This is a genomic window from Flavobacterium araucananum (genome assembly GCF_002222055.1).
In the GTDB taxonomy this organism is placed as follows: Bacteria; Bacteroidota; Bacteroidia; order Flavobacteriales; family Flavobacteriaceae; genus Flavobacterium; species Flavobacterium araucananum.
Map to the genome: position 1 here is coordinate 1 of NZ_MUGS01000011.1, position 57,671 is coordinate 57,671.

A 57,671-nucleotide genomic window follows, 5' to 3' on the forward strand; every position below is an offset into this window, starting at 1 on the left:
GCAGCCAATACCAATGTAACACCAATAAAAACAGGACCACTGAGTATTGATGCCAATGGACAATTGACATTAGACGCTAATACACCATCGGGCACTTATACCATTACGTACCAAATTTGTGAAGAAGGCGCAAGCCCTGCCAATTGCGCCACAAATACCGCTACAGTTGTAGTAGGAAATACGCTTGTTGCCAATGTAGACAATACCTTTGCCAATCAAACCACATCAGGAACTACTACCGTTATTGGCGATGTTACAGCAAATGACACACTAAACGGACAACCTGTTACCGCAGCCAATACCAATGTAACACCAATAAAAACAGGACCACTGAGTATTGATGCCAACGGTGAGTTGACATTAGATCCTAATACACCATCCGGCACTTATACCATTACGTACCAAATTTGTGAAGAAGGTGCAAACCCTGCCAATTGTGCCACAAACACCGCTACAGTTGTAGTAGGAAACACACTTGTTGCCAATACAGACAACACCTTTGCCAATCAAACCACATCAGCGACTACTACCGTTATTGGCGATGTTACAGCAAACGATACCTTAAACGGACAACCTGTTACCGCAGCAAACACCAATGTAACGCCAATAAAAACAGGACCACTAAGTATTGATGCCAACGGACAATTGACATTAGACGCCAATACACCATCGGGCACTTATACCATTACGTACCAAATTTGTGAAGAAGGCGCGAGCCCTGCCAATTGTGCCACAAATACCGCTACAGTTGTAGTTGCAAAAGGAACAATCATTGCCTTGACCGAGACTACACTTTCTATAAATGGTAGTATTGGAGGAACGACATTTTCATTAACAGATAATGATACCTTAAACGGAAATCCTGTTGTTATCAAAAATGATGCGGGAGGAGTAATCTTGACACCAGTAAGTGTACCTAAGGGATTAGTTTTAAATTTAGACGGAACAGTAAAAGTAGGTGCCGGAACTCCAATAGGTAATTATGAAATAATATACACAATTTGCGAATATCTGGATCAAAATAATTGTTCAACCGTAAAAAGTTTTATCCCTGTTACAGCAGCTACTTTGCAGGCAAATAATGATAATGCAGGAACAGTAGATAGTAATAAAGGACAAACTTCGACAACGAGTGTATTTAATAATGATACATTAAACGGAGTATTGATTAATCCTTCGGATGTTATTTTAAGTACAGTTGTTTTTAATCCTAATTTAAATTTAAAATCAGACGGTACTATCGAAGTAAAGCCGGGAACACCTTCTGATGTTTATGAATTGACCTATCAAATTTGCGAAGTCTTAAATCCAACATTAAATTGTAGTCAGGCAGTTGTGAAGATTTCAGTAGTAAATTCTGTAGATCCTAACCCGCCAATAACACCATCGACACAAATTGTTCTAACCAATGATGGCTTAATAAACGTTGATGGAATAAATGGTTCGCTTGAGTTTATCAATGTTTTAGATAATGATTTACTAAAAGGGTCGCCAATTAATGCCTTAGATATTGTGCTTTCAGACACACCAAAGAATCCTTATTTCGAATTTAATCCAGACGGAACTGTAAATGTAAAACCAAATACGCCAGGCGGAAATTATAGCTTAACATATCAGGTTTGCGAGAAAGCAAATTTATCTAATTGTGCTACTGCAACGCTTGAAGTTTTTGTAGAAGTTCCTGCAATTGCAATCATAAAAACAGCAGTATTTAATGATGAAAACGCTAGTGGTTATGCAAATGCAGGCGAAACGATTACGTATAAATTTAAAGTAACCAATACAGGTAATGTTCCTTTAAGAGGTGTTACTGTTTTGGATCCTCTGCCGGGAGTTGTAGTTTCAGGACAACCAATAGATTTAGAAGTAAACGAATCTGACGAAAATAATTTTACAGCGACTTATAAAATCACTCAAAACGATATCAATAAAGGTAGTGTAAGCAATCAGGCAACTGCAAAAGGAGCTAGTGACAAAGGAGTAGTTGTAGAAGATAAGTCAGATGATGAAAACAATGCAGGAGATAAACCTACAGTATTGCCTCTTAATGGTTGTATGATAAAAGTCTTTAATGCATTCTCGCCAAACGGAGATCAAAAAAACACCAGATTCTATATTCAGGGATTAGAATGTTATCCTGAAAATACAGTAGAAATTTATAACCGTTGGGGAGTTCTGGTTTACGATATTGACAATTATAATAACGAAGACCGTGCTTTTAAAGGTTTCTCTGAAGGACGTACAACCGTAAAACAAGCTGATGGATTGCCTGTAGGAACCTATTTCTATATATTGAAATACAAAGACAGTGCATCAATATCTCATGAACTTTCAGGTTATTTATATATTAACAAGTAAAAAAATATAAGCGGTTTCGTTAAACACAAAAACCGCTTTTTAAAAGCCTTTTTAAATGAAAAAGATAGTTTTAATTTTCATGTTTTTTACTGTTGTGTGTTCCGCACAGCAAGATTCTCAGTTTACGCAATACATGTATAATACCATTACTATAAATCCTGCTTATGCCGGTTCTCGCGGCGTATTGAGCGTTTTTGGATTATATCGTACACAATGGGTTGGACTTGACGGAGCACCGGAAACAAGTACTTTTTCGGTAAACACACCATTGAGTAATACAAATCTGGGATTGGGAGTTTCTTTGGTAAATGATAAAATTGGACCAACCAATGAAAATACTTTATCTGCGGATTTATCGTATAGTATTCCAACTTCTGAAACCTTCAAACTTTCTTTTGGAGTAAAAGCCACAGCGAATCTTTTTAATCTGGACGTTAATAAATTAAGCTTTGAAAATCAGGATGATCCACAATTTCAAAATTTAAATAATAGAATTACGCCCAATGTTGGAGCCGGAGTATATTGGCATTCAGATAAAGCCTATTTAGGATTATCAGTTCCTAATTTTATCGAGACAAACAGATACAACGATGATGATACTGCTATTTTTAAAGATAAAATAAATTACTATTTCATGGCAGGTTATGTTTTTGATGTTGATTACAATGTCAAATTCAAGCCGGCATTATTAACAAAAATGGTACAGGGAGCACCTTTGCAAGTTGATGTTTCCGGTAATTTTATGTTCAATGACAAATTTGTAGTAGGGCTTGCCTACCGTTGGAGTGCCTCAGTAAGTGCGATGGCTGGTTTTCAGGTTACAGATGGTTTATATGTAGGATATGGTTATGATCATGAAACAACCAATCTAAGAAGGTACAATTCAGGATCGCATGAAATTTTCCTTCGTTTTGAGTTTTTTAATAACTATAGCAGAATTACATCACCAAGATTCTTTTAAAAAAAAAGTACTACATGAAAACCAAAAAATTAAACCTTACCATTTTGTTTTTACTGTTTTTTCTAAATGCAATTGCACAAACTACAACTATAAAGGAGGCAAATGATAAATATGAAAAATACGCCTATGTCGATGCGATAAAGCTCTACGAAAGTGCCATAGAAAAAGGATTTAAAGACGAAAAAATACTTCAGCGCCTTGGTAATTCCTATTATTTTAATGGAGAATTGATACAGGCACTAAAATGGTATGAGGAATTGTTTGCGTTCAATGACCAACAAGAATCCGAATATTTGTACCGATATTCACAATGTTTAAAATCGAAAGGAGATTATGCAAAATCAGATGCAGTTTTAGATAAATTCAACCAAAAATTAACCACAGATAAAAGAGGCGTTTTGTTTGAAGGCAACAAAAATTATTTAGAAGAAATAAAATATAACTCCGGACGATTTGAGATTGCCGATGCCGGAATTAATTCTAATTATTCAGATTACGGAAGTGCTATTTTAGGTAATAAATTAGTCTTTGCCTCTGCCAGAGATACCGGAACAGTGGTTAAGAAAAATTTTAAATGGACCAATAAATCCTTTACCAATTTATATACTGCCGAATTAATGTCTGATGGAAGCGTTGGGAATCCGCAGCGCTTTCAGAAAAAAGTAAATACAAAATTCAACGAATCAACTCCCGTTTTTACAAAAGATGGAAGAACAATGTATTTTACCCGAAACAATTTTTTGAACGGGAAACGAGGCAGAGACGAAAATAAGATTACACTATTAAAACTCTATAAAGCCAATTTAATCGATGGCGAATGGAAAAACGTACAGGAACTTCCGTTCAATAGCGATCAATATAGTGTGGCACATCCTGCCTTAAGCACCGACGAGAAAACATTGTATTTTGCATCAGATATGCCTGGAACTTTAGGACAGTCTGATTTGTTTAAAGTAAAAATAAACAATGACGGAACCTTTGGCAAACCAGAAAATTTGGGCACTACGATTAATACCGAAGGAAGAGAAACTTTTCCTTTTATATCAGACGATAATGAACTTTATTTTGCCAGCGATGGTCGACCGGGATTAGGCGGACTTGATGTTTTTGTGTCAAAAATAAATAAAGACGATTCTTATGATGAAATTCAAAACCTGGGGGAACCAATAAACAGCAAACAAGATGATTTTGCCTTTATAATAAATACCAAAAACAGAAACGGTTTCTTTTCTTCAAATAGAGAAAACGGACAAGGAGTTGATGATGTTTATCGATTTACAGAAACGCGCAGACTAATTTGCGAACAGGAATTAACAGGCAAAATTACAGATGTTGAAACAAATGAAATCCTTTCGAATGTAACCTTAATTTTGTTTGATGAAAACCGACAAAATGCCTTGCAGGTAGTATCGGATCAAAATGGTAATTATAGTTTTCCAAATGTAAGATGCGGTAAAAAATACACCATAAAGACCTCAAAAAACGATTATGAGATAAGAGAAATTTCGGTAGCCATAAAGCGAGGAACCGGAAAAACAATTTTACCTGTTTCTTTAGAAAAGAAAGCAATTCCGTTAGTCGCTAAAACGATAATGATAAAAACAGTATCCGTAAAATCAGTAATCATGAAACCTATTGCGGTAGGAACAGATTTGGCAAAAATACTGAATATTCCCATGAACTTTTTTGACTTAGGCAAAGCAACAATCAGAAAAACCTCTGAGCCTCAATTGCAAAAAATCGTAGATATCTTAAAGCAATATCCAACATTAAAACTAGATATTCGCTCGCATACAGATAGCCGACAATCAGCCTCAAACAATATGATATTGTCAGAGAAACGAGCACAATCGACCAAAAACTGGCTTATTAGTAAAGGTGTCGATGGCAATCGCTTAACAGCAAAAGGATTTGGAGAAACACAATTGGTAAATAAATGTGCCGATGGTGTAAAATGTTCAGAAAAACAACATCAACAAAACCGACGAAGCGAGTTTATTATTACCTATTTATAAAAAATAAAAACCCTTTTCTAAAGTTTAGAAAAGGGTTTTTAGTTGAAAAAAAATGACACAATTGGTCTGTATCCTCAATCATTTACTAATGTTTTGAGAATCGGTAACAAGTTTTTCAATAATATCACTTAAGAATTCAAATTGATCCATAGGAAACAACTGTAATGCTTTTTCTAAAACAAGACTCACATTAATAGACGCATTATAATCGGTTTTTGAAATTTTATGAGCCTCGTGATCCAATGCCAAAATGCACAATTTTAGTATGCTGGTAAAAGTACAGCCCAACTCATAATAATTTACAAACTTAATTTGAGCAATGTGATCTCCCGTATTATTATTCGTAGGACTTAAAGTATTGAAATACTGAGCAGTCACTTTTCGAAGATTCTCTAATGTTTTAATTTCATTTGTTTCCATAATGGGATTTTTTTAAACAAATGTACGAAAAACTTTAAATAACATACTATAGTATGTTAAAAATGATAAATAGAAAACGCAAATTGTCTGAAATAAAATGAAGTGGATAAATCAGAAGAATTAAAGCGGTTAGGTGCTCGCATTAAAGAAGTTAGAAATTTAAAAGGACTATCACAAGCTAAATTGGGATTGTTGATTTTTAAAGATCAACAATCTATCCATAAAGTGGAAGCAGGTGAATTTAATCCTACTTATCTTTATCTGCTAGCATTATGTAAAGGTTTAGATATGTCAATAAAAGAACTTCTTGATTTTGAGTAAATTCCAATTTTTTTAATTTTAAAGTAGCACATAACAAGATATGTTATTTGAGTTTTTTTCGTACGTAAATAATTGCCTGGATTTGGAATCATAATTCTTCCTAGATTTGAAAATGGGCTGAAAGCCCAAAATCAATAGCGTAGTGCATCGCACTACGAACTATATTAAACGTGGAAATCGCCCTGAAAGGGCAAAAGCAAATAAACATATTCAAAAAAATCTTTAGCTTTCTTAGAAACATAATATTTAAAATAGGACTAAGGTTTTCTTTGAGATTAGGCTTTTACCCTTTCAGGGTTAAAACTGCAATTGCCTTTTGATTCATAGTGCTCCGCACTATACTTTTGCTAAGGCTCTTTCAGAGCAGGTTTTGCATGTTTATTGTTTTCATTTATAGCGCTCACCATGTTGCCATAGGCTTTTACCCTTTCAGGGTTAAAACTGCAATTGTCTTTTGATTCATAGTGCTTCGCACCATGCTTTTGCTAGGGCTCTTTCAGAGCAGATTTTGAATGTTTATTATTTTCATTCGTAGTGCTCCGCACTATACTTTTGCTAAGGCTCTTTCAGAGTAGGTTTTGCATGTTTATTGTTTTCATTTATAGCGCTCACCATGTTGCCATAGGCTTTTACCCTTTCAGGGTTAAAACTGCAATTATATTTTGATTCGTAGTGCTCCGCACTATGCTTTTGCTAGGGCTCTTTCAGAGCAGATTTTGAATGTTTATTATTTTCATTCGTAGTGCTCCGCATTATGCTTTTGCTAAGGCTCTTTCAGAGCAGGTTTTGCATGTTTATTGTTTTCATTTGTAGTGCTCCGCACTATGTTTTACTAAAGTTCTTTCAAAGTAGGGCTCTAAAATTCATGATTTAGAATCTGTTATCAAGGCAAAAAAGTTTTATAATCTCAAACAAGGACCTAATTAAGCATAATTATAGGTTTTTTCGTACTATATATTGTGTAGATTTGCATTCATAGTTCTTCTTATGTTTTGAAAATGGGCTGAAAGCCCAAAAATCAATAGCGTAGTGCATCGCACTACGAATCAAAATATTAAATGTGGAAATCGCCCTGAAAGGGCAAAAGCAAAAAACAACAGTAATTAAAAATAATAATATGTCGCAATCACTATCGAAAGTATATGTTCATTTGGTATTTAGTACCAAAGGGCGTTTCCCGTTTATTGACCATAATATACAGGAGAGTTATGGCAATACCTTGGCGGAATTTGTAAAGGATTGGAATGCAATCCAATTCAGATAGGAGGATATAAAGATCATGTCCATATACTATGTCTGTTATCTAAAAAGATTACTCAAATGAAACTAGTAGAGGAAGTAAAAAAACATTCTTCAAAATGGATGAAAACAATAGACAATGATTATGCAAAATTTTATTGGCAAGATGGCTACGGTATATTTTCTGTCAATCCATCAGAAATAGAAAAAGTTGTACAATACATTAAAAACCAGGAAGAGCATCATAAAAAACGCGCATTCAAAGAAGAACTGGTTGTCTTTTTAAATAAATACCAGGTAAAATATGATGAACGTTTCCTTTGGGATTAGGCTTTCATCCTTAAAGAGCTTTTACCAAAAAACATTTTTATTCATAGCTGCTCAATATGCTTTTTCTAAGGCTCTTTAAGAGCAGGTTTTGAATGTTTACGATTTGTAATTCGTTTCCAATACAAAAAAAGGTTTAATAATCTCAAATAAGCATCTGCTTAAGGAAAACAACCTTTCTAAACTTAGAAAATTTGTTTATTATTTGGAATAAATCTAAAACCATTAAAAAATGCTGCGATTTTCGTAAAAAAGTATTAAAATTCATTCATTTTTTTAAAGTAAAATTCCTTTATGGTAAAATTTAGATTATTATGTTTAAAATGAATGTGTTAAGTGTGGAAGTGTGTCGTTTATGTTCATTTTTTTTTAACTTTATAGATCTAAAATTTTTCAGATATGACTGTAGATCAAATACTAAACGCAAAAGGAAAAAATGTTTATTCGGTTCTTTCGACAACAACGGTTTATGAAGCCTTAAAAGTTATGGGAGAGAAAAACATAGGTGCTATTCTTGTTATTGATGATACCAATTTAAAAGGAATATTGTCTGAAAGAGATTATGCTCGAAAAATTGTTTTGAAAGACAAATCTTCAAAAGAAACTTTTGTACATGAAATTATGGAAAGTAACGTTTTCTCTGTAAAACTATCCAATAATATCGAAGATTGTATGGAATTGATGAGTACAAAAAGAATCAGACATTTGCCCGTTTTAGAAGACGGAATTGTGGTAGGAATTATTTCGATAAGTGATGTCGTAAAGGCGATTATAGAAATTCAAAAAGATACCATAAACCACTTAAACTCTTATATTTCTCAGTAAAAGAAATTCAAAAAATAAACATTATCAAATAGTCCAAAAGATATTGGACTATTTTTTTGGGTACCTATAACTGTTATTTTAAGAAAAGAAAACTATAAAAATACGCCATTTTAAACCAAGACTTATATCTTTGTAAGCTAGAATAAAAGCTAAAAATAATGAACAAAGAGAGTAAAAGAAGAGAAGCGTTACTGTACCATTCAGAACCAACTCCAGGAAAAATTCAGGTAGTTCCAACAAAAAAATACGCAACCCAAAGAGACTTGTCTTTGGCTTATTCGCCAGGAGTTGCAGAGCCATGTTTAGAGATCGCAGCAAACGTAGATGACGTTTATAAATATACTGCAAAAGGAAATTTGGTTGCCGTTATATCAAACGGTACAGCAGTTTTAGGACTTGGAGACATAGGACCTGAGGCTTCGAAACCAGTAATGGAAGGAAAAGGATTATTGTTTAAAATATTCTCTGATATTGACGTTTTTGATATTGAAATCGGAACAAAAGATATTGAGGAATTTATTCAAACCGTAAAAAATATAGCTCCAACTTTTGGAGGAATAAATCTGGAAGATATTAAAGCACCGGAATCTTTCGAAATAGAAAGAAGACTGGTAGAAGAATTGGATATTCCTGTCATGCACGATGATCAGCATGGAACAGCAATTATTTCTTCGGCAGCTTTAATAAATGCACTTGAATTAGCAGGAAAAAAAGCAGAAGATGTAAAAGTAGTAGTTTCCGGAGCAGGTTCGGCTGCGATAGCTTGTACTGATTTATATGTTTTATTAGGTGTTAAAGTCGAAAACATTTTAATGTTTAATAGTAAAGGACTTTTAACAAAAGACAATTCTTCGTTATCAGAGTTGCAATTGAAATATGCTGTTGATGGCGCTAAAATTGATTTGGCTGAAGCTGTAAATGGTGCAGATGTTTTTATCGGATTATCTTCAGGAGATATTTTGACGCCTGCAATGTTGTTGACGATGAAAGACAATCCAATTGTTTTTGCAATGGCAAATCCAAATCCGGAAATCGATTATAATTTAGCTACAGAGACTCGTAAAGACGTTATTATGGCTACAGGACGTTCAGATTTTCCTAATCAGGTAAACAATGTTCTTGGTTTTCCATATATTTTTAGAGGAGCACTGGATGTTAGAGCTACAAAAATTAACGAAGCCATGAAAATGGCGGCTGTAAAAGCGTTAGCGATCTTGGCAAAAGAGCCAGTTCCTGAGCAGGTAAATGTAGCATACGGAGCAACAAAATTAGGTTTTGGTAGAGATTATATCATTCCTAAACCATTTGATCCAAGATTAATTACAATAGTAGCGCCGGCAGTTGCAAAAGCAGCAATGGAATCTGGAGTTGCAAAAAATCCTATTACAGACTGGGCAGCTTATGAAGATGTGCTTCGTGAACGTATGGGTAACGATAATAAAATGGTGCGTTTGATGACGAATCGTGCTAAAATGGATCCAAAAAGAATCGTTTTTGCCGAAGCAGATCAATTGAATGTATTAAAAGCAGCTCAGATTGTTTATGAAGACGGTATTGGTTTCCCGATTTTATTAGGAAACAAAGAAGTTATCTTAGAACTTAAAGCTGAATTAGGGTTTGATGCTGAGTTAGAAATCATTGATCCAAAAACAAACGAAGAAGAAGGAAGAAGAAACAGATTTGCTACTTCGTATTGGGAAACAAGAGAAAGAAGAGGAGTTTCGTTACTTGACTCACAAAAATTCATGCGCGAAAGAAACTATTTTGCTGCAATGATGGTCAATGAAGGAGAAGCAGATGCTTTGGTAACCGGTCATACAAGAAGCTATCCAAGTGTAGTAAAACCAATGTTACAATTGATCGACAAAGCTCCGGGAGCTTCGCTTGTTGCAACCGCAAATATGATGTTGACATCTCGTGGACCAATGTTTTTATCAGATACTGCAATTAACATCAATCCATCAGCAGAAGATTTAGTTAATATTGCAATTATGACTGCAAAAACAGCCAAAATGTTTGGTGTTGAGCCAGTGATTGCAATGGTTTCATTCTCGAACTTTGGGTCATCTACTAGTCCTGGAGCGTCAAAAGTTAGAGAAGCAGTAGCCTACTTGCATAAAAATCACCCGGAATTGATTGTTGATGGAGAAATTCAGGCAGATTTTGCTTTAAACCAGGAGATGCTTGCAGAAAAATTTCCTTTCTCTAAATTGGCAGGTAAAAAAGTAAATACATTGATCTTCCCTAATTTAGAGTCGGCAAATATTACTTATAAATTGCTAAAAGAATTATATAAAGTAAATTCTATTGGTCCAATCATGATGGGAATGGGTAAACCGGTTCACATCTTTCAATTAGGAGCAAGTGTCGAAGAAATGGTTAATATGGCTGCGATTGCAGTTATTGACGCTCAGGAAAAAGAGAACAAAAAAAATAAGTTAGCGAAATAGTACAAATAGTAAGGATCGAATAATATTGTCGTATTTTTATTGCATTTTTATTATATTTGACCCTAATAAATTATACTATGATAGCACATTTGCAAGGGAAGTTGGTTGAGAAAAATCCTACAGAAGTCGTAATAGACTGTGGAGGAGTTGGTTATCAGGTAAATATATCTTTACATACCTACTCCTTAATTCCCAATGCTGAACATATAAAACTGTATACGCATCTTCAAATCAAAGAAGATGCGCATACTTTATTTGGTTTTGTCGAAAAATCAGAGCGAGAAATTTTCAGAATGTTATTGTCTGTTTCGGGAATCGGGGCAAATATTGCCAGAACAATGTTGTCCTCAATCGAACCAAGACAAATTATTAATGCAATCGCCTCTGGAGATGTTGGTGTTATACAGTCGATTAAAGGCATTGGAAACAAAACAGCACAAAGAGTAATCCTTGATTTAAAGGAAAAAGTGTTAAAGTTGTACGATTTGGATGAAGTTTCGGTAGTACAAAACAATACAAATCGAGATGAAGCGTTATCTGCTTTGGAAGTTCTGGGTTTTATTCGAAAAACTTCAGAAAAAGTAGTAGAGAAAATCGTAAAAGAAGATCCGGAAGCTACAGTAGAAACGATTATCAAGAAAGCCCTAAAAAGCTTATAAATTCAATTTTATATAACCAATTGTATGCGTAAAATTTGTATATTTTTACTGTTATTGTTTTGCGGTAATGTTTTGCGTGCGCAAGTAAATCCAGCAGTTAAAGATACAACGAAAACACAATTCTCAGTAGGAAAGGTTGAGCTTGAAAATCCACCAAGCATACTTTCGGCGTATAGATACGATCCTATTACAGACCGTTATATTTATACCAGTTCTGTTGATGGTTTCTCGATCAATTACCCAATTGTTTTAACGCCTAAAGAATACGAAGATTTAGTTTTGAAAGAATCCAGAAGAGATTATTTCAAAAAGAAATCAGATGCCATCGATGGTAAAAAAGCGGGTAGCGAAGCTGCCAAAAAGAATTTATTACCACGCTATTATATTAACTCAAGTCTTTTTGAAAGTATATTTGGTAGTAATACAATCGATGTAAAACCCACAGGATCAGTAGAGATGGATTTGGGTGTTCGATATACCAAACAAGATAATCCCTCTTTTTCTCCCAGAAACAGATCCAGCCTTACTTTTGATTTTGATCAGCGAATCAGCATGAGTTTGATGGGGAAAGTAGGAACCAGATTAGAGGTAAATGCGAATTATGATACCCAATCTACATTTGCATTCCAGAATTTATTTAAACTTGCCTATACACCATCAGAAGATGATATCGTTCAAAAAGTAGAAGTTGGTAACGTTAGTATGCCCTTAAACAGTACCCTTATTCGCGGTGCTCAAAGTTTGTTTGGGGTCAAGACTCAGCTACAATTTGGTAAGACAACAGTAACAGGAGTTTTCTCAGAACAAAAGTCACAAACAAAGAGTATAGTTGCAGAAGGTGGCGGAACAGTTCAGAACTTTGATCTGTATGCTTTGGACTATGATAATGACAGACACTTTTTCTTATCTCAATATTTTAGAAATAAATACGATGCTTCGTTAAAAAATTATCCTTTTATTGATAGCCGTGTTCAGGTTACCAGAATAGAAGTCTGGATAACCAATAAACAAAATCGAGTAAGCACAAACAATAATAACCTTAGAAACATTATTGCACTTCAGGATTTAGGTGAGGGGCAGATTACCGGAATTCCGGATAATCAGGTAGTGGTTATAAGTTCTACAGCAGGATTTTTTAATGGTGGTATTGATGCACCAACAGATAATGAGAATAATAAATATGATCCGGCGACTATTGGTCAGGCAGGAGCATTCTTAAATTCAAATATTAGAGAAATAGTTACAGCAAAGAGCGGATTCAATAACCCAAACACTAGTGAGGGAACAGATTTTTCTGTACTGGAAAATGCCAGAAAATTAACAGCAAACGAATTTACTTTTAATGCACAATTAGGATACATCTCTTTGCAACAACGTTTGGCAAATGATGAGATTTTGGCAGTAGCATTTGAATATACTGTAGGAGGAAAAGTTTATCAGGTAGGAGAATTTGGTAGTGATGGAGTTGATGCAACCGTAGTAACCGGAAACAACAATACAAATCAGGCAATTATTACACAAAGTTTAGTGTTAAAAATGCTGAAAAGCAATTTGACAAATGTTCAAAATCCGGTTTGGAATTTGATGATGAAAAACGTGTATCAAATCCCTCAGGCCTATCAAATCAAGCAAGACGATTTTAGGTTAAACATACTTTATACAGATCCTTCGCCAATAAATTATATCTCGCCGGTTCAGGGAGCGCCATTTCCTGCAAACCCAACAGCAGATAATAAAGTCGAGCAAACGCCTTTATTGAATGTCTTTAATCTCGATCGATTAAACTATAACAATGATCCGCAAACAGGCGGAGACGGTTTCTTTGACTATATTCCGGGAGTAACAGTAGACGTTCAGAACGGACGAATTATTTTTACGACAAAAGAACCATTTGGAGAACTTTTGTTTAAAAAATTACAAAATACAGGTTCTGGAGAAAACTACAATGATCCAAACACCTACAATGCCAATCAACAAAAATATGTGTTTAGAAACATGTATCGAAACACACAATCCGGAGCTTTGCAGGATAGTGATAAAAATAAATTTTTGTTACGGGGTAAATACAAATCTTCAGGAAGTAACGGTATCCCTATTGGGGCATTCAACGTACCGCAAGGGTCAGTTGTTGTTATGGCAGCCGGAAGACGATTAGTAGAGGGTATCGATTATAGTGTCGATTATCAATTAGGCCGAGTTCAGATTTTAGATCCGTCACTTCAGGCTTCGAATACCCCAATTGAAGTTTCGTTAGAAAACAATTCAATTTTTGGGCAACAAACCAGAAGATTTATGGGGTTCAATATTGAACACAAAATCTCAGACAATTTTGTTATTGGAGGTACTTATTTAAAAATGACAGAAAAACCATTTACTCAAAAATCGAGTTATGGGCAGGAATCTGTAAACAATACCATTTTTGGATTCAACGGAAACTATTCTACAGAAGTTCCTTTCTTTACCAGATTAGTAAACAAGTTACCCAACATAGATACAGATGTCCCTTCGAATCTTTCGATACGAGGAGAAGTTGCCTTTTTAAGACCGGATGCACCAAAAGCTAGTGATTTTGAAGGCGAAGCAACCATATATGTAGATGATTTTGAAGGCTCGCAATCTACAATCGATATGCGTTCAGCTTATGCGTGGAGTTTGGCCTCAACGCCATTTGTAAATTCTGTTAATGACAATACATTCAATGCCAATTCAAACACATTAGAATATGGTTATAAACGAGCAAAATTAGCCTGGTACACCATTGATCCTATATTTTATTCCTCAAAACCCTCTGGTATTTCAAACGATGATTTGTCATTGAATACTACAAGACGTGTTTATAGTAAAGAATTATATCCAAATACAGATATTGCTCAAGGGCAAATCCAGGTAATTAATACACTTGATTTAAGTTATTATCCTTCGGATAGAGGACCATACAATAACAATCCAAATTTTGGAACAAATCCTGCGACTTCTAATTTTGGAGGTATCATGCGTGCTTTGACATCAACCAATTTTGAGCAGGGAAATGTCGAGTATATTCAGTTTTGGGTTCTTGATCCTTACGTAGGAAATGCACAAGCACCCACTAATAATACCGGAAAAATATATTTTAACTTAGGTGAAATTTCTGAGGATGTCTTAAAAGACGGAAGAAAGCAATACGAAAACGGACTAGGACCAGGGCAGATAATGGTAAACCCCCAACCGCTTTGGGGAGATGTTCCTGCATCGCAATCCTTGATCTATGCATTTGATACCAATGCTGATAATCGTAAAAATCAAGACGTTGGTTTAGATGGTTTGCCAAGTTCAAGAGAAGGTTCCGTTTATACAAATTATGCAGGAGAAGCAGATCCGGCGGCTGATGATTATAAGTATTATTTAAATACAGACGGAGGAGTTCTGGAGCGTTATAAAAATTATAATGGTACAGAAGGGAACTCTGCAGTAAGTGTAGATGATCCCAATCGTGGGTCTACAACTTTGCCGGATGTTGAGGATATTAACCGAGATAATACAATGAGTACCATTAATGCTTATTATGAATATAGTATTGATGTGAAGCCGGGAATGCAAGTAGGGCAAAACTTTATTACAGATATACGTGAGGTAAGTAATGTCGAACTGCCAAACGGATCAACAACAACTGCAAGATGGATTCAGTTTAAAATACCGGTTTCTCAGCCTCAGAACACAATTGGTAATATTACAGATTTTAGATCTATTAGATTCATGCGTATGTTTATGACTGGTTTTAGCAACCAGATGACCGTTCGTTTTGGAGCGTTAGATTTAGTAAGAGGGGAGTGGAGAAGATATACAGGTACACTAGATGCCAATGATACCAATCCGGATGATGATGGAACTGAGTTTGATGTATCGGCAGTTAATATTCAGGAAAACGGTACAAAATGTCCGGTAAATTATGTAGTTCCGCCAGGAGTACAAAGAGAGCAATTGTACAATAACAATACAATTATCAATCAAAATGAGCAGGCGTTAGCGTTACGTGTTGGAGGAGCAGGTTTGCAATATCAGGATTCAAGGGCAGTTTTTAAAAGTGTAAGCGTTGACATGCGCCAATACAAAAAATTAAAAATGTTTTTGCATGCTGAATCTTTACCTAGCGAAACCACTTTGCAAGACGATGAACTGATTGGTTTTATTCGTTTTGGAAATGACTACACACAAAACTTTTACCAAGTCGAAGTTCCGTTAAAAGTAACCAGAACCGGTGGGTCTTGTACTATAAGTGCAGATCAGGTTTGGATGGAAGACAATAATATTGATTTAGCACTTGAATTCCTGACCAAAATGAAGATTAAGGCGATGAGTATCGACATTAACTCTAATAAGCGAGACATTAACGGAATTTATTATCCTGATGATGATTTAAGTGTAAGTGGTGGTGATGGAGATGGTAAGCTAAGATTAGGGATAAAAGGAAATCCTAACTTTGGTTTGGTTCGAAACTTAATGGTAGGGGTAAAAAGTAGAGCAGATCACAAAAATTTAAAAGGAGAAGTTTGGTTTAACGAACTTCGTCTGGCTGATTTGGAGAACAAAGGTGGTATGGCAGCAATATTAAATGTTGATACCAATATGGCTGATTTTGCTACAGTTTCGGCTACAGGTAAAAAAAGTACAATAGGTTTTGGATCATTGGAGCAAGGAGCGAACGAAAGAGATCGTGAAGATCTGCAACAATACAACATTGTTACCAATCTTAATTTAGGTAAATTGTTACCACACAAATGGGGCATCAATCTTCCGTTTAATTACGCTATTGGAGAAGAGGTAATTACCCCGGAATACGATCCGTTTAATCAGGATATTAAGTTAAATCAGTTAATAAGAGAAACTACAGATCCTGCAGAAAAAGACAATATCAGAACACGTGCTGTTGATTATACAAAAAGAAGAAGTATCAATTTTATTGGAGTAAGAAAAGACAGAGCACCGGAACAGAAACCACATGTTTATGATGTAGAAAACTTTACATTCTCGCAATCGTACAATGAGGTAGAACGTCACGATTATGAGGTAGAAAGTTATCTGGACGAACAATCGAATACAGCCGTAAACTATGCATACACTTTTCAGCCAAAAGAAGTAGTGCCATTCAAGAAAACTAAATTCATGAAAAAAAGTGAATATTGGAAAATGCTAAGTGATTTTAATTTTAATTACCTGCCTTCTAATGTTACTTTTAATACCAATATTTTAAGACAAAGCAACCGTCAGCAATACAGAGAAGTTGAGGTACAGGGAATTGGACTTGATCCTTTATACAGAAGAAATTTTGCCTTTAATTATCAGTATGGTTTTGGTTATAATCTAACAAAATCATTAAAAATAAATTATACAGCAGCGTCTAATAATATTGTGCGAAACTTTTTAAATGATGATAATTCGCCAAAACAAGATTTCAATATCTGGGATGATTATCTGGATATTGGTACGCCAAATCAACACTTACAGCAATTAGTATTGAATTATGATATTCCAATTTATAAAATTCCTGTTTTAGCGTTTGTAAAAGCCGCCTATTCTTATACGGCAGATTATAGCTGGCAACGTTCTTCGACGGCATTCTCTGAATATGTTGATCCAAACGGGAACCAATTTGATTTAGGAAATACGATTCAAAATGCAAATTCGAATACGCTTACGACGACTCTGACAATGAATACGTTGTATAAATATTTAGGGCTGACACCTGGTTCAAAATCAGCTGCGAAACCTAAACCAACAGGACCGCCAAAACCGGGGGAGAAAATCGTAAATACGGCAAAAGCAGCGACAAGCAGCAGCCCATTTTACGACAGCATGATTGGTATTTTGACAAGTGTAAAAAACATTCAGGTTAATTATACCAAAAATAGCGGAACCGTATTACCGGGATATACACCAAGTGTTGGTTTCTTTGGGACATCAAGACCAACTCTGGGATTCATTTTTGGTAGTCAGGACGATGTGCGTTACGAAGCAGCCAAAAGAGGATGGTTGACAGATTATCAGGATTTTAACCAAAGTTTTACTCAGGTTACCAATAAACTTTTAAAAGTTACCGCCAATATTGATTTATTGCCTGATTTAAAAGTCGATTTGGCTATGGATCGTTCGTATTCTCAAAATTCATCAGAGCAATATAGCGTTGTAGATGGAAACTATACAGCATTATCACCATACACTTATGGGATGTTCTCGATTTCGACGGTATTGATAAAAACAGCATTTTCGGCAAGTAGCGAAACAGAGTCGGCTGCATTTGATGATTTTAGAAGTAATCGTTTGGTTATTGCCAATCGTTTGGCCGAGGAGCGCTATGGAGCAGGAGCTGTAATCCCAAGATATGGAGATGCAAACAATCCGATTCCTGCAGAGACAGATGCAAATTACAAAGTATACGTTGCGAATCAGGGATATCCAATTGGGTTTACAAAAAGTAATCAGGCCGTTTTATTGCCTGCCTTCTTAGCAGCCTATTCCGGAGGAAACGCTTCAAGTAGTTCAACAGATATTTTTAGAAGTTTTCCAATTCCAAACTGGAGTGTAAAATATAATGGTTTGATGCGTTACAAATACTTTAAGGATAAATTTAAGCGTTTCTCTTTGCAACACAATTATAGAGCATCGTATACAATAAACCAGTTTAGGTCGAATTTTGATTACACCGAAAAGCCGGACGGGCAAGATGTTAATACCAACTTCTTTAACAAAACGATCATGTCAAATGTCAATTTGGTAGAACAGTTTAGTCCGCTTATCCGAGTAGATTTTGAGTTGAAAAGCTCTTTGAGAGTCCTTACCGAAATTAAAAAAGACAGAGCTTTATCAATGAGTTTTGATAATAACTTATTGACCGAGGTAAAAGGAATGGAGTATATAGTAGGTTTAGGATATCGTTTTAAAGATGTAATATTCTCCTCAAGACTCGCAGATAGTCCAACCGGAATTATCAAAAGTGATATTAATATAAAAGCAGATTTCTCACTTAGAAACAACGAAACGTTAGTGCGTTACTTGGATTATGATAACAACCAGTTAGCCGCAGGACAAAATATATGGTCACTAAAACTTACGGCAGATTATTCGTTTAGTAAAAACCTGACCGCTATATTCTATTATGATCATTCGTTCTCGAAAGCGGTAATTTCGACATCGTTTCCTTTAACGAATATCCGATCAGGGTTCACACTTCGATATAATTTCGGAAATTAATTTTTTTAGTTTCTAAACCAGATTTCATTAGAAGATTATTACATTTGTGACTTAATTATTAAAATATCAATTTTCAAACATAGTATTATGAGCATACCAGCAAATTTAAAGTACACAAAAGATCACGAATGGGTTAGCATCGAAGGAGATGTTGCAACTGTAGGAATTACTCATTTTGCACAAAAAGAGTTAGGGGATATTGTGTATGTTGAAGTAGAAACTTTAGATCAGACACTTGATAAAGACGAAGTTTTTGGAACAGTTGAAGCTGTAAAAACAGTATCTGATTTGTTTTTGCCTTTAACAGGAGAAATTATTGCTTTTAATGATAGTTTGGAAAGTGCTCCGGAAACTGTAAACTCTGATCCTTACGGAGCAGGATGGATGATTAAAATTAAAATTGCTAATGCTTCAGAAATAGATGAGTTATTGTCTGACGAAGCTTATAAACAACTTATCGGTGCCTAAGCAATTATTACTACTCTGGGCTCTTATTTGCTCAGGGGTTATTACTTACTTTTGTTTAACGGATTCAAGCAATATTCCTGCTGTAAATTTTCCGAGCATAGATAAAATTGTACATTTTTGTTTTCATTTTGGATTTACAATTTCATGGATATTGTTCTTCAAAAAAGAACTTAAAGGAAAAGCGCCTGATGATTACAAAGCATACCTGATTTCGTTTATATTTTCTGTTTTTTTTGGAATTACAATCGAGATTTTACAAAGTGTTTTTACAACCACAAGAACGGCAGACGTTAGTGATGTATTAGCAAATGCACTTGGAGCTTTAGCGGGTGTTTTTACAGCAATAGCTTTAAAAAAGCAAATCGACAGATTATAAAAATAGAATGACCCACTTCGGTGGGTTTTTTATTGCCAAAAAATCAAGCTTTAAAAAGTGTGTTTTTTTCTGAATATAAAATGTATTTTTGTCGCAATTCTATACAGTTATGAACGTTAAGCAATATTTAGACTCGACCTACTTAAAAACTGCCTCGCAAGCCGGACTTTCGGAAGCAGAAAATAATATCGTGGTCAAAAATGCCATTAACGAAGCGGTTCATGAAGGATTTAAACTAATTATGATCCGTCCGGAACATGTGGTTTTAGCAAAAGAGATTATCTCAAAATCTCACTCGGCTTTACTGATCGGTACTGTAATCGATTTTCCGGAAGGTAAATCAAGTTTAGAAACAAAAATTAAAGAAGCCAATAAAGCCATTGAAGACGGAGCAGACGATTTGGATTTTGTCTGTAATTATGAAGCTTTTAAAAATGGAGATACTGCTTTAGTAAAACAAGAAATTTTTATAGGGACCCAAATTGGTCTGGCAAATAATAAAACAGTAAAATGGATTATCGAAGTTGCCGCTTTAAATGATAAAGAGATTATTCAGCTTTCGGCGTTGATTAAGAATGTAGTCATTTCAAATTTTAAAGAAGAAGATTATACTTCTGTTTTTGTAAAATCATCAACCGGTTTTTATAAAACTCAAAATGATTTGCCAAACGGAGCAACGATTCCAACCATAATAATGATGCTTGAAAATGCATCGCCCTTGCCGGTAAAAGCAGCCGGTGGAGTGCGGTCTTATCAAGATGCAACAGAAATGATTCGTTTAGGCGTTAAACGCATCGGAACTTCGGCTGCAAAAGAAATTGCAAATGGAGAAAATACCACAAATCAATATTAAATGAAAACCAAAAATTACGTAAATAAGATTTTTCTATCTTTTATTTTGACATTGTCATCCTTATTTGCTTTTTCACAAGAAAACAATAATTCTTCGATCAGACCCGGTTTTGTATCAGAACAATTTCCGGTTTTTTCTAATTGCGAAAATTTGCAATCAAAAAAACTGGAGAATTGCTTTTATAAAGAAGTTCAGGATTTTGTATTTAATAATTTTCAGGTTCCTGAAAATTTAAAACAATCCAATTATAAAGGCGAAGTAAGAGTGCTTTTTGAAGTAGATGCAAACGGAGCCTTCAAAGTGCTTTATGTAAATGCTGTAAGCGATGAACTATCAGAAGAAGCAAAACGTGTTTTTGGAAAATTTCCTAAAGTAAAACCATCTACTTATAATGGGAAACCAACCTATTCAAAATATACGATTTCGATAGATATCCCATTAAAAAGTGCTGATCAGATTGCAGCAGAAGCTTTGGCAGCAGCCGAAATTTTGAAACCTGCCGAAAAACCTATGACAGAGCTGGATAGTATTATTTATAAAAAGTACAACAATCCGGAATTTGAGAGTCATTTAAATATTCCTTTTTCTCATAGTTATTATGCGCAATTTGATGGCGCTATGAATCAGGTAGGGAGCAATAACCATACGGCTTCAAAACCTTATACTTATGCCGAGGTTTCTAAATATTATAATCTAAAAGCAGTAAACGAATCACTTCATAAAAATGTTTCGACCTGGTTAGGAAGAAAATTCTGGAACGAAAATTTGGTTCAGATTCAGGGAGAAGATTATTGGCTGTCATTAAACCCAATTCTTGATTTGCAAATGGGTAAAGCGTCAGATCTTAATGCTTCATACACTTATGTAAATACACGTGCCTTAAATTTTAGAGGAGGTTTAGGCAAGCAAATTAATTTTACCACAACAGTTTTTGAAAGTCAGGGACGATTTGCGGGTTATTTTAATGATTATGCCGAAACATTAAAACCTTCAGGAGGAAATCCGGCGATAATTCCGGGAATGGGAATTGCAAAACGATTTAAAACAGATGCCTACGATTTTCCTTTGGCAGAAGCAAATATTACCTATGCGCCAAGTAAGTTTTTTGATTTGCAATTAGGGTATGGCCGAAATTTTATTGGAGACGGATATCGTTCATTGCTGGAAAGTGATGGGGCAAGCCCTTATCCATATTTTAAAATTAATACCACTTTCTGGAAAATAAAATATACCAATACCTATATGTGGCTTAAGGATGTGCGTCCGGATGTTACTTTAGACAAAACGTATGCAACAAAATTCATGGCGAATCATTACTTAAGCTGGAATGTTTCGAACAAGTTGAATTTAGGTTTTTTTGAATCAGTAGTCTGGACAGATACCAATAACAGAGGGTTTGATGTTAATTTTGTAAACCCGATCATTTTTTATCGTTCTGTAGAGTTTTCGTCATCATCGAGAAGTGGTAATGCCCTTTTAGGAATGTCAGGAAAATACAAATGGAACAACAATGTTAATTTGTATGCTCAGTTTTTGCTTGACGAATTTTCAGTAAGTGATATGGCAGCCGGAGAAAACAGCTGGAAAAATAAATTTGGATATCAATTAGGGGCAAAATATTACAATGCATTCAAAGTAAAAGATTTATTACTACAATTAGAGTACAACCATGTGCGCCCTTATGTGTATTCGCACAGTGCTATTATTACAAACTATGGTCATAATAATCAAAGTATGGGGCATCAATGGGGTGGTAATTTTGAAGAATTTGTTGCAATTGGCCGTTATCACAAAGGACGTTTTTATACCGATGCAAAATTTACAATTGGTAAACGCGGTTTAGATTTTGATACTCCGGAAGACAGCTACAATTATGGTGGAAATATCTATAAAAGTTACAACGAAAACCGTCCGTATGATACGGGTGTAAAAGTAGGGCAGGGAAACAAAACCAATATTTTTATTGCAGATATTCAGGCAGGTTATTTGATAAACCCAATGAGCAATTTGAAATTTTTTGGAAGCTTCTTGTATCGAAATTTTGATCCAACACAAGAAACAGCGACAACTTTTAAGCAAAGTACAACTTGGTTTAGTGTAGGCTTGCGTTCAGATATCTTTAATTGGTATTTTGATTACTAGTCAATTTAATAAGATTTTTCGAAATAATTGTGTTAAAGATTTGCAAGTCCTTATTTTGTAAAGGTTTTATTGAAAAAAATCTAATTTTATAGGTCCATATTCTACAATCTAATTTGTACATTTGCACCACTCAAAAAAACATACAAATAATTACCGTATTGAACGCTACTAAAAATACATTTTCAATAAAATCAATATTTAACGATTTCAAAGAGATTACAAAGGCTGGTTTAGCGATCAGTGTATTGTTTTCTTCGATTGCTGGATATTTATTAGGGGTAAATGAAGCACATCCTTTTAAATGGAGTGTTTTGGTCGTTTTAATGATAGGCGGATATTGTATGGTTGGAGCTTCTAATGCTTTTAATCAGGTAATAGAAAAAGATATCGATTCGTTAATGGATCGTACAAAAAATCGTCCCGTACCTTCAGGACGTATGTCGCCAACAACAGCTTTGATTGTTGCCAGTTTGCTTACCGTTATTGGTATTGCACTGCTGTATACGATCAATGCAAAATCAGCCATGTTTGCTGCGATTTCAATATTTTTATATACAAGCGTTTATACACCTTTAAAAACAGTAACTTCGTTATCAGTTTTTGTGGGTGCTTTTCCCGGAGCGATTCCTTTTATGTTGGGCTGGGTAGCAGCAACAGGAGAATTTGGTATCGAAGCCGGAACCCTTTTTCTAATTCAGTTTTTCTGGCAGTTCCCTCATTTTTGGGCAATTGGCTGGTTTTTATACGAAGATTATGAAAAAGCAGGTATCTTTATGCTTCCTACAGGAAAAAAAGACAGAAAGACTGCATTGCAGATTATTTTATATACGGTTTGGCTTATTATAGCGTCATTATTACCAGCTTTGGGTTTTACGGGGCAATTGTTTATTACGCCAATTGCAGCGATACTAGTGTTTTTATTAGGATTATGGATGTTGTTTTATGCCGTACGTTTGTATCAGTTACGAACAGCAAAATCAGCAAGAACATTAATGTTAGTAAGCGTTTCGTATATCTCCCTACTGCAAATCGTATTTATAATAGATAAATTTTTAAGATAGTTATGGAAATGACAATGACAACAGCAGAAATAGCAAGTGAAGAAAAAGTAAGGAAATCAAAATCGGCAAAACTGATTTTGTTATTCGCAATGGTTAGTATGACCATGATGTTTGCCGGACTTACCAGTGCATTTGTGGTGAGTAAATCAAGAGCAGACTGGTTGAAAAATTTCGAATTGCCTACTGCATTTTATTACAGTACAATAGTTATTATTGGTTGCAGTGTGACTTTTTATCTTGCTAAAAAAGCAATTCAAAAAGACAATAGAAGCGCAACTACAGCGTTACTTTTAGGTACATTAGCGTTAGGCGTTTTATTTGTGGTTTTACAATTTGTAGGTTTTGGACAAATCGTAAAAAGTGGTTATTATTTTACGGGAGAAGGTAGTTCGATTACTACAACTTTTCTTTACGTAGTAACCGTTACCCACTTATTACACTTGGCTGGAGGTTTGATTTCACTTTTAATTATAATTTATAATCATTTTAAACAAAAATACAATTCGACTCAAACTCTTGGTATAGAACTAGGTGCGATGTATTGGCACTTTTTGGATTTATTATGGGTATATTTATTTTTATTTTTATATTTCTTTAAATAAGAAAAAAACGTAAATTTGGGAACTTTTTAACGAATATCTTTTATGGAAGCGACAGTTACTACTGCAAATAACAACGAAAAAACTTGGGGAGGCGGCAATGAGCCATTAGGAGCAAGTTATGGTAAAATGATGATGTGGTTTTTTATCGTATCAGATGCCTTAACATTCTCTGGATTTCTGGCAGCTTATGGTTTTTCTAGATTTAAATTTATCGAAACCTGGCCATTGGCTGATGAAGTGTTTACTCACTTCCCATTTATGCATGGTGTTTCGGCTCCAATGTATTATGTAGCCTTAATGACTTTTATTTTAATTTTCTCCTCTGTAACAATGGTTTTAGCTGTTGATGCAGGTCATCAATTGAAAAAAACAAAAGTTGCAATCTACATGTTTTTAACTATTATTGGAGGTTTAATATTCGTTGGTTCTCAAGCCTGGGAATGGAAAAACTTTATTAAAGGTGAATATGGAGCGGTTGAAACAGTAGGTGGAAGCTTATTGCAGTTTGTTGATAAAGATGGTAAAAGAGTAGCTCTTGAAGAGTTTGCTGTAAAATTACCAAATCAACCGGAAGAACTTACCAGAGCAAAAGCAAAATGGTTTATGGAAAGTGCTGAAACAGTACCAACATATTCAGTTGCTGAAATTCAGGCTGGTTTTAAAGCGCATCCTGACTTATTGATTAGAACTGAGCATTTGACTGCTGAAAAGAAAAAAACAGTTTTAAGCAGAGCCGAATCTGAAGCTCGTTTAAGTACAGCAAAATATGTTGTAGAAGGTGCTAACTTAACAAGAAACGAATACGGAAGTAAATTATTTGCTGATTTCTTCTTCTTCATTACAGGATTCCACGGTTTTCACGTATTTTCTGGAGTTATCATTAATATCATTATTTTCTTTAATGTATTAGTAGGTACTTACGAAAAAAGAAGAAGCTACGAGATGGTAGAGAAAGTTGGTTTATACTGGCACTTTGTCGATCTTGTTTGGGTATTTGTATTTACAGTTTTCTACTTAGTTTAATTTTTAAGATTTATCATTATGTCACACGATCACGAATACGTATCAAATACAAAAAGAATCTGGTTTGTTTTTGGATTACTGTCAGTTGTAACAACATTTGAAGTTTTCCTTGGTATTGTTAAACCAGGATTCCTAGAATTTAATCATTTTGTAGGTTTGAATTTGTTGAATTGGATATTTTATATCTTAACAATATTCAAAGCATATTATATAGTATGGGCATTTATGCACATGGAAGGTGAAAAAAGCAGCCTTAGATGGTCTGTTGTTTCACCAGTTATTTTCCTAGTTTTATATTTATTGTTTATTCTGTTGACAGAAGGACATTATATTTATGGGGTTTTTAAAGATTCTACTATTAAATGGAATTTTTAACATGATATTAATTCAAAAAGAGTCCCGATAACATCGGGATTTTTTTATTTTTGTACCTCAATAACTTCCGGTAATAAAATGAAAAAAAATATAGTTCTTTTTGTCCTTTTTGTTTTGCCAATTGTAGCCTATTTGTTTTTTGCTTCAGGTGTAAACAGCTTTACTAAACTTCCCACAATAACTCCTAAAATTGCCGATTTTGGTAATTGGAAATCCCTTAAAGGAGAAAAAGTATCCCTTAATAATAAAATTACAATCCTTGGTTTCTCCGGAACTGATATTCTAAAAAACAGAGGGAATTTTTTTAACCTGAACGAAAAAATTTATCAGCGTTACAATGGTTTCAAAGATTTGCAATTTGTAGTGATCTGTCCTTTAGGAACCGAAAAAGATGCAGAGAAAATTGTTGAATCATTAGGAGCATTTACAGATGTTTCAGGATGGCATTTTATTTTTGCAGCTCCAGAACAAATTAAAGTGTTTTATGATCAGTTGCACCTAAAAGGAAAACTGGATCAGAACATGGGGACTGCTAATGTTTATATCGTCGATAAAGAACGAAATCTAAGAGGACGAAAAGATAAAGGAGAATACAAAGAAGGATACGATACCTTTCATCCTTCTGAGTTAAGCAACGAAATGCTGGATGATTTCAAAATTATCTTATACGAATATCGTGCAGCGCTAAAAAAGAACCACAACGCAACAAAAGAACTTTAATCTATATAGTATGTTTAAAAATAAATCATATATCGGAATTTCGTTTATTATTTTAATCTTCGGTATTTATGCCGTGCCTAAAATAATAGACAGAATAACAAATGGTGAAGTTGTAAAAGGGAACCGTTTGGATAATGTGGGATTGAAAACTTCAAAATCTGATGCCAAATTAATGACAATTGGACCAGCTCCTAAATTTGAATTAACCAATCAGGATAATAAAAAAGTTTCAAATCAAACCTATAAAGGTAAAGTGTATGTTTTAGAGTTTTTCTTTACAACCTGTCCTTCAATTTGTCCAAAAATGAATTTGAGTATGTTAGAGATTGAGAAAACATTTTTTGGGAATCCTAATTTCGGGATTGTTTCGATTACCATCGATCCTAAACACGATACACCACAAGTATTAAAAGATCATGCCAAATTATTGGGTGTAAAATCTTCTAACTGGAATTTTTTAACGGGTGATAAAGCTACTATCATGGATTTATCAAACAAAGGGTTCAATTTATACGCCGGAGAAAATGACAAAGTAAGCGGTGGTTTTGAACATTCTGGTTTGTTTGCCTTAATTGATAAAGATGGTAATATTCGTTGCAGAAAAGATGAATTTGGTAACCCAAACATCTATTATGACGGACTGGATAAAAAAGGAGTTAGAGATATTCAAGAAGATATTAAAATATTATTAGCCGAATAAAAATGGAAGATCATTCATTAGAAAAAAAATACAATAAGTACATTATTGCCGTTTCAATTTTAATACCGGTTGCAGTAGGTATTTTATTTGTTATTAAGTTAAAAGATTTTGGGATCAATGTTGAGCCTCTTTCATTTTTGCCGCCAATATATGCTACAACAAATGGGTTGACAGCAATTGCTTTGGTTTTGGGTGTTATTGCTATTAAAAACGGAAAACAGAAGCTTCATGAACGATTAATGACTTCGGCTATTGCTTTGTCTTTAGCTTTTTTGGTGATGTATGTTGCCTATCACATGACAGCTGATTCGACTAAATTAGGAGACTTAAATCATGACGGAATTGTCGATGCTGTCGAAAAAGCAAAAGTAGGAGCTGTTCGATATTTGTATGTCTTTATTTTACTGACCCATATTGTTTTATCAGTTGTAATTATTCCATTTGTACTTGTTACGTATGTTAGAGCTCTTTCTAAGCGTTTTGACAGACACAGAAAAATAGCCAGAATAACTTTCCCGCTTTGGCTTTATGTTGCTGTTACAGGCGTAATAGTTTATTTAATGATATCTCCTTATTATGCTTAAAATAGAAAATAAAATAAAGAATATAGAATATAGAACACAGAATAAAGAAAATAAAAGTAGCGTCAATAGATCTTCGTCAGTAAGATTGATCTATATTCTTTTCTCTGTTTTCTTTTCTCTTGCAGCTAATGCTCAATGCGCTATGTGTCGTGCGGCACTTGCGGGAGATTCGAATGTAAAAAAAGCTGAAGCTGTAAATAACGGAATCGTTTACCTAATGGTTGTTCCGTATTTACTGGTTGCTATAATTGGGGTTCTGATTTATAGAATGTACCAATCAAAAAAGAAAAAAGCAGAATAGTAATATTCTGCTTTTTTTTTGTCTTATTTCAATCCGTCGACCGATACATTTACCGTTCCGTTGATCTTTATAAAAGCGATAATTGCCTGATTGGTTAATTGTATTTTATCAAACTGAATGTCCTCCATTTTTCCGTTTACAAAAACACCCGGCATTGGCGAATAGTTTTTAAGGTAAGTCGCCATGCTTTTTTTGCCTTCTTCTAAGTTGGGTTGTATCGAATAACGGCAGCTTTCTTCCATTTTTCTTAAAATATAACCCTGACCCAGCCAGCTTGCTGTTCGCATTAATTTGCTTTTGGTATCTAAAACATAATCCAGCTTTTCAAAATAAATTTCTTTCGTCTGCGGATTATACTGCGGAAATCCGTTTAAGTAAAGCGTTCCGTTTATAGATCCCAAAACATCAAGAGCAATTACCATTTTGCCATTTTTGTGCCAGATAGAAACGTTTTTTACCGTTATTTTCTTGCTTCCCGAACCAAATTCCTGTCCTGCAAAATTTTTAGTCATGATTTTCGACGCATCAATATAAGTTGAAATTGCAGCGATATTTGCCTGAATCTGGTTTGGAATTTTTGCCACAGGTTTCAATACAATTTTACTCGCATTGAATCTTGATTCCGGCTGCTTGCCCACAATGGTTTCCATGTTGCATTTCATGCCCATATCCAGTAAAAACAAATCATTCTTGAGCTTTGCATTGGTAGAGTAAACTTCGACAGGAACAATTCGCAGCCAGCTTTCATAAGTATCACTCATTTGAAATGGAGTGCAGATTTTTTCTAAAGCCGACAAAACATTCGGTTTAAAATCCATTGATTTTTCGATAGCCTCGTCTATTTTCTTTTCGATTTTCGATTTAAAAATAGAAATAGCCGGATTTACCAGATAGGTTATCGGCATGCTTTTCCCAAATACCAGCATTGTTGGGCTTTCGCTCCAGTCTAATGATTTGAACTCTGTTTTAGTATTTAATTTCCAATTGGTCAAAGCGACTTCGCTCGATAAAGTAATTATCCCGTTTAGGTTAAATTCTCTGGTGTCGTAAAGAGCAACGCCTAGTTTTTTGGTGCCAATTCTATATTTGATTGTCGCTTTTAGAGGGAGAATTGTTTTGATCTTTTTGTCCGGATTTGCAGGATCGTTTTGAATTTTTATAGGAGCCTGTTTCCAGATTTTCATTTCGATATCATCATCTTCAATATTGTTGTCTTCATAAATTAAACCATTCAATAAAGTGTTGGTTTGATTTTCGATATCCGTCAGTTTTACCGTAATGGGTAAGTTAATAAACGAGGGATTTGCCTCATAAACTAACGGACTTGCATCATCTGGTTCCGGTTTTAAGGTTTCTAATTTTTGAGTTGTAGAACAGCTGGTAAGAACCGTAAGTGCCGTAAATAAAGAGATAAGTGAAAAAAACTTCATCGTTAAGATTTTTTAAAGTCATGCAAAATTAAGAAAACAATTATATTATCTTAAAAAAGTGTAACAATTGGTAAGCAATTGAGTCTTATTGTAATAACTAAACGGAATTATTAACGTTTTCTTATCATAATTTACTTAATAAAAATGTTATTATTGTTTTAAAATTTAACAATATCATGATCGAAATCAAAGATTTACACAAATCCTATAAAATGGGAAATTCAGCATTGCATGTGTTAAAAGGGATTAATTTTAATATCGAAGAAGGTGAATTGGTTGCTATTATGGGATCATCCGGATCGGGAAAATCAACTCTTTTGAATATTTTGGGAATTCTTGATGAAGCAGATTCTGGTAGTTATATTTTGGATAAAACACCCATAAAAAATCTTAACGAAACGATAGCTTCACGGTATCGAAATAAATTTTTGGGATTTGTATTTCAGTCTTTCAATTTAATCAACTATAAATCGGCACTTGATAACGTTGCTATGCCGTTGTATTACCAGGGTATAAAACGAAAAGAACGTTATGAGATTGCACTTAAATATTTAGAAAAAGTAGGTCTGGCTTCGCATTCACATCACTTACCCAACGAACTTTCAGGAGGTCAGAAACAACGTGTTGCAATCGCAAGAGCTTTGGCATCAAATCCTAAGGTTTTATTGGCAGATGAGCCAACGGGAGCTTTGGATACTAAAACTTCGTATGAAGTTATGGAACTTATTCAGGGAATTAACGACGAAGGCAAAACGATTTTGATTGTTACTCACGAACCTGATATTGCCGCAATGTGCAAAAGAAATGTAGTCCTGAAAGATGGATTAATCATCGATGATAAAATGGTAGAACAAGTTAGAGCTTCATCATATGTTTAATATTGAGCGTTGGCAGGAAATATTTGAGGCCATCTCGAAAAACCGGTTGAGAACATTTCTTACCGGAGTTTCTGTAGCTTCGGGTATTTTTATTTTAGTGATTTTACTTGGTGCGGGTAAAGGACTACAAAATGGAATCGAAAAACAATTCGAGCGCGATGCTGCAGGGCTTATAGAAGTTTGGTCCGGTACAACAACCAAAGAATACAAAGGGTTAAATCCCGGAAGACAAATTCAGTTTAGAAATAGCGATTACTCACAATCAGTTCAAAAATTTCAGGATAAATTAGACCTGAGAGCGGCGACATATAATTTTTGGGGAGGAGCTTTTTCATACGGAAAAGAGTCGGGAAGTTATCAATACAGAGGAGTAGATCCGGATTATGGTGCCGTAGAAAATCTTGTTGTGGTTCAGGGGCGATTCATAAATAGTAGTGATTTGGCCAATAACGAGAAAGTAGCCTGTATTGGGATGAAAGTAAAAACAGATTTGTTTAAAGATAAAGACCCTTTAGGTAAAGAAATCGCTATTAATAATATCAATTTCAAGGTAGTAGGCGTTTTTACAGATCCCGGAGGAGAAAGAGAAGAAGCAAGAGCCTATTTGCCTAAAACAACGGTACAAAGAGCTTATGGTGGCGGAGATAAAATAAGTAATTTGTTTTTTACTTTAAAAAAGACAAATAATTATGACGAAGCATTAGCCCAATCCGAAAAATTTACACAAGATTTAAAAGATTTACTAAAAAGTAAAAATGTTGTCGCTCCTACAGATGATGGCGGAGTAGGTGTTCATAATTCTGTAGTAGAAGCTAAAAAGTTTTATGATTTGAACCTTTATATCAGATTGTTTTTCTGGTGGGTTGGTATTTGTACCATTATTGCAGGAGTTGTTGGGGTAAGTAACATCATGTTGATCATCGTAAAAGAAAGAACTAAAGAAATAGGGATTAGAAAAGCATTGGGCGCATCACCATTTTCTATTATTTCGATGATACTTCATGAATCTATTTTTATTACTACTATAGCTGGTTTTGTGGGATTATTGGCAAGTTTATTATTATTGGAGTTTGTTGGACCGATGGTTCAGAGTGAGTATTTTCAAAATCCTGAAGTAGATTTTGGTGTCGCTTTGACCACACTTGCATTACTTGTATTTGCAGGAGCCATGGCTGGATTTTTTCCCGCATACAGAGCAGCCAAAATAAAACCTATTGTAGCACTTAGAGACGAATAATTATGTTTAATAAAGATAATTGGGACGAGATTTTACAGGCCTTAACAGCCAATGTTTTCAGAACGGTTCTAACTGCATTTGGAGTATTTTGGGGAATATTTATTCTGGTAATATTACTTGCAGCCGGAAAAGGACTCGAAAATGGAGTAAAAAAGGATTTTGACGGAATCGCCACTAATACAATGTTTATGTGGAGCCAGACCACATCAAAAGCCTACAAAGGTTTGCCTAAAACACGCCGTTATGAGTTTAGAAATAGCGATGTTGCGGCATTAAGAGCAGCATTTCCTGATTTGTTGTATGTTTCGCCCAGAAATCAATTGGGAGATTCTAATAACGGAACAAATAATGTGGTGCGTGGTACAAAAACAGCTGCTTTTTCTGTTTACGGAGATTATCCGGAATTGATCAAACAACAGCCAATGGATATCATAAAAGGACGTTTTGTAAATCAACAGGATATTTCGCAAAGAAGGAAAGTAGCCGTGATTGGAAAAGGGGTTATTAGTGAACTTTATGGAAAAGAAGAAGAAGCTGTTGGAACCTATTTAAAAATTAACGGAATCAATTTTATGGTTGTTGGGGTTTATAAATCCAAACAAACCGGTGGAAATGCAGAACAGGAGCAAAAGAATGTATTTGTGCCTTTTACTACTTTTCAGCAGTCTTTTAATTATGGAGATAAAGTGGGATGGATGGCTCTTACTGCAATAGATGAAGTTTCTATTACAGATCTAAAACCAAAAATTATAGACAAGATAAAAGAACTTCATTATATAAATCCAAAGGATGATCGGGCAGTAGGAAATTTTGATTTGTATGAACAATTTGGTAAAGTACAAAGTTTGTTTGATATCTTAAAAATCATTGCTTATTTTGTAGGATCTTTAGTGCTGATTTCCGGTGTAATCGGAATCTCCAATATTATGCTGATTGTAGTCAAAGAACGTACTAAAGAAATTGGGATTCGCAGAGCTTTGGGAGCAACACCCGGGGCAATTCGAGGTCAGATTTTATCAGAATCTATATTTTTGACTATTATCTCAGGGATGTTTGGCGTTGCTGTAGCAACAGGAGTTATTGCAATCCTGAATATGTTCCTGGCTTCTATGCCGCCAGAAAGTAACATAATGTTTGTTAATCCAAGCGTAGATTTAAGAGTTGTATTTGTTGCATTATTAATATTAGTAGGATCTGGTTTGCTTGCAGGATTTATCCCTGCGCAGACTGCAATTAATGTAAAGCCTGTGGATGCTTTACGAACAGAATAAATTATCAATCAAAATATAATCGATTAAACCAAAAAACAAAATGAAAAAAGGAATAACCGTAACCATTTTAATCTTTATAGCTATAGTTTTCTTTGGCGCACTTTATTATCTGTATGCTAAAAATCAAGAATCTCCAATTGTTTTTAAAACGGAGAAAGCAGAGGTTAAAACAATCGTAAAAACTGCAATTGCAACCGGTAACATTCAGCCTAATGAAGAGGTTCTCATCAAACCAAACATTTCAGGTATTATCGAAGAAATTTATATCAAAGCAGGAGAGAAAATTAAAGCGGGAGATATGATTGCCAAAATTAGGGTTGTGGCAAATGTATCTAACGTTAGTAGTACCCAAAATCAGGTACAAACAGCTAAAATTGCTTTAGATAATCAGGAAAAAATTTATAAAAGGCAAAAAACATTATTTGACAAAGATGTTATTTCGGCCAATGATTTTGATGCAGCCCAATTAGCTTATACACAGGCAAAACAAAATTATCAGGCAGCAAAACAAAGTTTAGATATTGTAAAAACAGGAACAACAACATCATTAGGCAGTTATGCCAATACCTTAATTCGTTCAACAGTAACCGGAATGGTTTTAGCAGTTCCGGTAAAAGTAGGAAACCAGGTTATCGAAAGTAATAATTTTAACGAAGGAACAACAATTGCAAGTGTTGCAGATGTTGGAAGAATGATTTTTATTGGAAAAATTGATGAATCTGAAGTAGGTAAAATCAAAGAAAAAATGCCAATTGAGATTACCGTTGGTGCGATCGAAAATAAAAAATTCGATGCCGTTTTAACCGATATTGCGCCAAAAGGAGTTGTAGAAAATGGTGCTATTCAGTTTGAAATAAAAGCTTCTTTAGAAAATAGAGATGCTACTTTTATCAGAGCTGGTTTAAGCGCAAATGCTTCAATTATTTTAGAGAAAGCAGATAAAGTTTTGGCAATCAAAGAATCATTGGTTCAATTTGATAAAAAAACACAAAAGCCCTATGTTGAAGTAGAAACTGCAGCGCAAAAATTTGAAAGAAGAGATTTAGTGTTGGGAGTTAGTGACGGAATCTATGTTCAGGTTAAAAGTGGAATTAAAGCTACGGATAAAATTAAAATCTGGAATCAGGGGTTGATAAATGAAGGAGAAAAAAAATAATTTGAAACTATAAAAGAGTTTTTGGTTTTAAAAAATGTTAAATTTGCGTAGCATGTTTGCTGTGCTTTCATTCAAAATATATGAAAATAAATAAATATAATAGTTTTGCTTTTATCCTGTTATTTGGGTTTGGTTTATCGACTCAGGCACAATCAAAACAATGGACATTAGAAGAATGTGTGCGTTATGCATTAGATAATAATATTAAAGTAAAACTATCTGAATTAGATATAAAAAGTGCCGATATTGACAAAAAAGGGGCATTGGGTAGTTATCTTCCATCAGTAAGCGGAAGCGCTTCACACTCCTGGAATATTGGTTTGAACGTTAACCCGGTTACAAATATTGCTACGACACAAACAACCCAATATTCATCTTTGGGAGTGAATGCAGGTGTCGATATTTATAAAGGTTTGCAAAATCAAAATAATTATAGAAAAGCTAAACTTTCTATTATAGCATCGCAATATCAATTGTTAAAAATGCAGGAAGATATTTCTCTAAATGTAGCCAATGCATTTTTGGAGATTCTTTTTAACAAAGAAAATTTAAAAGTAAAAAAAGAACAATTGTCGATCGATCAAAAACGTTTGGCCCGTTCTGAAGAGATGGTAAATGCCGGAACAATTCCGCGTGGCGATTTGTACGATCTAAAAGCTACAGAAGCAACAGATCAACAAGCTATAATTGTTGCCGAAAATAGTTTGTTAATCTCAAAATTAAGTCTGGCGCAGCTTTTACAATTAAAAGAATTTACAGATTTTGATGTTGTAGACGATACAAATGCAAAAGATGAAAATAATATCATGGCACAAAATCCGGTTGATATTTATAATAAAGCCAAAGAAATAAGAACAGAATTAAAGCTGGCACAAACCAATCTTGAAATTGCAGAGAAAAGTGTTACTATTGCCAAAGGTGCTTATCAGCCAACACTTAGAGGTTTTTATGCCTTTAGTACAAGTGCAAGTTATAGTGACAGACTTATAGGGACAGACGTTAGCGGAAACCCGGTTTATGCAGGGCCACATTCAGTTTTAGACCAGTTTAGTGATAACAAAGGGCATAATTTTGGTTTTCAATTAAATGTGCCAATCTTTAACGGATTTTCAGTTAGAAATAATGTAGAAAGAAGTAAAGTAAGTTTAGAGAAATCTAAAATAGATTTAGAGCAAAAAAGTTTAGATTTGCAACGTAACGTTTATACTGCTTTTACAGATGCAAAAGGAGCGTTGAATGCTTATCAGTCATCAACAGTAACTTTAGAAGCCAGACAACAAGCTTACAACTATGCAAAAGAAAAGTATGATGTAGGTTTGATGAATTCATTCGATTTTACTCAGGCGCAGACATTGTTGACCAATGCACAGTCTGATGTAATAAGAACAAAATACGATTACATGTTTAAAATAAAAATACTTGAATTCTATTTTGGAATTCCAATAGTTCCAATTATCACAAAATAATTTATTATGTCAAAAAAAACAATTTATTTCTTACTTGGCGGTGCATTAGTTCTTATCGTAGGCTTAATTGGTCTTTCAAAAGCGGGAGTAATAGGGAATAAAGAGGAGGGAAAAGAAGTAGAAATTTCTAAAGTAGCAGCTTCAACGATTATAGAAACCGTTTCGGCAACAGGTAAAATTCAACCGGAAATTGAGGTGAAACTTTCATCAATGGTTTCGGGCGAAATTATAGCACTAAATGTCAAAGAAGGACAAGTAGTTAAAAAAGGCGATTTGCTGGTAAAAATCAATCCTGATTTATATACTTCAGGATTAGACAGATCCGTAGCAAATTTGTCCGGTACCAAAGCCGGTTTAACACAGTCTGAGGCAAGCTACAAAGAAGCAAAAGCAAGTTACGAGCGTAATAAAACACTATATGATAAAGGTGTAATATCAAAGTCTGATTGGGATAAAGCAATTTCTACTTATGAAGTAGCAAAAGCAACCAGACAAAATGCCTATTACAATGTTCAGAGTGCATCAGCATCTGTTACAGAAGCCAAAGATAATTTAGGGCGTACCCTAATTTATGCTCCGGCAGATGGGACAATTTCAGTACTAAATGTAGAATTAGGCGAGCGTGTTTTAGGAACCCAACAAATGGCGGGAACAGAACTCTTGCGAGTAGCGAACCTAAACAATATGGAAGTTGAAGTTGATGTAAACGAAAATGATATTGTAAAAGTAAAAATTGGCGATCAGGCAAATGTTGAAGTAGATGCTTATTTAAAAAAGAAATTTAAAGGTACTGTAACCAGTATCTCTAACTCTGCAAGTACCACACTAACATCAGATCAGGTAACTAATTTTAAAGTTAAAGTTCGTATTCTAAAAGAATCATACCAGGATTTATTAGAAGGTCAGCCAGGTACTTATTCGCCTTTTAGACCGGGAATGACAGCTACTGTTGATATCATGACAAGAACAAAGAATAATGTTCTGGCAGTACCTATTAGTTCTGTTGTAGTAAAATCAGATACTACAGCCGTAAAAGATTTTAAAGTCGAAGATCCTAATGCTGATAAAGACGATAAAAAAGTAGCAATAAAAAGCGATAAAAAATTCGAATGTGTTTTTGTAAAAGTAGGTGATAAAGCTAAAATCAGAATCATTAAAACAGGCATTCAGGACGATACAAATATCGAAGTGATGTCAGGATTAAAACCAGGAGATGTTGTAATTACAGGACCTTATACAACGGTTTCTAAAGATCTGAATTCCGGAGATAAAGTAAAACTTAAAAAAGCAGATCTCCCTAAAAAATAATTTGAATCTTATTTTGAAAATATTGTTGTCACTCTGAGCGAAGCCGAAGGCTTATGATTTATAAAGTTTCGACTTCGCTCCGCCTGACATAAGTAATTAATTTAAATTTATACACATTGCCTTTTATCCTAAATATAGAAACTGCAACCAAAAATTGCTCCGTGTCCATTGCCAAAAATGGAGAAACAATTGTATGTAAAGAAATCGCAGAAGAAGGATATTCGCATGCAGAAAAACTACATGTTTTTATCGAAGAAGTAATTGCTGAGGCAGGTATTTCAGTTCAGGATTTAAATGCAATTGCGGTAAGTCAGGGTCCGGGTTCTTACACCGGTTTACGCATAGGCGTTTCGGCAGCAAAAGGATTGTGTTTTGCTCTAAACTTACCTCTGATAGCAGTAGATACGTTACAAACTTTAGCATCGCAGGCAAATGTTGCCACAGGAAAAATTATTCCCATGCTCGATGCCAGAAGAATGGAAGTTTACAGCGCCATTTTTAATGCTGGTTTAGAAATCGAAAGAGCAACTGAAGCAGAGGTTATTACAGAGGATTCTTTTGCAGACTATACAGAAACCATTTATTTTGTTGGAGATTGTGCAGATAAATGCAAGGCAGTTTTAACCAAAGAAAACTTTGTGTTTTTAGAAAATGTCAAATACCCATCTGCAGCTGCAATGAGTAAAATAAGTTATGATAAATACCAAAAAAGCGACACCGTAGATGTCGCTTATTTTGAACCTTATTATTTGAAAGATTTTATCATGGCACCGCCATCAAAAAAACAATAAAACGATTTTATTTTTGAAGTGTAAACGGCTGAACAGAAATTCCTGCTTCGTCCAGTGCTGTTTTGCAATTCTCTAAAGTATCTGAGAAAACAGATCCATAATTTGCATTCTTTGCCCACGGGCGTACCGCAAATTCTACAGAGCTTGCCGTTAAGTTTTTTACAAAAACTTCCGGTGCCGGTTTTTTAAGCACTTTAGGATTTTTTTCTAAAACATCGATAAGGACATCTTTTGCTTTTTTAATATCAGAGTCGTATGAAATTGCAAAAGTCAAATCGGCCCTTCTTTCACCTTGCATTGAATAATTGATGATCGTTCCGTTAGACAAAGCGCCGTTTGGCACAAAAACCGTTTGATTATTACCCGTAAGCATTTTGGTTACAAAAATCTGAATTTCTACCACAGTGGCAATCACACCTTGTGCCTCGATTGTATCACCCACTTTAAAAGGTTTAAAAACGATAATCAACATTCCTCCCGCAAAATTAGAAAGTGATCCCTGCAATGATAAACCTACTGCAAGTCCCATCGCACCTAAGATGGCAACAAATGATGAAGTCTCAATACCCAGTTTTGAGATAAAAGTAACAAACAATAAAATTCGCAATGCCCAGATTAAAATATCCGAGAGGAATTTTGTTAATGTGGGATCTAAATTCCTTTGAACCATTACTTTTGTAATGACCCTGTTTATTAATCTGATGGCATAAATACCAACAAATAAAATAATAAATGCCGAGATTAATTTAGGAGCGTAATCAACTAGTACGTCAATAAATTTAGTGACATAATTACTCAGTTGCTCTGGATTGATGTTCATATTTTTCGAATAAAAAAACCTTCTCAAAGAGAAGGTGTATTAGCGCTGCAAATATAGAGATATTTATCGTTATAAGAAAAAAGGAGACTCTATTCCTTTTCAGGAATAACGTCAGTAGTTTTGTCTGCTATGTGGTCTGTTTTTTCAGTAACATCAGCGATATTTTCAGTTACAGTAGTTTTGGTGGCAGTAGTAGTATCGCTTGCTTTTTCTTTTACAGAATCGATTACATCACTTACAGAATCTGACGCTTTTTCGACATATTCGCTTACGATATCCTTTGCCTTATGGGCATATTCTACTGCGCTATCAAGTATGGGCTCTGAAGCTTCTTTTGCCTTTGCAAAAGTTTCCTCGGCAAAAGTTTCAACTTTATCGATATAAGGTTCAGCAGCCTCTTTTGCCTGTTCAAACTTAACCTCGGCCTGAGTCGCCAAATCTGACGTAGAATCTTTGGCTGTGCCAAATAAATTCTTAAAAAATGAAGATAATCCCATAGTTATAGTATTGATTAGTTTAGAGTACAATATTAACTATTTTATCTCATAATCGGGTAATAATTTACTGAAAATTAGATAGATATGGGTTTAATAAAAAAGCGCCTGCCAATGGCAGACGCTTTCAGTATTTTTGATCATAAATTATTTATGCATTTATAGCCTCTACTTTAATTGCCTCATCGTTTAGCATGCTTTTTAGCATATTTTCGATTCCGCTTTTCAAAGTAAACGTAGATGACGGACAACCGCTGCAAGCACCCTGCAAAATTACTTTTACCGTTTTGTCTTCCTCATTATAAGAGTCAAAAGCAATGTTTCCGCCATCAGCCGCAACCGCAGGTTTTACATATTCTTCTAAAATATTAATGATTTGTTGCGAAGTAACATCCAGTTTGTCAAATGCTTCGTCTTTTGTAATATCATTTTTTGTAGCAACTTCAATTAGATTTTCATCTAAAACAGTTCCTCCATTTTCGATATATTGCTTGATAAACGTTCTTACTTCCAGCGTAATTTCATCCCAGTCATTAATATCATATTTAGTTACCGAAATATAATTTTCGTCAATGAAAACCTCTTTTACGTAAGGAAATTTAAACAATTCTTTTGCCAGAGGAGATGAAGCAGTTTGGTCGATATTTTTGTACTCAACAGCATTTTTGGTCAACATTCTGCTCACCACAAATTTTAAAGCCGAAGGATTTGGAGTTGTTTCTCCATAAACTGTGACAGGTTGTTTTTTAGGCTGATTTTCATCCACTTTTATAATAACACCGCCTTTGTCTACAAACGCCTGAATTTGCTCGGCAACAGCATCTTTTACATCATCCCATTCTACAATGCTGTATCTTTCGATCGCGATAAAGTTTCCTGAAATATAAACCGTTTTTACAAACGGAAGATAAAATAATTGTTGTGCTAAAGGAGATGCTTGTGCTTCATCTATATTTTTAAATTCAAAATTTTGATTTTTTGTAATGAAATCTTCAAACTCGAACTTTAGGATCGTTGGATTTTGAGTTTCTTTTATAGTGATTTTCGTCATGATTTGTAATTTTCCACAAATTTACTAAAGTTATTTTCTACTAATACCTATATTTGATTTTTTAATAAAATAATTAAGACTCTTTTCAAATTAATCGTATTAAATTGAATATGTCTAAAATTTATTTAAACAAAATTGCCTTTATGGAATTTAGAATCAGGGTTTTATTTATTTTTTTCGTTACAACGTTTTACTCTTATTCGCAAGAAGGACTTCCAGTTTATTCAGATTATTTATCAGATAATTATTACTTAATACATCCCTCAATGGCCGGAGCTGCCAATTGTGCCAAAATAAGATTGACAGCCAGAAAGCAATGGTTTGGTCAGGAGGATGCACCAGCTCTTCAAACTTTGACTTTTAACGGAAGAATAGGGGAGCGATCCGGAGCCGGAATTATAATCTTTAATGATAAAAATGGCTACCATTCGCAAAAAGGAGTAAAACTTACGTATGCACATCATATCATGTTCTCCAGAGACGAAATCGATCTCAATCAGCTTTCGTTTGGTATAAGCGGAGGAGTTATTCAGAGTCAGCTTGATGAAACCAAATTTGGCGGGAGTTTTGATCCCATCGTTTTTGGCTCCATTCAAAAAGATTCTTATTTTAATCTCGATGTAGGAGCTTCTTATAACTATCTCGATTTTTATGCCCATGCCACTGTTCAGGGCGTACTTGAAACCCGAAGAGAATTGTATACAGAGTATGAAAGTGATAATTTAAGAAAGTTTCTTTTAAGTGCCGGATATGTTTTTGGTAAAAGAGAAAACATTACCTGGGAGCCATCAGTATTGTTTCAATTGTTTGATAAGACGAAACAAAAATCGATAGATTTAAACTTAAAAGCTTACAAAAGCATGGATTTTGGAAGTCTTTGGGCTGCACTGTCATACAGACGAAGTTTTGACGGAGCAGAATATGCTACATCAAGTGGAGTATCAGCTCAAAAACTGCAATATATTACCCCTATAATTGGACTTAATTACAATAATTTTATGTTTGCTTATACGTATTCGCAAGTTACGGGCAACGTAAAATTTGATACCGGAGGTTACCACCAAATTACTTTAGGAATCAATTTATTTTGCAAAAGAGAACGTTACGATTGTAATTGTCCTGCTATTAATTAAATTTTTTATTATGCTTATAAAATCTGTAAACGGAAAAACTCCGGCTATTCCGGAAGATTGTTATGTTGCCGAAAACGCTACAATTGTGGGCGATGTTACTTTTGGCGATTCTTGCAGCGTTTGGTTTAATGCTGTAATTCGTGGCGATGTAAACTTTATTAAAATAGGAAATAAAGTAAATATTCAGGACGGTGCCATAATTCATTGCACATATCAAAAGCACCCAACAATTATAGGTAACAATGTTTCTATCGGGCATAATGCAATCGTGCACGGATGCACAATTCATGACAATGTTTTGATTGGGATGGGCGCTATCGTAATGGATAATTGTGTTGTAGAAAGTAATTCGATTATAGCAGCAGGAGCTGTTATCACACAAAATACAGTTGTAGCTTCCGGTACTATTTATGCAGGTGTTCCTGCAAAAAAAGTAAAAGACATCGATCAATCTGACTTTGCAGGAGAGATTGAGCGCATTTCCAACAATTATGTAATGTATTCAGGCTGGTTTAAAAACGAAGAAGAACTATAAATTGATCCTTTCGAAAAACGAATTTTTATAACTTTCGCTAATAGGAATTCGTTTATCACTAATCAAAACTTTGTTTTTCTGAATTGATTTTACATGTTTGATATTAATGATATAAGATCTGTGAATTCTGGAGAATCCTTTGCTCGAAAGTAAGTTTTCCAGTTTTATTAAACTAATTAAAGTCAGCGTAAATTTATTATCAGTAGTATAAATTTTGACGTAATCTTTTAAGCCTTCGATAAATAAAATATCCGAAAAGTTCATTTTTACGTTTTCATATTCTGCCCTTACAAACATAAAATCCTGCTCTAATTCCGGAGCAGTTGTGTTCTCTGAAATGGCCTGAATGGCTGTTGCCGGATTTAAAACCTGTTGCGCACGCACTACCGATTTTAAAAAACGATGAAACGGGATTGGTTTTACTAAATAATCTACAGCACCCAGATTAAAACCTTCAACAGCATAATCAGAAAAAGCAGTTGTAAAAATAACCAAAGGCTTTTTTTCGATCGTATTCAGGAAATCAATTCCGGAAAAATGAGGCATCTGGATGTCCAGAAAAATTAAATCGACGTTGTTTTGATTGATAAACGAAACGGCATCAATGGCATTATTAAAGGTGCTGATCAATTCAAGTGAATCTACTTTTCGAACAAAATCTTCTAATAATTCAACCGCTAAAGGTTCATCGTCTATAATTACACATTTCATTTGTTGAAGTTTAAGATTTAAAGATTTGCTTTTGGGGTCAAAAGTAGTTTTAAACCAGTAAATTAAGTTTTAAAATTATCATAAAATACTGATTGATAAAAAATTATCCGTTTACAGTAACGGTTTTGCTCAAAGTGTAACCATCTGTTAAGTTGCCAGTTAAAGTCGCTAATTCATCTGCTAAACTATCTGAGAAAACATTGTCTTTTGTGTTCGAAGTGTCTGCCTGGCCATGAGCAACATAATTGGTGCTCGAATATACCGTACTCGTAACATTTTCAGGAAAAGCAATTTGTGTTACTAACAAGGATGAACCTGTACTACTCAAAACTTCGACATGAACGTGTGGCGCCCTGCCCTGGTACCAACCCGGAAAAATCGACAGAAACGAAACAGCACCTTTTGAATCGGTGGTTTGCCTGCCTCGTAAAAAGTGAACCGAAGTATAATCTGTTTGCTGCATCGAAGTCCCGCCATATTCAGAATAATTTCCGTCTTTATCACAATGCCATACATCTACCAAAACACCCGCCAGAGGCGAACAGTTGTTGTTTTTATTTTCGATAACTAAATTGATAAGCAAAGCAACGCCAACGCGGTCAGATTTTATGTTTTCTAAAACCAGCTGACTTGGTGTTTTGATAGGGAAGGGGCCTTTTGTTTCTGATGGAGAAACAGTGCAACTTGCGTCGTCTGTAGCAGTTGTGCCGGAGTCATCATTGTCATTTTTAGAACATGATTCTAAAACCTTAGCGGCAGTTGCCAGCGAAGCAATGCCTAAAATACTGTTTCGAATGAATTTTTTTCTGTCCATAATAAGTGCGTTAAATCCGTTAATTAATCTATTGCAGTCTGAATTTTATCTAATTTTAAATTCAGGTGTACACGGTAATATTGATTGTCCTGTGTTATAGTAAGTTCATGCGCGTTTGGATATAGTAAATCCAGTCGGTTTTGAATGTTTACCAATCCTATTCCTGAATTTTCAGGATCTTTGACATAGTTTTCAATCGTGTTTTCGATCCAGAAATCGAGATTATTTTCAAGAATAAAAATCTTGATCTTGACATGCGCGGCACCTTTGTAATCAGTTCCGTACTTAAATGCATTTTCTACAAACGAAATAAGCAATAAAGGTTCAATAAACTGATTTCTGGTATCGCCATGAACGTTGATAACGATGTCTTCGATATTGTTGAGCCTGAGTTTTTGCAACTCAATATAATTCTGGATATAATTGACTTCTTTTTCTAAAGCCACCGTTTTGTTATCCGTTTCATACAGCATATACCGCATTAATTCTGATAATGTGACGATGGCATCAGGGACCAAATCAGATTTTTTGTGTGCCAATGAATAAATACTGTTCAATGAATTGAATAAAAAATGCGGGTTTGTTTGTTTGCGCAAGTAAATCAACTCAGTATTTGTTCGGTGTGTCTCGGCAATTAATTTATTTTGTTGATTGTTATAAAATTCTGTAAGCGTTCTTATAATGGCACTTATGGTAATAATTAAAATATAGAAAAAAGAAGGTCCAATTTTAAAAAACAAAGGCTGTCTGGTTGCCATCATCATTCTGGGTCTTGTCTCTTTAAATATTAGTTTAAGCTCTTCAGGCGGTATCATTCGCGTTCGTGCGTGCCTAAATTCAGGAATGAAATAATTGATCCTGATGATCATAAACAGTAAAATAAGAGCAAATGCAAAGACAAAATAAAGCCAGTATTTTTTTTCTAAAAGTAAGACCGGAACCAAGTAGAAATAGTTCAGATAAAACAAAATAATTCCTGTGGTCCATTGTACATAAAAGTCATTATTGATCTTAAACGGACTTTCGTAAAACTGAATTAATGAAGTCAGGATAAAGAAAACCCAAATGATGCAATGGAATAAAATTTTATTTGAACTCGTATTTCTGATGGTATCTATTTTCATTTATAATTTTATTTTTAATAAAATTAAATCATTTTTGGTTACCGTTGGCGATATGTTTTGTTTGAGTTTCGTTACAACCAGATTGCCTACTTTAAGAGCATCTTTTTCTGATGTAAAACTTTTAGTGTCGCTTATTGCCGGAATAATCGATTGTTTGATTATAACCTTCTCTTTGTAAGCAACAGTATATCCCCAGCCAAAAGCCGTTTTAAAAGATCCTGTTTTTAAAACTTCCTGTTTTGAACAAGCTGCAAATTGCAAAACCAGTACTATAAACAGTAAATTCTTCTGGATTTTACTCCAGAAGAATTGCATTTTTGTTTTAGTTATCATCACTGTTTTGTTCTTCTAATGGTTTAAATTCCCAAGCATCGTCAAAGTAAGTAGAACCTACTCTGCCTAACATATAAAAACCACGATTATTGATTGCAAACCCAACAGCATCTGTTCTGCTTGCTCCTTCCATTGGAGTTCTTTCTACCCATAAATCAGTCGATGGAGTGTATTCCCAGATTGTTTTTATGCTTTCTCCGCCTACAACATATCCTAAACCATTCATAGAAAAACTAGAGGCATTCGAACGAACAATTGCATAGTCATCATTATAACTGTAATCATCGTCAGTATCTTTGTCAATATCACGTTTTCTGGTCCATACATCTGTAGCAGGATCAAATTCCCAGAAGTCTTCCTGATAGACCCCGTTGTTAATTCCGGTTCCAAAATAGGCTTTATCAGCAATTATAAAAACGGTAGCATTACGTCTTTTGTTTCCGCTAAATCCGTTTACAAGCGTCCAGGCATTTGTCTGATCGTTGTATTGGTAGAAATCTTTAAGATAATTTCCGTCATAACCAGTTCCAAAAAAAGCTTTCCCGCCCACCTGAAAACCTACCGCAGCATAACGACCTGTTCCGGCAAAATCTGCTTTTTGAGTCCAGCTATTACTAGTAGGATCGTATTGGTAGAAATCCTTTAATTTGTTTGTCCCATCATAACCAAGACCTACATAACCTTTATCGTTAAGGGTAAAACTAGAAGCAGAACTTCTGCCAATTCCTGTAAAATCTGCTTTTTGTTCCCAGTAATCACCAGTAGAATTATAAGCCCATAAATCTTTTAAATAAACATCACCCGTATAACCAGTTGCTACATAAGCATAAGTTCCAATAACAAAACTAGTTGCGCTAGATCGCGCAGGTCCGTCAAATGCTGATTTTTTGACCCAGTTTCCCATTAAATCATCATCGTCGTCGTTACTACAGCCTACAAAAAAGAGACTCGATAACAATGCCCCGAATAATATTCCTTTTTTTAAATTATTCATAGTGTATTAAATTTATTTATTGTTTGTATTTGATCCCAATTCCTAAAACATAACCGTTGCCCGTATTAAAATCATATACCTTATGATTATCAGTATCGATTAAGTTGTATTTTTTGTCAAAATCATATCCGGCTTTAAAATTCAGAAACCAGTTTTTGTCTACATTTCTTTCATATTCAAGTGCGGTAGTCATTTGCGATAAACTAACTTTTGTGGCATTATTATTTAAATTGTTTTGTGAATCTAAATGATAAAAATTACCATTAAAGCTATTGCTCAGACTGAACTTATTACGGATATTATTAGCGTATGAAATTCTGGAATCAGGAAACCCAATTGACAAAGAACCTGCATTGTTTATAATATAGTTCAGAGATAAAAGAGGCATGAATTTAGGAGCACCAAAAACGGTTGTTCTGGCAACACCTATGTTAATACTCGTATTGGTATTTAATTGCTGTTTAATTTCAAAACTTCCAAGAACTGTAAAAGCAGCAGCATCTATATTACTTTGAAAATTTACTGTTGGAGTAATCGAAAGATTTAGATTTGTTGCAGTCGAAATTTCATGTGTAATTTCAAATCTGTTCTTAATCTGATTAAACCGATCTAAATTCTCATACGTATTGTAACTCCCTAGTTCATAATTCACTTTCAAATTCGAATACTCTAATGTGTTTGTTATTTTGTTTTTGGTATCTATTTTTTTGTTAAACAATACACCAAGACTCGTTTCATTAAAATCAATCTTATCAGTTGGTTCTGTTTTGATGTTCATACGAACCGAAAAGTTCTCCTGAGCTTTCATATTAAAAATTGAAATCAAAAAAACGGACCAAATTAAAAACCTTGTTTTCATTACTTATTTATTGGTTCAAAAGTAGGAGGCTAATGGTTTTAAAAAAAAGAAGATATATGTATGACACTTTTTGATAGACTAAACAGCCTTTTTTAAGGTTGAATGATCTATTTGAGCGTAATTATATATTGTAGATGTTTTTTTGGTGTTTATAGTAGAAAAACGCACGACTGTATATGTTATAGTGCGGTGCAGGAGAGTGCATTTTATATTTGTTCAAAAAATTGATTATGCACAAGTTTATATTGATGTTGTTTTGCGCAGTGACGATGATTTCATGCGGAACTGATTCTGATGCCGGCGAATTTGTTGTTGGATCTGATTATTTGGCTTTAGGCAATAAAGTTATTTTAATTGATACCGTAACAGTCGATATGTCTACGATCAATTTTGATTCGCTTGTGACCTCCAATCAAAGCCGAATTTTAATCGGGAATTACGAAGATCCACTTTATGGGAAGGTAAAATCAAATAGTTACTTTCAGCTAGCTTCAAGTTCATACGCCTTAAATAATAGCGGATCTGATACAGAAACGGCTAATTATGTTTTTGATTCTATTTCTATGATTCTTAAATATGACAACTATTATTATGGTGATACGACCAAGGTGCAAACGTTCGATATTCATCGACTTACCCAAAAAGTAAAACCAAATACAGATGATAATAGTTTCTACAATAACTCGGCATTAAGTTACAGCGACGAAAGTTTGGGAACAATCTCTTATAAACCACGCCCTAAAGAAAAAGACTCTATCAATATTAAAATGAGTACCGTGTTTGGAGCGGCTCTTTTTCAGAAATTAAAGAAAAGAGAGATTACAGATTTTGATAGTTTTAATGAATATTTAAAGGGGCTTGTTCTGGTACCCTCAACCGGAAATTCTGCCAGTATGATTGGTTTTCATGTCACGACCAGCAAGGTGCGGCTTTACTACTCAAAATACCAGGCAGAGACAGAAGAAACACCTTATATCATAGATTTTACTATTGCAGATGCTACAAAACAATTCAACGCCATTTCATCAGATAAAACAGGAACTTTAATCGAAAATCTGCCCATCTCGACCAGTAGACTGTCGAGTTTGTCAACAAATCATCAGGGCTTTATTCAGTCCGGTACAGGAGTTGCCTGTAGGATTGATTTCCCGAATATAAAGCAGCTCAAATACATTTCGGCAAACGGAGCCATAGTCGACGCGCAGTTGCTTTTGAAACCGGTTAATAATACCTATTCTGAAAAATATCCCCTGGCAGATTCCTTAAAGGTTTATGTAGGCGATAATCTAAACAGAATAAGTGGCTCATTAGTGAATTCTGCCAATACAGCGGTTTTTGGTACACTGAATAAAAAAACGGATGAATTTAACGAAAACATAGGGTACACAATTCCTATAGGTGCTTTTTTGCAGAAAGAAATGCTCAAACAATCCGATTCCAAATCGGCTCTTATCCTAACATTGCCGGGAATTTCTAAAGCAGTAAACCGGGTTGTTTTAGGAGATCAAAAACATCCGAACAATAAAATCCAGCTTAAAATTTATTACATCTCTTATTAAATGAAAAGTAAAATAGTATATTTAAGTGGCGTCATTTTGATCTCGCTAACTTCATTTTCTCAAAGTATTTCAAGTTCTCCATATTCGTTATATGGAGTAGGTAGTCTGTACGATGCTGATTTTGGCGTACTTCCGTCAATTGGTTCTTCAGGAATGGCTTTACCATCAGATACTTTTATAAATAATCTAAATCCGGCATCATTAGGGTCTTTACCTCAAAATCATTTTATGTTTGATGTAGGAGGAAAAGCTATTTCGACCACTTACCAAGGTGGTTCAAGAAGCGAAAGCCGTAATAATTTTCAATTTTCTCATATTGCTTTTGCTTTTCCGGTTACCAAAAATTCCGGATTTAGTGTAGCTTTACGACCTTATTCCAGTGCGGCTTTTAAGATCTCTAATTTAAAATTACCCATAGACAATAGTCAGGATTCTTATTATTTGACCGCAGCAGGTTCCGGGGGATTAAATAATTTCGATTTTTCGTATGGATATCGATTTGGGAAAAAATTATCGATAGGAGCATCAGCATCTGTATTGTTTGGAAGCACAAGTGATGATAGAAGTTTTCTGATTATGAATTCGATTACGAGCATTCAGAAAAAAACAAATTACAGCGGTGTCCGTGCTACATTAGGGGCGCAATACAAAATAGATTCTACTCTTACCGTAGCCACAACATTTAAAGTGCCAACGAGAATTAAAGCCTCTAAAGTTCAAACGGTTCAAACTGTTGCTGATAATGTTGTTACTACTGTAGAGTCTAATGTAGCATCAGATACAGATGATTATTATATGCCTCTGGAAATGGGTATAGGAATTAGCAAGCGTTTTAAGAACAATTTGAATATGACGCTGGATTATGAGAAGAGTTTGTGGGATGATACAAAGCAATCTGAATTGTACGGTAATTTTGTAAATCAGGATCGATTTGCACTTGGATTTACGTTTAGCCCTAAAAAGAATATCCGTAAATATTGGGACAGGGTTCAATATGCAGCGGGTGCAAATTTTGATACCGGTTATCTTGAAGTCGACGGGAAAAGAGTAAATAATGCGGCAATTTCGGTTGGACTTACTTTACCAATAGAAAACACCTATTCGGCTTTGCATATTTCGTATTCCTACGGACAAAAGGGGAGTGTCTCTGATAATTTAATTAAAGAAAACTACCATAAGATATCTCTTAATTTATCTCTGGACGGAATTTGGTTTATCAAACGAAAAATAGACTAGTGGTCTAGAAGTCTTTTTCGATTACAGGAAATTTATAGTCTAAAATTGATTTTAAAACCTCAGGATTTGAATTGACATAAAAAACAGGATCACTATTTTGCTCGTCTGTAAAACCTACTTTCTCGCGCAATACATTTTGAGTTTGTCGTGCAACGGCTTCTCCGGAATCGATAATTCGGATGTGCTCCGGCAGTATTTTTTTAATCTGAGGAATTAGATAAGGATAATGGCTGCAACCTAAAACCAGATAATCAATATTGGCATCAATCATAGGTTGCAGGTATGAATCAAGTAATTGAGTCATCTCCGGCGAATACAAATTTCCATCTTCGATTAGCTGAACAAGTCCATGACCTACTTGTTCAATAATAGTAGTATGCTGAAACATTTCTGCAGTTTTATTAAACAACTCACTGTTTAGGGTTCCTTGTGTAGCAAGAATTCCAATTACCTGGGTTTTAGAATTGTTTGCAGCAGGTTTTATGGCAGGTTCGATTCCTATAAACGGAATATCATAAGAGGCACGAAGTTCTACAATAGCATTGGTTGTGGCAGTATTGCAGGCAACAACAATAAGTTTGCAATTCAGGTCTAATAATAAATCAACATTTTTTTTGCTTAAAGCAACAATCTCTTCTTTGGTTCTTTGACCGTAAGGAGCATTTTTGCTATCTGCCAGATAAATAGTTTTCTCGTTTGGAAGTAAGTCATGAATGGCGCTCCAGATGGAAGTTCCTCCAATACCAGAATCAAAAACGCCTATAGGATTGTTGTTCGTCATGATACAAATTTAGTGTTTTTTGAAATCAATTGATATTTCAATTGATATGAAATATGCTAATATTTTGATTTATTACTTTTAATTGGATGCAATAAAAAAACTGCTTAAACTTTTGAAGGTTTAAGCAGTTTTTTATTTTTTAAGGAATTCGTTTTTTAGAATCCTAAGTCTTTTTTAACGTCAGCAGTAATGTTTGGACCATCAGCTAATAAAAGAGTAGAACCATCTAATACATATTGGAAACCTTTCGCTTTTCCAACTTTTTGGATAGAAGCTCTCACTTTTTCCATTAATGGTTTTACGATGTCAGTTTCTTTTTGTTGTAATTCTTTTTGAGCATTGTCTCTGTAGTCAACAATTCTTTTTTGCATGTCCTGAACTTCTTTAGAACGTTCTCCGTTTACAGCATCAGTTACAGTTGCAGCTTCACCTTCGTATTTTTTTATTTTTACTTGGTATTCGTCAACCATTTTTTTGTATTCTGCATCGTATGTCCCACTTAATTTTTGTAATTGGTTTTGTGCATCCAGCATTGCAGGCATTTTCGACATAATCTCGCTAACATCAACATGAGCTACCTTAGCTTGTGCGTTCATTGTGTTACTTGCTCCTAAAATTAGTATTGCAGCAATTAGTAAAGTTTTGATTTGTTTCATCATTTTTAAAAATATTAATTAATTATTGGTCGTATTTGATTTTTGTGTTTCGGCTTCTTTTGCTTTTTTAGCCGCTTCTCTTTCTTCTATAATTTTCTTTCTTCTTTCTTCTAATTCTTTCTTGCGCTGTTCGTAAAGCTTTTGTCTTTCTTCTGCTTTATTTACTGCAGGATCCGTTGTTGTTTCGGTTGTCGTAGCAGCAGGTTTTGCTGTTGCGTCAGTTTTTGTTGCATCTGTCTTAACAGCATCAGTTTTGGCTGTTTCAGAAGTTGTTGTTGTTTTAGCTGGTTCAGAAACCGTGCCATTTTTTTTAGCTTCTCTTTCTGCAGCAATCGCTTTTCTTCTGTCGTCGTATTCTTTTTTCTTAGCTTCCTGCTCTAAACGTCTGTCTTCAATTAGTTTTTCTCTGGCTGTTCGTTTATCATCCAACGCTTTTTGACGATCTGCCATTGCTGGATTTTCATCTATAGCGTTTTCAACTTTTTCTTTAGCTTCCTGATCTTTTAATTGTTTTTTAGTCAGTTGTTCTCTTTTATCAGTTCGGTTTAAAACCCGTATAACCTGATCGCTTATGTCAAATCTTTTGTTGCTAAAAAGCATGGTTAAATCGGATGATTTATCAAAAACAAAATCATAGTTTTTAGCTTCTGCAATATCCTGAACAGCAGTAAACACCTGATCCTGAATTGGCTTTACCAATGCTGCTTTTTGATGCATTAAATTTCCGTCAGACCCAAATTGTTTTTGCTGATAATCCAGCATTTCAGTCTCCAGAAATTTAATTTCAGTTTCTCTTTCGTCAATAAGTTCTTTAGTAAGCAAAGCTCTTTCGGCTTTAAGACCTTCTTTAATAGTACTGATTGCGAGTTTTTTTGCCTCTATTTCCTGTTTCCACTTTTGAGCTTTCAGCTCTAATTGTGCTTTTGCTTCTTTGTAATCTGAGACATTTTCTAAAATATATTCCATGTCGATATACCCAATCCTTGTTGTTCTAGTCTGAGCCTGACTTGTATTTGCAACAATCAGGGCTAAAAAGATAAATAAAAATTGTTTTCTCATAACATTAGTCTATTTTAAAAATTTCAAACAAATGTACTAAAAATTCTACTAAAATTGTTGTCCAATAATAAAGTGAATTTCTTTACCGTGTGCTTTAGTTTCTCCCGGCTGAGGATCGAATCCGTAACCCCAGTCAATACCTAATAATCCAAATGCTGGCATGAATACACGTAAACCAACACCGGCAGAACGATTTAGATCAAATGGGTTGTATTCTTTAAAAGTTGGGTATGATGATCCAGCCTCTAAGAAAGCCAACGCATAGATGGACGCAGATGATTTTAATGTAATTGGATAACGTAACTCCATAGAGAACTTATTATAAATAGTTGCTCCAATTTGCTCTCCTTTTGCATTTACAGGAGTCAATGAGTTATTTTCATAACCTCTTAACTGTATTGTTTCTCTACCATCCATAGAGTAATTCGCCATTCCGTCTCCTCCTAAGTAAAAACGCTCAAATGGTACAACACCTCTTGATTGATCATAAGCACCTAAGAAACCAAACTCTGTCAAAGTTCTTAAAACTAATTTACCATAGATTTTAGTATACCAGTCTGCTTTAAATTTAATTTTATAGTATTCTAACCAGTTATATTTCTTTTGATCGACTTTTCCCTGATCCGTATCAGCATTTGCATAATCAGATCCTACACTTGCATAACCTGATTGTCCATTTACAGTTTCAGTTTTTACATAATCACCAGGATTAAGTGGCTGACCATCTATACCAGAAGTTGCTGTTCCTGTATATTGTGTTTTGTATTCTTTTTGATTTTGCAAATCTCCGTAATTAACCCCGTTGAATAGCGAGTATGGAGGCGTAATTTTTGCCGAAATACTAAAGTCTGAACCGTAAGTTGGGAAAATCGGGTTAACCCCTTTATTACTTCTTGAAAGTCCAATTGTATACGCTAAGTTTCTTGATGCTCCGTTACCAAAAGTAAATAATCCTGTATTATAATTATTCAAATCATAATGTTGGTAACTTACAGATTGTGACAATACAAAATAATCATCCGGCACAGTAAGACGTTTTGCTAAACCAACTTGTAAAGTCAGGATGTTAAAACTTTTACTTTTATCGACTGTTCTTGTCGCATAATTGTTTAAGAATTGTTTACTGTAAGAGATAGAAGAACTAAATTGTACAGGCTTTTTACCACCAAACCATGGTTCTGAGAATGATAAACTATACGTTTGAAAATAGGTACTTCCTTGTAAACGAAGTGCTACTTTTTGACCATCTCCCATAGGCAATGGCTTATAAGATTCTTTGTTGAATAAGTTTCTTGCAGAGAAGTTGTTGAACGATAATCCTAATGTTCCAATGAAACCTCCGCCACCGTAACCTCCTTGAAGCTCGACCTGGCTGGATCCTTTTTCTACAACGTGGTATTCGATATCTACAGTTCCTGCTCCGGCATCAACATTTTTGAATTTTGGATCAATAGCTTCAGGATCAAAGAATCCTAATTGTCCAATTTCACGAATAGTTCTTACCAATTGTTCTTTACTGTATTTTTCTCCTGGCTTAGTTCTAAGCTCACGGTAAATTACGTGGTCATTGGTTTTATCATTTCCTACAACAGATATTTTATTAAAATAGGCAATAGGACCTTCTGTAACTCTAATTTCAAAATCGATAGTATCGTTTACCGTTTTTACCTCTACAGCATTGATGTTAGAAAACAAATAACCATTGTTTTGGTATAAGTTTGTAATATCTTCTGCATCAGGTTTTGTTTTGTCTGCAATACGTTTTTCAAGTAAAACACCATTATAGGTTTCTCCTTTTTTGATTCCTAAATAACGGTTTAATAATTGATCAGAATAAACGGTGTTTCCTAAGAATTTAATATTACCAAAGTAATATTTGTTTCCTTCTTCCATTTTAATTTTGATAGCAAGCATATTTTTGTTCTTGTTATAAGTAACAGAATCATAAATAATACGAGCATCACGATATCCTTTTTCTTTGTAGGCAGCGACAACTTTTTCTAAGTCGGTTTTGTATTTTTCAGGAATAAATTTTGAAGATTTTAAAACACGAAAAATATTTTTTTGCTTGGTATCTTTCATGGCAGATCTCAATTGGTTTCCGCTAAGTTTTGTGTTACCAATAAAATCGATACTGCTAATCTTTACTTTATCACCTTTGTCTACCCGAACAAGCATGTTTACCTGATGTCCGTTTATGGTATCAGGAGTATTTGTAATGGTAACTTTGGTGTTATAGTATCCTTCTTTTTTGTATTTGTTTTCGATGTAGTTTTTGGTCGTCGTGATTAAGTTTTCGTTGACAATTTTGTTTTTGGTCAAATTGTTGTCCTTGATTAATCCTTCGACTTTACTTTTCTTGATACCAACAAATTTTACTTCATTAAGTTTAGGAAGTTCAACAATATTTAAGTCAAGATAGATACTGTCATTTTCTACTTTATTTACATAAAAAGCAATTTCATCAAAAAGACCAAGTTTGCCCAGTTTTTTAATAGCACCACTAATTTCTTCACCTGGTACAGCTATTTCCTGTCCTTTTTGAAGACCTGAAAAGGTAACAACAGTTTGCTCATTGAAGCTTATTTTACCAACAACAGAAACTTTAGCAAGAATGTATTTTTTTCCCTGATCAAAAGGAACTCTTTCTTGTGCTTTTATTTGAGAAAAACTACCCAAAAGAATTAGGGTAAAGACTATTTGTATTCTTTTTTGTAACACTAAAATATTATTTAATTTGTTCACTGGTTTTTCCAAATCTACGTTCTCTTTTTTGATAACTAATAATAGCCTCATATAAATCTTGATCTTTAAAGTCTGGCCACAAGACATTAGTAAAATATAGTTCTGCGTAGGCTATCTGCCACAGCAAAAAATTACTTATTCTATGTTCTCCACTTGTTCGTATTAATAAATCTACGTCAGGTAAATTTTGCGTGTAAAGATGCTCATTTATAATTGAATCGTCAATAGCGTCTATTGAAATTATATTATTTTTAACTTTATCACTGATGATTCTCACAGCATTTACCAATTCTTCTCGTGATCCGTAACTTAAAGCAAGGGTTAAGGTAAGTCGGGTATTATTTTTTGTTTTGTCGATTACATCCAAAAGCTCTTTTTGAGCTGATTTTGGTAATTTATCAATATTTCCAATTGCGTTAAGCTTGATATTGTTTTCTTCTAATGTAATAAGTTCTTTTTTTAATGAATTGATTAGTATTTTCATTAAAGTATCAACTTCTAATTTAGGACGATTCCAGTTTTCTGTCGAAAAAGCGTACAAAGTCAAATACTCGATGCCAAGTTTAGCACAAGTCTTAATTGTTTTTTTTACAGATTTTGTTCCGTTTTCGTGACCAAATGCCCTTAAAAAACCTTGTTGTTTTGCCCAACGACCATTTCCGTCCATAATAATGGCCAAATGTTTGGGTAAGTTTGTTTGATCTATAGAGTCTAGTAAATTCATTTTATTATTCTGCGCAATAGCAAGGTTTTTGTCCAAAGGTATACGTTAAAGTGATACCTGAAAAGACATACCAGTCATTATTATTTAAATTTCCAAAATGCAATGGTTTATAATTAGCATTGCTTGGGTTACTTCCGTCGATATTGTCTGTAAAGGTGTAGCGGGCTCCAACTTCGGCACCCAAAACCCAATGAGGTGCTATATTCGATTTGATTCCTAATGTTATAGGTATGGCAACAGAACCTGAACTTTTGTCTTTTTTGGTTTGTCCTCCTAATATGTATAACTCATCGTACATGAAGTAACTTAATCCGGAGTATATATAAGGAGTAATTTTTGGATGATAATCATGAAGATTAAAGTCGAAAAAATTAAACTCTAAACCGGCAGAAAGCTCTTTTACAGTGTTTTCAAAACTATAGCCTCTTCTGTTTCTTCCTGTTTCTTTCGAATCGAAGTCATTTCCTGCAATAGTAGATTGTGTGTAGGAGAAGCGATACGAATGACGCGGGCTTTTATTCCATTTGTACAAGATACCAAAAGCCAGTTTTTCAGGAGCAATATAAGTTGTACTTCCTACGTCGCCTACATAGTTACTTCCGCCAAGAAAAACACCAATCTCATTGATTTGAGCGTTTAGTGTAATAAAGGGGATAAAACATAACAATAAATTAAAAATTTTCTTCATTTAATTCAAAATTGCGTGCAAATATAATAATTATCAATACGAATCAACGTTCCTTTAGTTAAATGTGCTTTTTTTTCAATTTACAATATGATTTTGAGACATTTAATGATGATTCAATACATGCAGAACGGCAAAAAGTGCTATTATCGTATAGTGGTGAATCAGAAAAAGACTTAATTTCTTTTATCTTCTCCCCAAAGCAATTTATTTCTTAAGGTTTTCAGGAAAGTTTCGCCAGGAATTTCGATCATCTTTATTTTAAAGTCAGTTTTGCTAATCGTTAAAACAGACTCGTTTCGTACAGAAGCAATTCTGGAATCTAACGAAATTAAATATTGGTCTTCTCGTCCTGAAACACGAAGTTTTATCTCTGTGTTATCCGGAATAACTAGTGGTCTGGCGTTTAGATTATGAGGAGCTATTGGTGTAATTACTAAACTTTCGACATTTGGGGTTAATATAGGACCTCCGCAACTCAACGAATATCCTGTAGAGCCTGTTGGGGTAGAAATAATCAAACCATCTGCCCAATACGAATTCAAATATTCATTGTTTAAATACGTATCAACTGTAATCATCGATGTCGTATCTTTTCGGCTTACCGTAACTTCGTTCATTGCAAAATTCAGGTCATTCTCTATAGCGTCATTCTTGGGGGCGCAAGTTATACTTAGCAATGTTCTCTCAGAAATCGTGTAATTTTTGTCAATAACAAACTGCAAAAAGTTGTCAATACTTTCTTTTGGCACAGTAGCCAGAAAGCCCAATCTTCCTGCATTGATTCCTAATATAGGTATTCCGGAATTGCGAACTAAAGTTGCCGCTCTCAAAATTGTCCCGTCACCACCAATACTAATTAGCATTTCGTAGCTATTATCCAAAGAGGTACTTACTGAAAAAGTTTCGTATTCTTTTTTTACGAGTTGCTTTTCGTGTAGCATTTCCAGAAAATTCTCTTCAATTACCATTTCGACATTATTGGTTTTGAAAAAGGAAAAAATGTCTTTTATGATAGGCTCGGTACTGTTTTGATAATATTGTCCGTAAATAGCTATTTTCATTTTTTAAAATTAGATAATGAGGCAATTAGATAATGTGGCAATTCGAAAATTCGACACTGTTTAAATTAGAGGAACCAATAAATTATCTGATCTTCTAATTGGCACATTTTCTAATCGTACTATATATTAAGGTATTTGTCTAAGTAATCTGAGCGCTCTTTCAAGCTGTTGATGTAAGCATCTTCCTGATGTTCAGAAATGATTTCATAGCCATATCTTCTATAGGTCTGAATAATTTCATTCATGGGGCCAACACCAATCTTTACGGTAATCTGAACATTTTCTAAATCAGCTTCGGATACAAAACAGCCCAGAATTTTGCCATTATTGCTTTCTACAATCTGAGTTACCTGACCCATAGAATAATCTAAAAGGCCTTTTTGAACAATAATAATCCCGCCCTGTTCCTTTAAAAATGGAGTTTCCTGAAAAAATTTCATGATATCTTCCATTTCATAATATCCCGTGTAGGTATTATTCTCGTCAAGAACCGGAATTATATTGGTATGGTTTTTAGCAAAAACTTCTAAAACGTCAAGCCAAATCATTGATTTTCGGGCAAAAAAACGTTCTAATGTGTATTTGTAATCAATGACCTTTTTGTCCGTATCAAAAGTTTCAACATCATCAGAGGCGATACTTCCAATGAAAATTCCGTTTTCCAGAACCGGAAAATGCGAAAAATTCAAATCAGCAAAGAAGTCCTGAACCGATGCTATCGTTTCCTGACTGTCTATCGCTCTGAAATCA

General features: G+C 34.4%; 52 protein-coding genes (1 of these 52 running past the window's edge). 33 read left to right on the plus strand and 19 right to left on the minus strand.

The features are described from left to right. The 3 genes from B0A64_RS08185 to B0A64_RS08195 form a co-directional block, all read left to right on the plus strand. Positions 1 to 2,358, plus strand: a 2,358-nt coding sequence (locus B0A64_RS08185; RefSeq protein WP_123875891.1) for a T9SS type B sorting domain-containing protein, incomplete at its 5' end; no start/stop codon positions are given. Positions 2,359 to 2,413: 55 nt separating this feature from the next. Then, positions 2,414 to 3,319: a PorP/SprF family type IX secretion system membrane protein gene (locus B0A64_RS08190; RefSeq protein ID WP_089479031.1), complete on the plus strand. Its 906-nt coding sequence runs from the start codon at positions 2,414 to 2,416 to the stop codon at positions 3,317 to 3,319. A 14-nt stretch (positions 3,320 to 3,333) separates the two neighbouring features. After that, entirely contained in the window at positions 3,334 to 5,334 is a 2,001-nt protein-coding gene (locus tag B0A64_RS08195; RefSeq protein WP_089479032.1) for an OmpA family protein, read from the plus strand. A gap of 78 nt (positions 5,335 to 5,412) precedes the next feature. On the opposite strand, the gene B0A64_RS08200 is transcribed toward B0A64_RS08195, so the two are convergent. Next, positions 5,413 to 5,754 (minus strand): hypothetical protein, encoded by a 342-nt coding sequence (locus B0A64_RS08200; RefSeq protein WP_089479033.1) that lies wholly within the window; start codon positions 5,752 to 5,754, stop codon positions 5,413 to 5,415. Positions 5,755 to 5,856: 102 nt separating this feature from the next. On the opposite strand from B0A64_RS08200, the gene B0A64_RS08205 reads away from it, so the two are divergent. The 19 genes from B0A64_RS08205 (at position 5,857) to B0A64_RS08290 (ending at position 28,007) form a co-directional block, all read left to right on the plus strand. Further along, positions 5,857 to 6,075, plus strand: coding sequence for a helix-turn-helix transcriptional regulator (locus B0A64_RS08205; protein WP_089479034.1), 219 nt, complete (start codon positions 5,857 to 5,859; stop codon positions 6,073 to 6,075). A gap of 1,117 nt (positions 6,076 to 7,192) precedes the next feature. Continuing rightward, entirely contained in the window at positions 7,193 to 7,339 is a 147-nt protein-coding gene (locus B0A64_RS25400) for a hypothetical protein (RefSeq protein WP_208863522.1), read from the plus strand. Next, entirely contained in the window at positions 7,315 to 7,644 is a 330-nt protein-coding gene (locus tag B0A64_RS08210) for a transposase (RefSeq protein ID WP_244285374.1), read from the plus strand. The genes B0A64_RS25400 and B0A64_RS08210 overlap by 25 nt, the downstream gene beginning before the upstream one ends. 396 nt (positions 7,645 to 8,040) lie before the next feature. Then, a complete protein-coding gene (locus tag B0A64_RS08215) occupies positions 8,041 to 8,466 on the plus strand; it encodes a CBS domain-containing protein (RefSeq protein ID WP_089479035.1) in 426 nt (141 codons plus the stop codon). Positions 8,467 to 8,624: 158 nt separating this feature from the next. Next, the gene (locus B0A64_RS08220; protein ID WP_089479036.1) at positions 8,625 to 10,916 is read left to right on the plus strand and encodes an NADP-dependent malic enzyme; all 2,292 of its coding nucleotides are present in this window, start codon (positions 8,625 to 8,627) and stop codon (positions 10,914 to 10,916) included. Positions 10,917 to 10,993: 77 nt separating this feature from the next. Beyond that, positions 10,994 to 11,575 (plus strand): Holliday junction branch migration protein RuvA, encoded by a 582-nt coding sequence (gene ruvA / locus B0A64_RS08225; protein ID WP_089479037.1) that lies wholly within the window; start codon positions 10,994 to 10,996, stop codon positions 11,573 to 11,575. Between the two features lie 24 nt (positions 11,576 to 11,599). Next, the gene (gene sov, locus B0A64_RS08230; RefSeq protein ID WP_089479038.1) at positions 11,600 to 18,802 is read left to right on the plus strand and encodes a T9SS outer membrane translocon Sov/SprA; all 7,203 of its coding nucleotides are present in this window, start codon (positions 11,600 to 11,602) and stop codon (positions 18,800 to 18,802) included. A gap of 87 nt (positions 18,803 to 18,889) precedes the next feature. Next, the gene (gcvH, locus tag B0A64_RS08235) at positions 18,890 to 19,270 is read left to right on the plus strand and encodes a glycine cleavage system protein GcvH (RefSeq protein ID WP_089479039.1); all 381 of its coding nucleotides are present in this window, start codon (positions 18,890 to 18,892) and stop codon (positions 19,268 to 19,270) included. After that, positions 19,263 to 19,646, plus strand: a complete 384-nt coding sequence (locus tag B0A64_RS08240) for a VanZ family protein (RefSeq protein WP_089479040.1) — start codon at positions 19,263 to 19,265, stop codon at positions 19,644 to 19,646. The genes gcvH and B0A64_RS08240 overlap by 8 nt, the downstream gene beginning before the upstream one ends. 109 nt (positions 19,647 to 19,755) lie before the next feature. Continuing rightward, positions 19,756 to 20,499: a deoxyribose-phosphate aldolase gene (gene deoC, locus B0A64_RS08245; protein WP_089479041.1), complete on the plus strand. Its 744-nt coding sequence runs from the start codon at positions 19,756 to 19,758 to the stop codon at positions 20,497 to 20,499. Next, positions 20,500 to 22,641 (plus strand): energy transducer TonB, encoded by a 2,142-nt coding sequence (locus B0A64_RS08250; RefSeq protein ID WP_089479042.1) that lies wholly within the window; start codon positions 20,500 to 20,502, stop codon positions 22,639 to 22,641. A 158-nt stretch (positions 22,642 to 22,799) separates the two neighbouring features. Next, the gene (cyoE, locus tag B0A64_RS08255; protein WP_208863523.1) at positions 22,800 to 23,702 is read left to right on the plus strand and encodes a heme o synthase; all 903 of its coding nucleotides are present in this window, start codon (positions 22,800 to 22,802) and stop codon (positions 23,700 to 23,702) included. 2 nt (positions 23,703 to 23,704) lie between these two features. Then, complete coding sequence (locus tag B0A64_RS08260; RefSeq protein WP_089479043.1) at positions 23,705 to 24,304, plus strand: cytochrome c oxidase subunit 3; 600 nt, start codon at positions 23,705 to 23,707, stop codon at positions 24,302 to 24,304. A gap of 42 nt (positions 24,305 to 24,346) precedes the next feature. Next, positions 24,347 to 25,327: a cytochrome c oxidase subunit 3 gene (locus B0A64_RS08265; RefSeq protein ID WP_089479044.1), complete on the plus strand. Its 981-nt coding sequence runs from the start codon at positions 24,347 to 24,349 to the stop codon at positions 25,325 to 25,327. A gap of 18 nt (positions 25,328 to 25,345) precedes the next feature. Continuing rightward, entirely contained in the window at positions 25,346 to 25,702 is a 357-nt protein-coding gene (locus B0A64_RS08270) for a cytochrome C oxidase subunit IV family protein (protein WP_026985528.1), read from the plus strand. A gap of 78 nt (positions 25,703 to 25,780) precedes the next feature. Beyond that, positions 25,781 to 26,422 carry a hypothetical protein gene (locus B0A64_RS08275; RefSeq protein ID WP_089479045.1) on the plus strand — a complete coding sequence of 214 codons (642 nt, stop codon included), beginning with the start codon at positions 25,781 to 25,783 and terminating at the stop codon, positions 26,420 to 26,422. A 10-nt stretch (positions 26,423 to 26,432) separates the two neighbouring features. After that, positions 26,433 to 27,122 (plus strand): SCO family protein, encoded by a 690-nt coding sequence (locus B0A64_RS08280; protein ID WP_089479046.1) that lies wholly within the window; start codon positions 26,433 to 26,435, stop codon positions 27,120 to 27,122. Positions 27,123 to 27,124: 2 nt separating this feature from the next. Further along, the gene (locus B0A64_RS08285) at positions 27,125 to 27,706 is read left to right on the plus strand and encodes a DUF420 domain-containing protein (protein ID WP_089479047.1); all 582 of its coding nucleotides are present in this window, start codon (positions 27,125 to 27,127) and stop codon (positions 27,704 to 27,706) included. Next, positions 27,699 to 28,007 carry a hypothetical protein gene (locus tag B0A64_RS08290; protein WP_089479048.1) on the plus strand — a complete coding sequence of 103 codons (309 nt, stop codon included), beginning with the start codon at positions 27,699 to 27,701 and terminating at the stop codon, positions 28,005 to 28,007. The genes B0A64_RS08285 and B0A64_RS08290 overlap by 8 nt, the downstream gene beginning before the upstream one ends. 23 nt (positions 28,008 to 28,030) lie before the next feature. On the opposite strand, the gene B0A64_RS08295 is transcribed toward B0A64_RS08290, so the two are convergent. Continuing rightward, the gene (locus B0A64_RS08295) at positions 28,031 to 29,437 is read right to left on the minus strand and encodes a DUF4403 family protein (protein WP_089479049.1); all 1,407 of its coding nucleotides are present in this window, start codon (positions 29,435 to 29,437) and stop codon (positions 28,031 to 28,033) included. Positions 29,438 to 29,613: 176 nt separating this feature from the next. On the opposite strand from B0A64_RS08295, the gene B0A64_RS08300 reads away from it, so the two are divergent. From B0A64_RS08300 to tsaB, 7 genes are all read left to right on the plus strand, one after another. After that, positions 29,614 to 30,315 (plus strand): ABC transporter ATP-binding protein, encoded by a 702-nt coding sequence (locus B0A64_RS08300; RefSeq protein ID WP_089479050.1) that lies wholly within the window; start codon positions 29,614 to 29,616, stop codon positions 30,313 to 30,315. Beyond that, positions 30,308 to 31,552, plus strand: a complete 1,245-nt coding sequence (locus tag B0A64_RS08305; RefSeq protein ID WP_089479051.1) for an ABC transporter permease — start codon at positions 30,308 to 30,310, stop codon at positions 31,550 to 31,552. The genes B0A64_RS08300 and B0A64_RS08305 overlap by 8 nt, the downstream gene beginning before the upstream one ends. A gap of 2 nt (positions 31,553 to 31,554) precedes the next feature. Beyond that, positions 31,555 to 32,823 carry an ABC transporter permease gene (locus tag B0A64_RS08310; RefSeq protein ID WP_089479052.1) on the plus strand — a complete coding sequence of 423 codons (1,269 nt, stop codon included), beginning with the start codon at positions 31,555 to 31,557 and terminating at the stop codon, positions 32,821 to 32,823. Positions 32,824 to 32,863: 40 nt separating this feature from the next. Beyond that, positions 32,864 to 33,979 (plus strand): efflux RND transporter periplasmic adaptor subunit, encoded by a 1,116-nt coding sequence (locus B0A64_RS08315; RefSeq protein WP_089479053.1) that lies wholly within the window; start codon positions 32,864 to 32,866, stop codon positions 33,977 to 33,979. An 80-nt stretch (positions 33,980 to 34,059) separates the two neighbouring features. Next, positions 34,060 to 35,445, plus strand: a complete 1,386-nt coding sequence (locus tag B0A64_RS08320) for a TolC family protein (protein ID WP_089479054.1) — start codon at positions 34,060 to 34,062, stop codon at positions 35,443 to 35,445. Positions 35,446 to 35,451: 6 nt separating this feature from the next. Beyond that, on the plus strand, positions 35,452 to 36,753 hold the full coding sequence (locus B0A64_RS08325) for an efflux RND transporter periplasmic adaptor subunit (protein ID WP_089479055.1): 1,302 nt from the start codon (positions 35,452 to 35,454) through the stop codon (positions 36,751 to 36,753). 116 nt (positions 36,754 to 36,869) lie between these two features. Next, positions 36,870 to 37,544 carry a tRNA (adenosine(37)-N6)-threonylcarbamoyltransferase complex dimerization subunit type 1 TsaB gene (gene tsaB, locus B0A64_RS08330; protein WP_089479056.1) on the plus strand — a complete coding sequence of 225 codons (675 nt, stop codon included), beginning with the start codon at positions 36,870 to 36,872 and terminating at the stop codon, positions 37,542 to 37,544. A gap of 7 nt (positions 37,545 to 37,551) precedes the next feature. Here tsaB and B0A64_RS08335 read toward each other — a convergent pair whose 3' ends face one another. From B0A64_RS08335 to B0A64_RS08345, 3 genes are all read right to left on the minus strand, one after another. Beyond that, on the minus strand, positions 37,552 to 38,364 hold the full coding sequence (locus B0A64_RS08335) for a mechanosensitive ion channel family protein (protein WP_089479057.1): 813 nt from the start codon (positions 38,362 to 38,364) through the stop codon (positions 37,552 to 37,554). A gap of 89 nt (positions 38,365 to 38,453) precedes the next feature. Then, complete coding sequence (locus B0A64_RS08340) at positions 38,454 to 38,861, minus strand: YtxH domain-containing protein (protein WP_089479058.1); 408 nt, start codon at positions 38,859 to 38,861, stop codon at positions 38,454 to 38,456. A gap of 148 nt (positions 38,862 to 39,009) precedes the next feature. Beyond that, positions 39,010 to 39,909 (minus strand): NifU family protein, encoded by a 900-nt coding sequence (locus tag B0A64_RS08345; RefSeq protein WP_089479059.1) that lies wholly within the window; start codon positions 39,907 to 39,909, stop codon positions 39,010 to 39,012. Positions 39,910 to 40,052: 143 nt separating this feature from the next. Here B0A64_RS08345 and B0A64_RS08350 point away from each other — a divergent pair, with 143 nt between their 5' ends. Together B0A64_RS08350 and B0A64_RS08355 are read left to right on the plus strand one after the other, a co-directional pair. Then, complete coding sequence (locus B0A64_RS08350; RefSeq protein ID WP_089479097.1) at positions 40,053 to 41,042, plus strand: PorP/SprF family type IX secretion system membrane protein; 990 nt, start codon at positions 40,053 to 40,055, stop codon at positions 41,040 to 41,042. Positions 41,043 to 41,052: 10 nt separating this feature from the next. Then, positions 41,053 to 41,577: a gamma carbonic anhydrase family protein gene (locus B0A64_RS08355; protein WP_089479060.1), complete on the plus strand. Its 525-nt coding sequence runs from the start codon at positions 41,053 to 41,055 to the stop codon at positions 41,575 to 41,577. Here B0A64_RS08355 and B0A64_RS08360 read toward each other — a convergent pair. The 6 genes from B0A64_RS08360 to B0A64_RS08385 form a co-directional block, all read right to left on the minus strand. Continuing rightward, positions 41,572 to 42,288 (minus strand): LytR/AlgR family response regulator transcription factor, encoded by a 717-nt coding sequence (locus B0A64_RS08360; protein ID WP_089479061.1) that lies wholly within the window; start codon positions 42,286 to 42,288, stop codon positions 41,572 to 41,574. The genes B0A64_RS08355 and B0A64_RS08360 overlap by 6 nt on opposite strands. A 103-nt stretch (positions 42,289 to 42,391) precedes the next feature. Beyond that, entirely contained in the window at positions 42,392 to 43,102 is a 711-nt protein-coding gene (locus B0A64_RS08365; protein WP_089479062.1) for a dioxygenase family protein, read from the minus strand. A gap of 23 nt (positions 43,103 to 43,125) precedes the next feature. Next, on the minus strand, positions 43,126 to 44,226 hold the full coding sequence (locus tag B0A64_RS08370; RefSeq protein WP_089479063.1) for a sensor histidine kinase: 1,101 nt from the start codon (positions 44,224 to 44,226) through the stop codon (positions 43,126 to 43,128). Next, positions 44,227 to 44,559, minus strand: a complete 333-nt coding sequence (locus tag B0A64_RS08375; RefSeq protein WP_089479064.1) for a DUF4907 domain-containing protein — start codon at positions 44,557 to 44,559, stop codon at positions 44,227 to 44,229. It abuts the gene before it with no gap. Next, on the minus strand, positions 44,549 to 45,553 hold the full coding sequence (locus B0A64_RS08380; RefSeq protein ID WP_089479065.1) for a Kelch repeat-containing protein: 1,005 nt from the start codon (positions 45,551 to 45,553) through the stop codon (positions 44,549 to 44,551). The genes B0A64_RS08375 and B0A64_RS08380 overlap by 11 nt, the downstream gene beginning before the upstream one ends. A gap of 16 nt (positions 45,554 to 45,569) precedes the next feature. Continuing rightward, positions 45,570 to 46,361: a DUF6268 family outer membrane beta-barrel protein gene (locus tag B0A64_RS08385; RefSeq protein WP_244285375.1), complete on the minus strand. Its 792-nt coding sequence runs from the start codon at positions 46,359 to 46,361 to the stop codon at positions 45,570 to 45,572. Between the two features lie 281 nt (positions 46,362 to 46,642). Here B0A64_RS08385 and B0A64_RS08390 point away from each other — a divergent pair, with 281 nt between their 5' ends. After that, the gene (locus B0A64_RS08390) at positions 46,643 to 47,971 is read left to right on the plus strand and encodes a DUF4270 family protein (protein ID WP_244285376.1); all 1,329 of its coding nucleotides are present in this window, start codon (positions 46,643 to 46,645) and stop codon (positions 47,969 to 47,971) included. Beyond that, positions 47,972 to 49,207, plus strand: a complete 1,236-nt coding sequence (locus tag B0A64_RS08395; protein WP_089479068.1) for an aromatic hydrocarbon degradation protein — start codon at positions 47,972 to 47,974, stop codon at positions 49,205 to 49,207. It begins immediately after the preceding gene. Between the two features lie 4 nt (positions 49,208 to 49,211). Here the strand turns inward: B0A64_RS08395 and murI are convergent, their stop codons facing one another. The 8 genes from murI to B0A64_RS08435 form a co-directional block, all read right to left on the minus strand. After that, positions 49,212 to 49,988: a glutamate racemase gene (murI, locus tag B0A64_RS08400; RefSeq protein ID WP_089479069.1), complete on the minus strand. Its 777-nt coding sequence runs from the start codon at positions 49,986 to 49,988 to the stop codon at positions 49,212 to 49,214. Positions 49,989 to 50,143: 155 nt separating this feature from the next. After that, positions 50,144 to 50,647 carry an OmpH family outer membrane protein gene (locus B0A64_RS08405; protein ID WP_198529562.1) on the minus strand — a complete coding sequence of 168 codons (504 nt, stop codon included), beginning with the start codon at positions 50,645 to 50,647 and terminating at the stop codon, positions 50,144 to 50,146. Positions 50,648 to 50,662: 15 nt separating this feature from the next. Beyond that, positions 50,663 to 51,703, minus strand: coding sequence for an OmpH family outer membrane protein (locus B0A64_RS08410; protein ID WP_089479070.1), 1,041 nt, complete (start codon positions 51,701 to 51,703; stop codon positions 50,663 to 50,665). 48 nt (positions 51,704 to 51,751) lie between these two features. Continuing rightward, positions 51,752 to 54,499 (minus strand): BamA/OMP85 family outer membrane protein, encoded by a 2,748-nt coding sequence (locus B0A64_RS08415; protein WP_089479071.1) that lies wholly within the window; start codon positions 54,497 to 54,499, stop codon positions 51,752 to 51,754. Then, positions 54,432 to 55,172, minus strand: a complete 741-nt coding sequence (locus B0A64_RS08420) for an isoprenyl transferase (protein WP_089479098.1) — start codon at positions 55,170 to 55,172, stop codon at positions 54,432 to 54,434. Before B0A64_RS08420 ends, B0A64_RS08415 begins: the two co-directional genes overlap by 68 nt. 4 nt (positions 55,173 to 55,176) lie before the next feature. Beyond that, positions 55,177 to 55,860 carry a type IX secretion system protein PorG gene (gene porG, locus B0A64_RS08425; RefSeq protein WP_089479072.1) on the minus strand — a complete coding sequence of 228 codons (684 nt, stop codon included), beginning with the start codon at positions 55,858 to 55,860 and terminating at the stop codon, positions 55,177 to 55,179. Between the two features lie 173 nt (positions 55,861 to 56,033). Further along, positions 56,034 to 56,921, minus strand: a complete 888-nt coding sequence (locus tag B0A64_RS08430; protein WP_089479073.1) for an NAD kinase — start codon at positions 56,919 to 56,921, stop codon at positions 56,034 to 56,036. Positions 56,922 to 57,040: 119 nt separating this feature from the next. Next, positions 57,041 to 57,671, minus strand: the 3' portion of a protein-coding gene (locus B0A64_RS08435) for a CBS domain-containing protein (RefSeq protein ID WP_089479074.1). 29 nt of this gene lie beyond the right edge of the window; the window shows 631 of its 660 coding nt (coding positions 30-660); the start codon falls outside the window, past its right edge; its stop codon occupies positions 57,041 to 57,043.

Bases quoted from the DNA above. Each gene is read 5' to 3' on its own strand.
- B0A64_RS08190 (WP_089479031.1), top strand. From the start codon at position 2,414: ATGAAAAAGATAGTTTTAATTTTCATGTTTTTTACTGTTGTGTGTTCC.
- B0A64_RS08195 (WP_089479032.1), top strand. From the start codon at position 3,334: ATGAAAACCAAAAAATTAAACCTTACCATTTTGTTTTTACTGTTTTTT.
- B0A64_RS08200 (WP_089479033.1), bottom strand. From the start codon at position 5,754: ATGGAAACAAATGAAATTAAAACATTAGAGAATCTTCGAAAAGTGACT.
- B0A64_RS25400 (WP_208863522.1), top strand. From the start codon at position 7,193: ATGTCGCAATCACTATCGAAAGTATATGTTCATTTGGTATTTAGTACC.
- B0A64_RS08215 (WP_089479035.1), top strand. From the start codon at position 8,041: ATGACTGTAGATCAAATACTAAACGCAAAAGGAAAAAATGTTTATTCG.
- B0A64_RS08220 (WP_089479036.1), top strand. From the start codon at position 8,625: ATGAACAAAGAGAGTAAAAGAAGAGAAGCGTTACTGTACCATTCAGAA.
- ruvA (WP_089479037.1), top strand. From the start codon at position 10,994: ATGATAGCACATTTGCAAGGGAAGTTGGTTGAGAAAAATCCTACAGAA.
- sov (WP_089479038.1), top strand. From the start codon at position 11,600: ATGCGTAAAATTTGTATATTTTTACTGTTATTGTTTTGCGGTAATGTT.
- gcvH (WP_089479039.1), top strand. From the start codon at position 18,890: ATGAGCATACCAGCAAATTTAAAGTACACAAAAGATCACGAATGGGTT.
- deoC (WP_089479041.1), top strand. From the start codon at position 19,756: ATGAACGTTAAGCAATATTTAGACTCGACCTACTTAAAAACTGCCTCG.
- B0A64_RS08250 (WP_089479042.1), top strand. From the start codon at position 20,500: ATGAAAACCAAAAATTACGTAAATAAGATTTTTCTATCTTTTATTTTG.
- B0A64_RS08260 (WP_089479043.1), top strand. From the start codon at position 23,705: ATGGAAATGACAATGACAACAGCAGAAATAGCAAGTGAAGAAAAAGTA.
- B0A64_RS08265 (WP_089479044.1), top strand. From the start codon at position 24,347: ATGGAAGCGACAGTTACTACTGCAAATAACAACGAAAAAACTTGGGGA.
- B0A64_RS08270 (WP_026985528.1), top strand. From the start codon at position 25,346: ATGTCACACGATCACGAATACGTATCAAATACAAAAAGAATCTGGTTT.
- B0A64_RS08275 (WP_089479045.1), top strand. From the start codon at position 25,781: ATGAAAAAAAATATAGTTCTTTTTGTCCTTTTTGTTTTGCCAATTGTA.
- B0A64_RS08280 (WP_089479046.1), top strand. From the start codon at position 26,433: ATGTTTAAAAATAAATCATATATCGGAATTTCGTTTATTATTTTAATC.
- B0A64_RS08285 (WP_089479047.1), top strand. From the start codon at position 27,125: ATGGAAGATCATTCATTAGAAAAAAAATACAATAAGTACATTATTGCC.
- B0A64_RS08290 (WP_089479048.1), top strand. From the start codon at position 27,699: ATGCTTAAAATAGAAAATAAAATAAAGAATATAGAATATAGAACACAG.
- B0A64_RS08295 (WP_089479049.1), bottom strand. From the start codon at position 29,437: ATGAAGTTTTTTTCACTTATCTCTTTATTTACGGCACTTACGGTTCTT.
- B0A64_RS08300 (WP_089479050.1), top strand. From the start codon at position 29,614: ATGATCGAAATCAAAGATTTACACAAATCCTATAAAATGGGAAATTCA.
- B0A64_RS08305 (WP_089479051.1), top strand. From the start codon at position 30,308: ATGTTTAATATTGAGCGTTGGCAGGAAATATTTGAGGCCATCTCGAAA.
- B0A64_RS08310 (WP_089479052.1), top strand. From the start codon at position 31,555: ATGTTTAATAAAGATAATTGGGACGAGATTTTACAGGCCTTAACAGCC.
- B0A64_RS08315 (WP_089479053.1), top strand. From the start codon at position 32,864: ATGAAAAAAGGAATAACCGTAACCATTTTAATCTTTATAGCTATAGTT.
- B0A64_RS08320 (WP_089479054.1), top strand. From the start codon at position 34,060: ATGAAAATAAATAAATATAATAGTTTTGCTTTTATCCTGTTATTTGGG.
- B0A64_RS08325 (WP_089479055.1), top strand. From the start codon at position 35,452: ATGTCAAAAAAAACAATTTATTTCTTACTTGGCGGTGCATTAGTTCTT.
- B0A64_RS08335 (WP_089479057.1), bottom strand. From the start codon at position 38,364: ATGAACATCAATCCAGAGCAACTGAGTAATTATGTCACTAAATTTATT.
- B0A64_RS08340 (WP_089479058.1), bottom strand. From the start codon at position 38,861: ATGGGATTATCTTCATTTTTTAAGAATTTATTTGGCACAGCCAAAGAT.
- B0A64_RS08345 (WP_089479059.1), bottom strand. From the start codon at position 39,909: ATGACGAAAATCACTATAAAAGAAACTCAAAATCCAACGATCCTAAAG.
- B0A64_RS08350 (WP_089479097.1), top strand. From the start codon at position 40,053: ATGGAATTTAGAATCAGGGTTTTATTTATTTTTTTCGTTACAACGTTT.
- B0A64_RS08355 (WP_089479060.1), top strand. From the start codon at position 41,053: ATGCTTATAAAATCTGTAAACGGAAAAACTCCGGCTATTCCGGAAGAT.
- B0A64_RS08360 (WP_089479061.1), bottom strand. From the start codon at position 42,288: ATGAAATGTGTAATTATAGACGATGAACCTTTAGCGGTTGAATTATTA.
- B0A64_RS08365 (WP_089479062.1), bottom strand. From the start codon at position 43,102: ATGGACAGAAAAAAATTCATTCGAAACAGTATTTTAGGCATTGCTTCG.
- B0A64_RS08370 (WP_089479063.1), bottom strand. From the start codon at position 44,226: ATGAAAATAGATACCATCAGAAATACGAGTTCAAATAAAATTTTATTC.
- B0A64_RS08375 (WP_089479064.1), bottom strand. From the start codon at position 44,559: ATGATAACTAAAACAAAAATGCAATTCTTCTGGAGTAAAATCCAGAAG.
- B0A64_RS08380 (WP_089479065.1), bottom strand. From the start codon at position 45,553: ATGAATAATTTAAAAAAAGGAATATTATTCGGGGCATTGTTATCGAGT.
- B0A64_RS08385 (WP_244285375.1), bottom strand. From the start codon at position 46,361: ATGAAAGCTCAGGAGAACTTTTCGGTTCGTATGAACATCAAAACAGAA.
- B0A64_RS08390 (WP_244285376.1), top strand. From the start codon at position 46,643: ATGCACAAGTTTATATTGATGTTGTTTTGCGCAGTGACGATGATTTCA.
- B0A64_RS08395 (WP_089479068.1), top strand. From the start codon at position 47,972: ATGAAAAGTAAAATAGTATATTTAAGTGGCGTCATTTTGATCTCGCTA.
- murI (WP_089479069.1), bottom strand. From the start codon at position 49,988: ATGACGAACAACAATCCTATAGGCGTTTTTGATTCTGGTATTGGAGGA.
- B0A64_RS08405 (WP_198529562.1), bottom strand. From the start codon at position 50,647: ATGATGAAACAAATCAAAACTTTACTAATTGCTGCAATACTAATTTTA.
- B0A64_RS08410 (WP_089479070.1), bottom strand. From the start codon at position 51,703: ATGAGAAAACAATTTTTATTTATCTTTTTAGCCCTGATTGTTGCAAAT.
- B0A64_RS08415 (WP_089479071.1), bottom strand. From the start codon at position 54,499: ATGAGGCTATTATTAGTTATCAAAAAAGAGAACGTAGATTTGGAAAAA.
- B0A64_RS08420 (WP_089479098.1), bottom strand. From the start codon at position 55,172: ATGAATTTACTAGACTCTATAGATCAAACAAACTTACCCAAACATTTG.
- porG (WP_089479072.1), bottom strand. From the start codon at position 55,860: ATGAAGAAAATTTTTAATTTATTGTTATGTTTTATCCCCTTTATTACA.
- B0A64_RS08430 (WP_089479073.1), bottom strand. From the start codon at position 56,921: ATGAAAATAGCTATTTACGGACAATATTATCAAAACAGTACCGAGCCT.